Source organism: Rhodococcoides fascians A44A (genome assembly GCF_000760735.1).
GTDB classification, from domain to species: domain Bacteria; phylum Actinomycetota; class Actinomycetes; order Mycobacteriales; family Mycobacteriaceae; genus Rhodococcoides; species Rhodococcoides fascians_E.
Genome location: NZ_JMEX01000008.1, coordinates 2936883 through 2993827, shown reverse-complemented (window position 1 = coordinate 2993827; position 56945 = coordinate 2936883). Strand labels below are relative to the sequence as shown.

58 protein-coding genes (2 of these 58 cut by a window edge) are annotated in these 56945 nt (G+C 65.0%); 30 read left to right on the top strand and 28 right to left on the bottom strand.

Annotated elements, in window-relative coordinates; translation table 11 throughout:
• Window positions 1–760, bottom strand: the 5' portion of a protein-coding gene (locus BH95_RS26400; protein ID WP_019664421.1) for an MBL fold metallo-hydrolase. The gene continues 341 nt to the left of window position 1, outside the view; 760 of the gene's 1101 nt are visible here — the first part of the coding sequence; its start codon is at window positions 758–760; its stop codon lies beyond the left edge, outside the window.
• A gap of 65 nt (window positions 761–825) precedes the next feature.
• Between BH95_RS26400 and BH95_RS26395 the strand changes: the two genes are divergently transcribed.
• Both BH95_RS26395 and htpG read left to right on the top strand, forming a co-directional pair.
• Window positions 826–1818: an ABC transporter substrate-binding protein gene (locus BH95_RS26395; protein WP_037185046.1), complete on the top strand. Its 993-nt coding sequence runs from the start codon at window positions 826–828 to the stop codon at window positions 1816–1818.
• Between the two features lie 44 nt (window positions 1819–1862).
• Window positions 1863–3788: a molecular chaperone HtpG gene (gene htpG / locus BH95_RS26390; RefSeq protein WP_019664419.1), complete on the top strand. Its 1926-nt coding sequence runs from the start codon at window positions 1863–1865 to the stop codon at window positions 3786–3788.
• Window positions 3789–3873: 85 nt separating this feature from the next.
• Here htpG and BH95_RS26385 read toward each other — a convergent pair whose 3' ends face one another.
• Window positions 3874–4455: a TetR/AcrR family transcriptional regulator gene (locus BH95_RS26385; protein ID WP_037185042.1), complete on the bottom strand. Its 582-nt coding sequence runs from the start codon at window positions 4453–4455 to the stop codon at window positions 3874–3876.
• A 93-nt stretch (window positions 4456–4548) separates the two neighbouring features.
• Between BH95_RS26385 and BH95_RS26380 the strand changes: the two genes are divergently transcribed.
• Window positions 4549–5511: a hypothetical protein gene (locus tag BH95_RS26380; protein WP_037185039.1), complete on the top strand. Its 963-nt coding sequence runs from the start codon at window positions 4549–4551 to the stop codon at window positions 5509–5511.
• A 2-nt stretch (window positions 5512–5513) separates the two neighbouring features.
• Window positions 5514–6314 carry a crotonase/enoyl-CoA hydratase family protein gene (locus BH95_RS26375; RefSeq protein WP_037185037.1) on the top strand — a complete coding sequence of 267 codons (801 nt, stop codon included), beginning with the start codon at window positions 5514–5516 and terminating at the stop codon, window positions 6312–6314.
• Between the two features lie 4 nt (window positions 6315–6318).
• Here the strand turns inward: BH95_RS26375 and BH95_RS26370 are convergent, their stop codons facing one another.
• From BH95_RS26370 to shbA, 4 genes are all read right to left on the bottom strand, one after another.
• Entirely contained in the window at window positions 6319–7968 is a 1650-nt protein-coding gene (locus BH95_RS26370; protein WP_019664415.1) for a purine-cytosine permease family protein, read from the bottom strand.
• 77 nt (window positions 7969–8045) lie between these two features.
• Entirely contained in the window at window positions 8046–9347 is a 1302-nt protein-coding gene (locus tag BH95_RS26365) for a methyltransferase family protein (RefSeq protein WP_037185588.1), read from the bottom strand.
• Window positions 9344–10300 carry a hypothetical protein gene (locus BH95_RS26360; RefSeq protein ID WP_230594186.1) on the bottom strand — a complete coding sequence of 319 codons (957 nt, stop codon included), beginning with the start codon at window positions 10298–10300 and terminating at the stop codon, window positions 9344–9346. The genes BH95_RS26365 and BH95_RS26360 overlap by 4 nt, the downstream gene beginning before the upstream one ends.
• Before the next feature lie 28 nt (window positions 10301–10328).
• Window positions 10329–10901 carry an RNA polymerase sigma factor ShbA gene (gene shbA / locus BH95_RS26355; protein WP_037185034.1) on the bottom strand — a complete coding sequence of 191 codons (573 nt, stop codon included), beginning with the start codon at window positions 10899–10901 and terminating at the stop codon, window positions 10329–10331.
• Between the two features lie 234 nt (window positions 10902–11135).
• Between shbA and BH95_RS26350 the strand changes: the two genes are divergently transcribed.
• Window positions 11136–12083 (top strand): alpha/beta fold hydrolase, encoded by a 948-nt coding sequence (locus BH95_RS26350; RefSeq protein WP_020111478.1) that lies wholly within the window; start codon window positions 11136–11138, stop codon window positions 12081–12083.
• Here BH95_RS26350 and BH95_RS26345 read toward each other — a convergent pair.
• The 4 genes from BH95_RS26345 to BH95_RS26330 all read right to left on the bottom strand — a co-directional run bounded on the left by BH95_RS26345 (window position 12066) and on the right by BH95_RS26330 (window position 15663).
• Window positions 12066–12692 (bottom strand): FHA domain-containing protein, encoded by a 627-nt coding sequence (locus tag BH95_RS26345; protein WP_019664410.1) that lies wholly within the window; start codon window positions 12690–12692, stop codon window positions 12066–12068. The two genes, BH95_RS26350 and BH95_RS26345, sit on opposite strands and share 18 nt — an antisense overlap.
• 46 nt (window positions 12693–12738) lie before the next feature.
• Window positions 12739–13407, bottom strand: coding sequence for a hypothetical protein (locus tag BH95_RS26340; RefSeq protein WP_019664409.1), 669 nt, complete (start codon window positions 13405–13407; stop codon window positions 12739–12741).
• A 185-nt stretch (window positions 13408–13592) separates the two neighbouring features.
• Window positions 13593–14924, bottom strand: coding sequence for an ammonium transporter (locus tag BH95_RS26335; RefSeq protein ID WP_019664408.1), 1332 nt, complete (start codon window positions 14922–14924; stop codon window positions 13593–13595).
• A gap of 7 nt (window positions 14925–14931) precedes the next feature.
• Window positions 14932–15663: an enoyl-CoA hydratase gene (locus BH95_RS26330; protein WP_020111481.1), complete on the bottom strand. Its 732-nt coding sequence runs from the start codon at window positions 15661–15663 to the stop codon at window positions 14932–14934.
• 56 nt (window positions 15664–15719) lie between these two features.
• On the opposite strand from BH95_RS26330, the gene BH95_RS26325 reads away from it, so the two are divergent.
• From BH95_RS26325 to BH95_RS26305, 5 genes are all read left to right on the top strand, one after another.
• Complete coding sequence (locus tag BH95_RS26325; protein WP_037185032.1) at window positions 15720–16799, top strand: NAD(P)-binding domain-containing protein; 1080 nt, start codon at window positions 15720–15722, stop codon at window positions 16797–16799.
• Window positions 16800–17076: 277 nt separating this feature from the next.
• Entirely contained in the window at window positions 17077–17907 is an 831-nt protein-coding gene (locus BH95_RS26320; protein ID WP_037185585.1) for a mycofactocin-coupled SDR family oxidoreductase, read from the top strand.
• A complete protein-coding gene (locus tag BH95_RS26315; RefSeq protein ID WP_037185029.1) occupies window positions 17904–18740 on the top strand; it encodes a mycofactocin-coupled SDR family oxidoreductase in 837 nt (278 codons plus the stop codon). Before BH95_RS26320 ends, BH95_RS26315 begins: the two co-directional genes overlap by 4 nt.
• On the top strand, window positions 18737–19672 hold the full coding sequence (locus BH95_RS26310) for an AAA family ATPase (RefSeq protein ID WP_037185026.1): 936 nt from the start codon (window positions 18737–18739) through the stop codon (window positions 19670–19672). The genes BH95_RS26315 and BH95_RS26310 overlap by 4 nt, the downstream gene beginning before the upstream one ends.
• Window positions 19673–19735: 63 nt before the next feature.
• Window positions 19736–20653 (top strand): vWA domain-containing protein, encoded by a 918-nt coding sequence (locus tag BH95_RS26305; protein WP_037185023.1) that lies wholly within the window; start codon window positions 19736–19738, stop codon window positions 20651–20653.
• Window positions 20654–20671: 18 nt separating this feature from the next.
• Here the strand turns inward: BH95_RS26305 and BH95_RS26300 are convergent, their stop codons facing one another.
• Window positions 20672–21283 carry a TetR/AcrR family transcriptional regulator gene (locus tag BH95_RS26300; RefSeq protein WP_020111487.1) on the bottom strand — a complete coding sequence of 204 codons (612 nt, stop codon included), beginning with the start codon at window positions 21281–21283 and terminating at the stop codon, window positions 20672–20674.
• A gap of 23 nt (window positions 21284–21306) precedes the next feature.
• Here BH95_RS26300 and BH95_RS26295 point away from each other — a divergent pair, with 23 nt between their 5' ends.
• Window positions 21307–22155: an SDR family NAD(P)-dependent oxidoreductase gene (locus tag BH95_RS26295; protein WP_196806166.1), complete on the top strand. Its 849-nt coding sequence runs from the start codon at window positions 21307–21309 to the stop codon at window positions 22153–22155.
• Here BH95_RS26295 and BH95_RS26290 read toward each other — a convergent pair.
• Together BH95_RS26290 and BH95_RS26285 are read right to left on the bottom strand one after the other, a co-directional pair.
• Window positions 22152–22991 carry a uroporphyrinogen-III synthase gene (locus BH95_RS26290; protein WP_019664399.1) on the bottom strand — a complete coding sequence of 280 codons (840 nt, stop codon included), beginning with the start codon at window positions 22989–22991 and terminating at the stop codon, window positions 22152–22154. The two genes, BH95_RS26295 and BH95_RS26290, sit on opposite strands and share 4 nt — an antisense overlap.
• A 78-nt stretch (window positions 22992–23069) precedes the next feature.
• Window positions 23070–23918 (bottom strand): aldo/keto reductase, encoded by an 849-nt coding sequence (locus BH95_RS26285; RefSeq protein WP_037185020.1) that lies wholly within the window; start codon window positions 23916–23918, stop codon window positions 23070–23072.
• A 125-nt stretch (window positions 23919–24043) separates the two neighbouring features.
• On the opposite strand from BH95_RS26285, the gene BH95_RS26280 reads away from it, so the two are divergent.
• From BH95_RS26280 to BH95_RS26255, 6 genes are read left to right on the top strand one after another with little or no spacing between them, the layout of a single operon-like run.
• Window positions 24044–25678: an ABC-F family ATP-binding cassette domain-containing protein gene (locus tag BH95_RS26280; RefSeq protein WP_037185017.1), complete on the top strand. Its 1635-nt coding sequence runs from the start codon at window positions 24044–24046 to the stop codon at window positions 25676–25678.
• Window positions 25679–25726: 48 nt separating this feature from the next.
• Complete coding sequence (locus BH95_RS26275; RefSeq protein ID WP_019664396.1) at window positions 25727–25999, top strand: helix-turn-helix transcriptional regulator; 273 nt, start codon at window positions 25727–25729, stop codon at window positions 25997–25999.
• Entirely contained in the window at window positions 25996–26529 is a 534-nt protein-coding gene (locus BH95_RS26270; RefSeq protein ID WP_033190712.1) for a membrane protein, read from the top strand. The genes BH95_RS26275 and BH95_RS26270 overlap by 4 nt, the downstream gene beginning before the upstream one ends.
• Window positions 26530–26550: 21 nt before the next feature.
• Window positions 26551–27441, top strand: coding sequence for an ABC transporter ATP-binding protein (locus tag BH95_RS26265; protein WP_019664394.1), 891 nt, complete (start codon window positions 26551–26553; stop codon window positions 27439–27441).
• Window positions 27438–28634: an ABC transporter permease gene (locus BH95_RS26260; protein WP_020111492.1), complete on the top strand. Its 1197-nt coding sequence runs from the start codon at window positions 27438–27440 to the stop codon at window positions 28632–28634. The genes BH95_RS26265 and BH95_RS26260 overlap by 4 nt, the downstream gene beginning before the upstream one ends.
• 47 nt (window positions 28635–28681) lie before the next feature.
• On the top strand, window positions 28682–30184 hold the full coding sequence (locus tag BH95_RS26255) for a carboxyl transferase domain-containing protein (protein WP_037185015.1): 1503 nt from the start codon (window positions 28682–28684) through the stop codon (window positions 30182–30184).
• On the opposite strand, the gene BH95_RS26250 is transcribed toward BH95_RS26255, so the two are convergent.
• Entirely contained in the window at window positions 30134–30523 is a 390-nt protein-coding gene (locus BH95_RS26250) for a hypothetical protein (protein WP_157773207.1), read from the bottom strand. The genes BH95_RS26255 and BH95_RS26250 overlap by 51 nt on opposite strands.
• A gap of 186 nt (window positions 30524–30709) precedes the next feature.
• On the bottom strand, window positions 30710–31570 hold the full coding sequence (locus tag BH95_RS26245; RefSeq protein ID WP_037185009.1) for a DUF559 domain-containing protein: 861 nt from the start codon (window positions 31568–31570) through the stop codon (window positions 30710–30712).
• A 122-nt stretch (window positions 31571–31692) separates the two neighbouring features.
• Between BH95_RS26245 and BH95_RS26240 the strand changes: the two genes are divergently transcribed.
• A complete protein-coding gene (locus BH95_RS26240) occupies window positions 31693–33540 on the top strand; it encodes a propionyl-CoA synthetase (RefSeq protein WP_020111496.1) in 1848 nt (615 codons plus the stop codon).
• A 71-nt stretch (window positions 33541–33611) separates the two neighbouring features.
• The gene (locus BH95_RS26235) at window positions 33612–34514 is read left to right on the top strand and encodes a DMT family transporter (protein WP_037185005.1); all 903 of its coding nucleotides are present in this window, start codon (window positions 33612–33614) and stop codon (window positions 34512–34514) included.
• Window positions 34515–34517: 3 nt separating this feature from the next.
• Here BH95_RS26235 and BH95_RS26230 read toward each other — a convergent pair whose 3' ends face one another.
• A complete protein-coding gene (locus tag BH95_RS26230) occupies window positions 34518–35849 on the bottom strand; it encodes a cryptochrome/photolyase family protein (protein ID WP_037185002.1) in 1332 nt (443 codons plus the stop codon).
• 101 nt (window positions 35850–35950) lie between these two features.
• On the opposite strand from BH95_RS26230, the gene BH95_RS26225 reads away from it, so the two are divergent.
• From BH95_RS26225 to BH95_RS26215, 3 genes are read left to right on the top strand one after another with little or no spacing between them, the layout of a single operon-like run.
• Window positions 35951–36163, top strand: a complete 213-nt coding sequence (locus tag BH95_RS26225) for a hypothetical protein (RefSeq protein ID WP_019664386.1) — start codon at window positions 35951–35953, stop codon at window positions 36161–36163.
• A gap of 12 nt (window positions 36164–36175) precedes the next feature.
• On the top strand, window positions 36176–36877 hold the full coding sequence (locus BH95_RS26220) for a response regulator transcription factor (protein ID WP_037184998.1): 702 nt from the start codon (window positions 36176–36178) through the stop codon (window positions 36875–36877).
• A 20-nt stretch (window positions 36878–36897) separates the two neighbouring features.
• A complete protein-coding gene (locus tag BH95_RS26215; RefSeq protein ID WP_019664384.1) occupies window positions 36898–38178 on the top strand; it encodes a sensor histidine kinase in 1281 nt (426 codons plus the stop codon).
• Here the strand turns inward: BH95_RS26215 and dctA are convergent.
• Window positions 38175–39554, bottom strand: coding sequence for a C4-dicarboxylate transporter DctA (gene dctA / locus BH95_RS26210; protein ID WP_037184995.1), 1380 nt, complete (start codon window positions 39552–39554; stop codon window positions 38175–38177). The genes BH95_RS26215 and dctA overlap by 4 nt on opposite strands.
• Before the next feature lie 93 nt (window positions 39555–39647).
• Here dctA and BH95_RS26205 point away from each other — a divergent pair, with 93 nt between their 5' ends.
• Complete coding sequence (locus BH95_RS26205; protein ID WP_037184992.1) at window positions 39648–40592, top strand: TAXI family TRAP transporter solute-binding subunit; 945 nt, start codon at window positions 39648–39650, stop codon at window positions 40590–40592.
• 1 nt (window position 40593) lies between these two features.
• On the opposite strand, the gene BH95_RS26200 is transcribed toward BH95_RS26205, so the two are convergent.
• The 4 genes from BH95_RS26200 to BH95_RS26185 form a co-directional block, all read right to left on the bottom strand.
• Entirely contained in the window at window positions 40594–41982 is a 1389-nt protein-coding gene (locus BH95_RS26200; RefSeq protein ID WP_033190703.1) for a HAMP domain-containing sensor histidine kinase, read from the bottom strand.
• 9 nt (window positions 41983–41991) lie between these two features.
• Complete coding sequence (locus BH95_RS26195) at window positions 41992–42675, bottom strand: response regulator transcription factor (RefSeq protein ID WP_037184989.1); 684 nt, start codon at window positions 42673–42675, stop codon at window positions 41992–41994.
• A 62-nt stretch (window positions 42676–42737) separates the two neighbouring features.
• Window positions 42738–43097 carry an FKBP-type peptidyl-prolyl cis-trans isomerase gene (locus BH95_RS26190; protein WP_026347664.1) on the bottom strand — a complete coding sequence of 120 codons (360 nt, stop codon included), beginning with the start codon at window positions 43095–43097 and terminating at the stop codon, window positions 42738–42740.
• A 24-nt stretch (window positions 43098–43121) separates the two neighbouring features.
• Window positions 43122–43796: a DUF2848 domain-containing protein gene (locus tag BH95_RS26185; RefSeq protein ID WP_019664378.1), complete on the bottom strand. Its 675-nt coding sequence runs from the start codon at window positions 43794–43796 to the stop codon at window positions 43122–43124.
• A gap of 129 nt (window positions 43797–43925) precedes the next feature.
• Here BH95_RS26185 and BH95_RS26180 point away from each other — a divergent pair, with 129 nt between their 5' ends.
• Window positions 43926–45260: an MFS transporter gene (locus tag BH95_RS26180; RefSeq protein WP_019664377.1), complete on the top strand. Its 1335-nt coding sequence runs from the start codon at window positions 43926–43928 to the stop codon at window positions 45258–45260.
• On the opposite strand, the gene BH95_RS26175 is transcribed toward BH95_RS26180, so the two are convergent.
• Complete coding sequence (locus tag BH95_RS26175; RefSeq protein WP_019664376.1) at window positions 45232–45873, bottom strand: GntR family transcriptional regulator; 642 nt, start codon at window positions 45871–45873, stop codon at window positions 45232–45234. The genes BH95_RS26180 and BH95_RS26175 overlap by 29 nt on opposite strands.
• A 67-nt stretch (window positions 45874–45940) precedes the next feature.
• Between BH95_RS26175 and BH95_RS26170 the strand changes: the two genes are divergently transcribed.
• Window positions 45941–46735, top strand: a complete 795-nt coding sequence (locus tag BH95_RS26170; RefSeq protein ID WP_026347663.1) for a carbon-nitrogen hydrolase family protein — start codon at window positions 45941–45943, stop codon at window positions 46733–46735.
• Between the two features lie 4 nt (window positions 46736–46739).
• Here BH95_RS26170 and BH95_RS26165 read toward each other — a convergent pair whose 3' ends face one another.
• Window positions 46740–47348 carry a TetR/AcrR family transcriptional regulator gene (locus BH95_RS26165; RefSeq protein WP_020111502.1) on the bottom strand — a complete coding sequence of 203 codons (609 nt, stop codon included), beginning with the start codon at window positions 47346–47348 and terminating at the stop codon, window positions 46740–46742.
• Window positions 47349–47404: 56 nt separating this feature from the next.
• Here BH95_RS26165 and BH95_RS26160 point away from each other — a divergent pair, with 56 nt between their 5' ends.
• The gene (locus BH95_RS26160) at window positions 47405–47812 is read left to right on the top strand and encodes a RidA family protein (RefSeq protein ID WP_019664373.1); all 408 of its coding nucleotides are present in this window, start codon (window positions 47405–47407) and stop codon (window positions 47810–47812) included.
• Between the two features lie 73 nt (window positions 47813–47885).
• On the opposite strand, the gene BH95_RS26155 is transcribed toward BH95_RS26160, so the two are convergent.
• The 5 genes from BH95_RS26155 to pdxH form a co-directional block, all read right to left on the bottom strand.
• Complete coding sequence (locus BH95_RS26155; protein WP_026347662.1) at window positions 47886–49184, bottom strand: citrate synthase; 1299 nt, start codon at window positions 49182–49184, stop codon at window positions 47886–47888.
• Between the two features lie 71 nt (window positions 49185–49255).
• Window positions 49256–50194, bottom strand: coding sequence for a carbohydrate kinase family protein (locus tag BH95_RS26150; protein ID WP_020111503.1), 939 nt, complete (start codon window positions 50192–50194; stop codon window positions 49256–49258).
• Complete coding sequence (locus BH95_RS26145) at window positions 50191–51117, bottom strand: aldose 1-epimerase family protein (protein ID WP_037184985.1); 927 nt, start codon at window positions 51115–51117, stop codon at window positions 50191–50193. The genes BH95_RS26150 and BH95_RS26145 overlap by 4 nt, the downstream gene beginning before the upstream one ends.
• 19 nt (window positions 51118–51136) lie before the next feature.
• On the bottom strand, window positions 51137–52426 hold the full coding sequence (locus BH95_RS26140; RefSeq protein WP_020111505.1) for an MFS transporter: 1290 nt from the start codon (window positions 52424–52426) through the stop codon (window positions 51137–51139).
• Window positions 52423–53040 carry a pyridoxamine 5'-phosphate oxidase gene (gene pdxH, locus BH95_RS26135; RefSeq protein WP_037184982.1) on the bottom strand — a complete coding sequence of 206 codons (618 nt, stop codon included), beginning with the start codon at window positions 53038–53040 and terminating at the stop codon, window positions 52423–52425. The genes BH95_RS26140 and pdxH overlap by 4 nt, the downstream gene beginning before the upstream one ends.
• A 139-nt stretch (window positions 53041–53179) precedes the next feature.
• Between pdxH and BH95_RS26130 the strand changes: the two genes are divergently transcribed.
• The 4 genes from BH95_RS26130 to sepH all read left to right on the top strand — a co-directional run.
• Complete coding sequence (locus BH95_RS26130) at window positions 53180–54298, top strand: citrate synthase 2 (RefSeq protein ID WP_019664367.1); 1119 nt, start codon at window positions 53180–53182, stop codon at window positions 54296–54298.
• 277 nt (window positions 54299–54575) lie between these two features.
• On the top strand, window positions 54576–55697 hold the full coding sequence (serC, locus tag BH95_RS26125) for a phosphoserine transaminase (protein WP_019664365.1): 1122 nt from the start codon (window positions 54576–54578) through the stop codon (window positions 55695–55697).
• Between the two features lie 93 nt (window positions 55698–55790).
• The gene (locus tag BH95_RS26120; RefSeq protein ID WP_020111507.1) at window positions 55791–56459 is read left to right on the top strand and encodes a rhomboid-like protein; all 669 of its coding nucleotides are present in this window, start codon (window positions 55791–55793) and stop codon (window positions 56457–56459) included.
• A gap of 100 nt (window positions 56460–56559) precedes the next feature.
• Window positions 56560–56945 carry the beginning of a septation protein SepH gene (gene sepH, locus BH95_RS26115; RefSeq protein WP_019664363.1) on the top strand. Its footprint extends 457 nt past the window's final position, so 386 of the gene's 843 nt are visible here — the first part of the coding sequence; its start codon is at window positions 56560–56562; its stop codon lies beyond the right edge, outside the window.

Below are 56945 nucleotides of genomic sequence, written 5' to 3'. Positions count from 1 at the left end.
CGCCGAAGAAGACCCGGTGCTTCGGTCCAGCGAACGCCCAGGACGCCCACTGCGTCAGATCACGCTTGAGCCCTCGACCCGAGAAGTGCCTGGCTTCGGTGCAGGTGATGGTGATGCCGGCGACCTCGGTCTGTTCGTCCCAGTCCAACTCGACGATTCGGTCCTCGGGTATCCGCCAGTGGCGCAGGTGGGCACCGATCCCCAGCGGGACGACGAACGTCGCCGTCTGCAGGCTCGCGAGGCGCACGATGGTCGCCTTGTCGAGGTGGTCGTAGTGGTCGTGGGAGATGACGATCGCGTCGACGGAGGGAAGCGCGTCGAGGGCAACCGGCGTCGGATGCAGGCGCGACGGCCCCACGGTGCGCGAGGGCGACACTCGGTGGCTCCACACCGGGTCGGCGAGGATGCGCTTGCCGTCGAGTTCGATCAGCACGGACGAGTGGCCGTACCAGGTGACGGCTGTTTCACCGGCGTCGACGGGAGCGACCTGGGGTGCGAGGGGAATCGGTTGCTGCGGCTTGCCCAGCGCGCGGCGCCGGAGGAAGGACACCAGAATCGACTCGTCGCCGCCGCCGGAGAAGCTCGAGCTGGGTTCGGTGTTGTGGAATCGGCGGTCGCGGTAGCGTGCCGACCCTGCCGCGTACGGTGCGATCTTGCCTGCTGTCGCACCGATCTGAGCCGGGAGTCCCCACGCCGCTCGGGCCACCCATGCTGCACCTGCGATGCCGAGGGCGATCGGCACGATCCGCTGTTTGGTCACCCCCGCGAGGATAGGTGAGCCGAACCGGGCGAACAGGACAGGCGGTCGTTGGCTAGCCTCACCTCATGCCTTTCGGACGCACACTGGCCATGACGCTGGTCACCGCCACCGCAGCTCTGACCCTCGTCGCATGCTCCTCGGCCGACGACGGCGAACCGGCCCGGGAACCAGCGTCGAACAGCGCTTTTCCGGTCTCGGTAGCCGGCGCCCTCGGCACCGCCGACGTGCCGGACAAGCCCGAACGCGTCGTTGCCTTGACGTGGACCGACGCGGACATCGTGTTCTCCCTGGGCGTAACGCCGATTTCCGTGGCACAGGCCCAGACGGACTCCGGCTATCAACCGTGGTTCGAGAACGCGGTGCCGCAGACCCCTCCCGTGTGGGAAGCGAGCGGAGCCACGATCCCCATCGAGGAGATCGCGGCCCTGCAACCCGATCTGATCGTCGCCACCAAGTCCTTCACCCTCGCGCGCGCGTACGACCAGCTGAAAGAGATCGCGCCGGTCGTCCACTTCGCCGACACCCCGTCGTCGGAGACGTGGCAGAGCGCGACCGCGACGGTGGCGTCGGCGCTGGGGGTTCCCGAGACGGGCGAGCAGGTGATCGCCGACACCGAGTCCCGCATCGCCGACGCGGCCGCGCAGTTCGCCGAACTGAACGGCAAGACCTTCACGTTCTTCGTCGGACCGAGCGAGGGCGCGGTCTACATCGTCAACTCACCGGACGACGCGGGTGCCAGCTTGCTGGGACAGCTCGGCATGACCCCGACGGAGTTCGCCACCGCCCAACCCGTCAGCACCATCCCGGGCCGCGCGCAGATCAGCTACGACTACCTGTCGGAGACGGACGCGGACGTCATCATCGCGACCGGCCTGCCAGGTTCCGTCGACGAGCTCGCCGCCCAGCCCGCCGTGCAGTCTCTCCCCGCCGTTGGACGGGGTGCGTTCGTGCCGCTCTCGCCCACGCAGGCACAATCGATCGCGTTCCCGTCGCCGCTCAGTCTGGATTGGGCATTGAACGAGATAGTCCCGCAGCTGGGCGATGCGGCTCGTAAGTAGAATGCTCGCGACGGTTTTGCTCTAGAAGGAGATCGCACACACTCATGACCACCGAACAGCGGGAATTTCAGGCCGAGACGCGCCAGCTCTTGGACCTGATGGTTCACTCCATCTACTCCAACAAGGACAGCTTCCTCAGGGAGCTGATCTCCAACGCATCCGACGCCCTCGACAAGTTGCGGCTCGAGTCCTACCGCAACAAGGACCTCGACGTCGACGTCTCCGATCTCCACATCGAGTTGGACATCGACAAGGAAGCACGGACGCTCACGATCCGTGACAACGGCATCGGCATGACGCGTGACGAGGTCATCGACCTCATCGGCACGCTCGCCAAGTCCGGCACGGCCGAGGTGCGCAAGAAGCTCAAGGAAGCGAAGGACGCCGCGGCGTCGGAGGAGCTGATCGGCCAGTTCGGCATCGGCTTCTACTCGACGTTCATGGTTGCGGAGAAGGTCTCGCTGCTGACCCGCAAGGCCGGCGAAACCAGCGCCACCCGCTGGGAGTCGACCGGCGAGGGCACCTACGAGATCTCCGACGTCGACGGCGCACCGCAGGGCAGCTCGATCACGTTGCACCTCAAGCCGACCGACGAAGAGGATCACCTCTACGACTACGCGTCGGAATCGAAGATCAAGCAGCTCGTCAAGAAGTACTCGGACTTCATCGCGTGGCCCATCCGCATCGACGTCGAGAAGACGGTCAAGGCAACCGAAGAGGGCGCCGAGGACACCGTCGAAATCGAGACGCAGACGATCAACTCGCAGAAGGCTCTGTGGACTCGGCCGAAGGACGAAGTGTCCGACGAGGAGTACAAGGAGTTCTACAAGCACGTCTCCCATGCCTGGGACGAGCCGCTCGAGGTCATCCCGTTCAAGGCCGAAGGCACGTTCGAATACCAAGCGCTGCTGTTCATTCCGTCGCAGGCACCGTTCGATCTGTTCATGCGCGAAGGCAAGTCGGGCGTGCACCTGTACGTCAAGCGCGTGTTCATCATGGACGACTCGGAGGAGCTGCTGCCGGAGTACCTGCGCTTCGTCAAGGGTGTCGTCGACGCACAGGACCTCTCGCTCAACGTCTCTCGTGAAATCCTGCAGCAGGACCGTCAGATCCGTGCGATCCGTCGTCGTCTGACGCGCAAGGTCCTCTCCACCGTCAAGGAGCTGCAGAGCGAGAACGCCGAGAAGTACCAGACGTTCTGGTCTCAGTTCGGCCGCGCGCTCAAGGAAGGCCTGATCTCCGACGCCGACAACCGCGAGACGCTGCTGTCGGTGTCGTCGTTCGCGTCCACCAATTCCGAGGAGGGTCTGACCACCCTCGCCGAGTACGTCGACCGGATGAAGGGCGGACAGGAGCAGATCTACTACATGACGGGCGAATCCCGTCAGCAGATCGAAAGCTCGCCGCACATGGAGGCGTTCAAGGCGCGCGGCATCGAGGTGCTGCTGCTGACCGACTCCGTCGACGAGGTCTGGGTCGGCAACGTCCCCGAGTTCGACGGCAAATCCTTCCAGTCCATCTCCAAGGGCGAGGTCGACCTCGACACCGAAGAGGAGAAGAAAGACGCCGAAGCCAAGCGCGAGGAGCAGGACAAGGAGTTCGAGGAGCTGCTGAAGTGGCTCACCGAGACCTTGTCCGAGGACGTCAAGGAGGTTCGTCTCTCGACCCGCCTGACCACCTCGCCCGCCTGCGTCGTCGGTGACGAGTTCAGCTTCTCCCCGCAGCTCGAGAAGATGTACAAGGCGTCGGGACAGTTCGTTCCGACCTCCAAGCGCATCCTCGAACTCAACCCGACGCACGATCTGGTGACGGGGCTCAAGAAGGCACGCGAGGAGCGCAGCGACGACGCCTCCCTTGCCGAGACCGCCGAACTGCTCTATGCGACGGCTCTTCTCGCCGAAGGCACCGAGTTGAAGGATCCGGCGAAGTTCTCTCGTCTGCTGGCCGATCGGTTGACCAGAACCGTCTAGGCGGCTCCGCCGCACGTGAGTGGAAATGTAGTCCCTGGGTCAGGAGCGGAGCCTGCGGAGCGACCAGGGAACGCTACATTTCCACTCACAGCGAGAGGTGATCCAGGGCCTTCAGATAGCCCTCGGAATCGAAGTCGGGTAGCAGTGCCGACTGCAGGATGAATCCCTGACAGAGGCCGACCACCAACGGCGCCATCGACTGCGCCCGGGTGTCTGGATCATCGAAGCCGTTGCGGGTGAACCACACTCGCAAGTATCGCTCGTACAGACCGCGCAACTTCGTCACGACGGGCACCACGGTGGAGTCCGCGTCGGTCTCCCTGGCTGCCGCGGCCCAGATCTGCAGCAGAATGCTGGGATTGCCGACGTCGCGGGTCATGCCGTCCAGGAACAGTCGCACCACGACAGCAGGCGGCGGCAGAGGGTGCTGTTTCTCCAGCCCGTCGAGATCCTCGGTCCGACTCTTCAACACATCCCGCGTGACGTGCAGAACCAGATCCTGCTTGTTCTTGAAGTAGCTGTAGATCGCGCCCGCGGACAACGCCGACTCGGCGATGATGTCCGCCATCGACGTCTTCTCGAAACCTGACCTCGCGAAACACGTCATCGCCGCGTCGATGATCTGTCTGCGGCGTTCCTCACGGTGGTCTTCGCTTACCTTGGGCACGCGTCCATATTAAAAACGAATCTTCGTTCTTGACAACCGAGACCCGCCCACCCAAGATAAAGAACGGTTATTCGTTTTAAATGAGGAGTCGTCATGAAGTCCACCCCGTGGCCACGCGCAGTGGTCGTCGCACTCGCAGGCGCTGCCGCGCTAGCCGTCGTCGTACTTGCCTTTCTGTGGCCCTCGTTCACGTCGACGGCCCACGATGTTCCTGTCGCGGTCGTCGGCGACAATCCGGCCTTGACCAGCCAGTTGGCGTCGTCGTTCGACGTCACCACCGTGCCCGACCGCGCTGCGGCCCTCGATCTGATCACCACACGCGAGGTCTACGGCGCCGTCGTTCCCGGACCCTCGCCCGAGGTCCTCACCGCATCCGCCAACGGCACCGTCGTCGCGCAGATGTTCGACGGCGTGGCCGCTGCCCTGAACACGACGGCGACCGACATCGTGCCCCTTGCGGCGACCGACGCCCGAGGTGCCGGGCTCTCCTCGATGGCCTTCCCCCTTGTCATCGGCGGAATAGTCGGCGGCGTCATCATCTCCATGCTCGTCAAGGGCACAGGGCGACGACTTCTGGCGACCGCGGTGTACGGCGTCGGCGCCGGTATCGTCGTCGTCGCGATCACGCAGGGGTGGTTCGGAATCCTCCAGGGCGCGCTCGTTCCGAACATCGCCGCCGTAGCGCTGTCGGTGTTGGCGGTGAGCGCGCTGATCGTCGGCCTGACCTCGCTGATCGGACCCGCAGGAATCGGCGTCGTGGCGGTCCTGATGATGTTCATCGGAAACCAGATCTCCGGCGCCATACAGCCGTGGCAGTTCCTCCCCGAGCCCTGGGGAGCCGTCGGGCAGTTCTTCCCGCCGGGAGCAGGTGCCACCCTGCTCCGCGACCTGTCGTACTTCCCTGGCGCGTCGACGACTCAGCCCTGGCTGGTTCTCGCCGCGTGGGTGGCGGCCGGGACGGTACTCATGGCCGTCGGACACCGCAAGCTCACCGTTGCGAGCCGCAGCACGGTGCGCGCCTCGTCGGAGACCGAACCCGAGCGTGTTGCACTGTAGGCATGACCGAACTCCTGCTGACCGAGCGCCGCGGCGATGCCGTCGTATGGATGCTGAACAATCCCGAGTCGCGCAATCCGATCTCCGACATCGAGACGGTGGAGGCGATCGAAGACGCCGTCTCCGACGTGAATCGCGATCCGAGCGTTCGGGTCGCGATTCTCACCGGGGCAGGTTCCGCGTTTTCCTCCGGCGGAAACGTCAAGCACATGCGCGACAAGGAAGGAATGTTCGGCGGTAGCCCCGCCGAGCTGAGGCAGGGGTACCGACACGGCATTCAGCGGATCCCGAAAGCGTTGTATCACTGCGAAATCCCGACGATCGCCGCGGTCAACGGTGCCGCGATCGGTGCCGGTTGCGATCTGGCGTTGATGTGCGATCTCCGCATCGCGTCGACGACGGCCAAGTTCGCCGAGAGCTTCGTCAAAGTGGGCATCATCCCCGGCGACGGCGGGGCCTGGCTTCTCCCCCGAGCGATCGGTATGGCGCGCGCCAGCGAGATGGCGTTCACCGGTGAGGCGATCGACGCGGCAACTGCACTCGAGTGGGGATTGGTGTCGCAGGTCGTCGAGCCCGGTGACCTGCTCGGCGCCGCCCACGCTCTGGCAGACCGTGTCGCCGCCAATCCCCCTCAGGTACTGCGCATGACCAAGAAGTTACTGCGCGAAGGTCAGCACCAGAGCCTCGAATCCTTGTTGGAGCTGTCCGCCGCGTATCAGGCCGTCGCCCACACCACGGCCGACCATGCCGAAGCAGTCGACGCCATGCTGAGCCGTCGCGATCCGAGGTTCTCCGGCCGGTAGACCCTCACTTCTGTTCCGGCAGAATGTGTTCACCCGTCTTGTCGGTACTGAGCGAGAGCGAACTGATGTACTGCTTCTCGCCGTCGGGACCGGGAACGTTGGAGGCGATCATGTCCGGTCGCTCGAATTCCATGCCGGACACGTGGCACAGAAGCGTTGCGTCCGAAGGGTTTCCGTGCTCGTCGAACATCGGCAGATCGATACCGTCGTCGGTACGGCGAAGGTAGTACTTCCCCTTCGTCGCGACAGCCAGCACAGGCGGCATGACGATGGCGATGATCAGTGCGACGATCGGCGAATACGGCTCCAGTGCGCCACCGAGGCCGCCGAAGAACGTCAGAATCGACAGGCCGGCAGCGAGCAGCATGGAGACGAAGCCGACGGGGTTGACGTTGTAGAGCATGCCGCGACGGAACTCCGGGACCTTGGGCGACAACTTCAGGATGTACTTGTTGAAGACGATGTCCGACGCCACCACCGCGATCCAGGCGATGCCGCAGTTGGCGTAGAAGCCGAGGATGTCGTTGAGGAAGCTGAACATGTCGGCTTCCATCAGGATCAACGCGATGGCGAGGTTGAACAGCACGAACACCATGCGTCCCGGGTAGGTCTTGGTGACGCGTGTGTACGCATTGGTCCACGCGAGCGAGCCCGAGTACGCGTTGGTCACGTTGATCTTGATCTGACTGATGACGACGAGGATGACCGCGAGAGTCATGGCAAGCCAGCCCGGCATCATGTTCTCGTAGATCTCGAGGAACTGGTGCACGGGTTCGTTGGCGATGGCGGCTCCGTCGGCGACGTTGGCGATCAGGTACACCGCCAGGAAGAGTCCGACGACCTGCTTGAGTGCACCGAAGATGACCCAGCCGGGCCCGGCGAGCAGTACTGCAGTCCACCAGCGGCGCTGGTTTTCCGGAGTCTTGGGCGGCATGAACCGCAGGTAGTCGATCTGCTCGGCGATCTGCGCGATCAGCGACAGACAGACACCGGCCGCCAGCATGACCGAGCCGAAGTTGACGCCCTTGCCCTCGGCACCGTCGGCGCCGCCGTAGGCGAAGAACGTTCCGACCGAATCGGGATGTGCAGCAACGAGGTAGATGAACGGAAAGACCATCAGGACGAGCCACAGCGGCGTCGTCCACACCTGCAGCTTGGCCAGCGCTTTCATGCCGTAGATGACGAGCGGAATGACCATCAGAGTCGATACCGCATACCCGATCGGCAGCGGGACGCCGAGCCCGAGCTCGAGGCCCTGCGCCATGATGGAACCTTCGAGGGCGAAGAAGATGAAGGTGAACGTCGCGAAGATGACGTTGGTGACGACGGATCCGTAGTACCCGAATCCGCTTCCGCGCGTGATGAGGTCGAGGTCGATGTTGTACCGGGCGGCGTAGTAGGCCAGCGGTAGACCGGTGAGGAAGATGACGACGGCGAAAACGAGAATTCCCCACAGCGCGTTTCCGGTGCCGTAGGAGATGCCGATGTTGGCGCCGATCGCGAAGTCGGCGAGGTACGCGATGCCGCCCAGTGCGGACGTGGCGACGACGCCTGTGCCCCACTTGCGGTAGCTACGCGGCGCGAAGCGCAGCGTGTAGTCCTCCAGCGTTTCCTTCAGTGCCGAATCTGTCGGCGCAGGCTGCACAGCGGTCATGCAAGGAAGGTAGAAGCGCTACGTGTCGCCCACGTCACGCGAAGTACAGATGCTGTTACGCAGAGCCGCAAACCTGACTAATCGGGCACTTTGACGGTGCGTGGGTCTCCCCCGGCTGCGTCGACGAGTATCTGCAGGAACCACCCGAGGATCGGCGCACGCAGGATCCAGCCCAGCACGGCCCATCCCAACGAGACGTGTTCGAGCGCTGCCGCGATCGCTCTGGTCCCGGTCAGCGTCACCGCTCCTTCGTAACGCACACGAGTCAAGCTCTCGGGATGGTCCTCGGCGGCCGCGGTCTCGAGCGACACCGGGCGTCGACGAGCGAACCACGGTAAGACGGTCGAGCACGGGTCGCACGTGACCGACGCGTAGAGCGTCGCCGACGGAATCCGAGCGGGTGTCCACCGGGGAATCCAGTCCCTCGTCGACTGGCGGTAGTCGTCCCAGCCAGGCCCGAACCTCGTCACCAGGTCTGCTTTCTCGTGCCATGTCGCGAGCCCGGCACCGAATGCGCCCGCGAGCAACGCCGCGCCGGCGAGAAACGGCTCGCGGAACAGACCCGCGAGAATCAGCAGGAGCACGACGGCGGACGCCTGCATGGGATTGGCGACGTATGCGTACGGCCCGGTGGTGACCAACCGAATCGGTGGATCCCACGGGAACGGTGTGCCGCCGCCGATCACCGCGAAATCGGCGACAGCCCGCAGGGCGATCACGACGACGACGAGGGCAAGTTGGAGCAACAGGGAATCCACGACGCCACCGCCGCCGGCCGCGAGCCGGTTCCCGACCGTCGACCATCCGGAATCGGACGCCAGGAGGACGTTCGCGAGCTCGAAGGAGACGGTGGGGAGGCCGAACACGAGGACCGCGCCGAACAGCACGACCTGCATGCTCGCGCGGGTCCTGAGCGCCCACTGGTTCGACGTCAGCGTGCCGAGCAGCACTCCGGGCAGCAGTGCGGCAGCCACGGCCAGCAGTTCTCCCCACCACCACGCGCGTTCGAGCGTCACCAGCGGCCGCAGGCTACCCATGGCGAGCACGTCCGCCGCGATCAGGACGCACACGGTGACCGACACGTTCACCCACCGGGCCAGCAGTATCGGTAGTGCACCCCACAGCGCGGACCATCCGAGCACGACGTCGACGGGCACCGACGACCACATGGTTCCCGTGGTGCCGAAGCTCCACCAACCGTTCTGCACAGCAACGACATTCACCAGCAGTAAAGCCAGGAAATTCCAGAGCATCGCAAGAAACGCGGCGCCTCGAACCCGCGCGGACGAGGCCACCCAGAACGCACCGACCAGCAGCACCGGCACCAGTACCGCGCAGGAACGCAGCACCGCCACCGAGAGACCGGTGTCGATGTTCACCGGTCCAGGCTGTCCAACAGCCATCCCGCGGCGCGTTCGGTGACGTGGTCCTCGAGGGGACCGAAGTACCACGCGGGCGCCAGCTCACGGGTGTACGACAGCTCGAGATCCACCGCAGTGTGTGTCGAATCCACTGCGCTCCAGGAGATGTCCGCGACGTTCCACGTCAGCCACGACGAGATGGGCGTGGTGTCGCCGACGACCGCAAGGCGCGCGGAATCGCTTGTGCGCGAGACGACTTCGAAGGTCAACTCGGTCGTGCGCTCTCCCCAGTGGTGTTCGGACACCAGCAGGGGCCGATGGTGCGCTCCGGCGAACGTGACGGTTCGACGTGCGCCCACCTCGAGCGATCCACCGCTGTCGGCGAGCGGCTCCGGAAAACCCCAGGACAGAACTCCGGGGAGGGGTGTTCCACCGAAGTCCAGTGGTCGTTCCCACGCCGCGACGACGTCGTCCACGTCGGCGTTCAGCGTCCTGGATGCGGACACGGTGGTCGCACCGTCGAGCGTCGTCGCGGGCACGATGCCTTCCGATGCCGCGACGGCGACGAGGACGAGCGCCGGGACGGCCACCGCATGCATCCTGTCGTCTCCCGGTCCCGACTTGGTGATCTTCTCCACGACGATGGCGACGAGTCCGCCGATCAGGTAGAAGATCGGGGCCGCGAAGATGACACAGATGAAGCCCTCGCCCAGCAGCATCATCGACATCAGAAGCAGGACGGTGATGACTTTCATCGTGATACCGACGGCGCTTCGACTCGGAGCGGACAGCACTACGATCACCGCCACCACCGCAGGAATGCCGACGTAGAACGCAGCGGTCTGCGCGGCCCCCGCCTCCGTCAGCACGTACCGCAGAAACACCGCCACCGCGAAGGCGACGACGCTGCCTGCCACCACGTATTGCGCCGATGTCGGTCGACGCTTCCGTACTTCGTCCCCCTGTGTCATGCCCAGTAGGCAACCACAGTGCGGACCTTCACGCACTGAGCAGTACGAAGTTCGCCATTTCCGCTCGCAGTTGGTTCATCGCTCGATGCTGGGCGACACGTACTGCACCGGCGCTCATCCCGAGCGCTCGACCGGTTTGCGGTGCGGTCATGCCCCACACCACCCGCATCAGGATGATCTTGCGGTGGCGAGGAGGCAGGGTTGCCATCAACGCCATTGCTTCGCTTCGGAATTCGCCCTCGATGGCATGCTCTTCCGGTGTGTCGTCGGTGGACGGCTCGTCCACCACCGATTCCAGCGAATACGACCGCCGGAGAGTGGCTTTGCGACCGGCATCGGCCAACTTGTGCGCAGCGATGCCGTAGACGAAGGCCATGAACGGCTTACCCATGTCTCGGTACTTAGGAATAGCCGTCACCAACGCCAGACACACATCCTGCACCACGTCGTCTGCCGCCACGTCCAGATTGCCCAAACGTGTTGCACAGTAACGAGCGAGCCTGGGCCTGACCAGCGCAATGATGTCCTCGAGAGCTCGTCGATCGCCGCCTACTGCAAGCGGAACCCGCGTGTCGAGCATGTCCACGATGTCGTTCGTCATCGCCGAAGTCCTCCCTGACTCACCGAAGCACCTTGTGTGTAGTTCGATCCTGCGGCGGATGCGGCTTGGTCGATACCCACCCCAGGGTGAGGTGAGCCCACCCCTGCGGTGCCCGACGCTCACCTCTTCGGGTTCCTGTGTTGCCGCGCGAAGAAACGCACGATGAATCAGGGCGTAACAGCAAGTCACGCGTCGGCGAATAGCCCTACACAGCGGCCGGAAACGGAGATCAGCATGAGCGAGCGAACCTACGGACGAAGCACCGTCGTGACCGACGACGGCACTGCGCTCTCGGTGTTCGAGACCGGTCGCCGCGATGCTCCGCTCACCGTGGTGTTCGTGCACGGCCACTGCCTGGCGAAGGAATCCTGGTTCGACGTCCGGGACCAGCTGCGGCAGGCCTGGGGCGACGAGGTGCGGATGGTGTTCTACGACCACCGCGGACACGGCTCGTCGGCGACCGCCGACGCGTCGACGTACACGATCGAGCAGCTCGGACGCGACCTCGGTGCCGTGGTCAGGGCATTGGTCCCCACCGGCCGATACGTCGTGATCGGGCACTCGATGGGCGGGATGACCGCCATGTCCTACGCTCGCCAGCACCTCGGCGAGCTGGGCAGCCGCCTCGTCGGCGTCGGATTGATCGCGTCCGCCGCGAACGGCATCGCCGAGGAAGGACTCGGCGCCTGTCTCGCTCACCCCGTCGTGTCGATGTTCCGCACCGCTGTCCGACGCGCACCGAGCGTCATGGCCGCGTCGAAGCGCCTGAGCAGGGGAATCTGCGCGCCCATCGTGCGGGCGGCGGGCTGCGGATCGCGACGCGTCAGCCCGCGGGTGGTCGCCTTGGCGTCGGCGATGTTGAACGACACCTCGGTGGTGACCATGGCGGGATTCCTCGGATCGCTGCACGAATTCGACGAATCGGAGAACCTGCCGGCTCTCGCCGTGGTCCCGACGCTGGTCCTGTGCGGCTCCGACGATCTGATGACGCCGATACGCCACTCCCGCGTCATCGCCGACTTCCTGCCCGCGGCGCGGATGGTGACCGTGGAGAAGGCCGGGCACATGGTCATCCTGGAACGTGCCGGTGAGGTCGCCGACGCGGTGGCCACGCTCGTCGCCCAAGCCGACCCCGCCTCGCGTCACGATGGGGCGAGGCGCGTCCTAGAGGTCGCGTTGTGAGATGACCCCGCTGTGCATGGCGCGTTCGGCCAGCCTGACACGCTTCTGATTCTGCGGAAGGTCCTCGACTCCGAACTTGGCGAACAGCACCCGCAGATGCGTCTTGACGGCGTCGACGCTGAGGAAGATCTCCGACGCGATCTGCTGATTGGACGACGGGTTGGCGAAGGTCGCGTTGTGCTTGTACGGCCTGCACAGTGCGACGAGGACAGCTCGCTGCGTCTCGGTGAGTGACCGCGTACTCGGCATGTCGGATGCGATGCGCGTGGCCTCGTCGCCGACGCCGGAGAAGTCGTGGAAGGTCAGCAGCGACGTGCCGATGCGGATGGTGTCGCCGTGCCGCAGCCGGCGCCGCCCGGTCAGCCGGTCTCCGCCGACGAAGGTGCCGTTGCGGGAGAGCCCGTCGTCGACGATGGTCCAGTGGCCGCCCATCCATTCGACCGTCGCGTGCAGGCGCGAGACCTCGTGGTCGTCGGGGAAGGACACGTCCGCCTGTACGGACCGCCCGAGCGTCAGCCTGCCGAGCTCCGGCGACAGCGCGACGTCCCGACGTGTTCCGTCGTCGGCGTCGTATCGAAGGCGCGCACCGTCCTGCTCCCCAGGATTCACCGCTACATCCTGCTCCGGCCCGGCAGGCCGGAGCAAGACGCAGAAGCTACTTCTTGACGGGCGGTGCGTTCAGCAGGGTGATGAACGGTCCCGCGTTGCTGGCGAGTGCGGACAGACCGCCGATGGCCGTTCCGGCGAGCGATGCCGTGGAACCGAGCAGCAGTGCGCCGCCGATGCAGCCCGCGAGTGGTCCTGCGCCGAAGAGCAGAGCTGCGGGTGCGGACACGACGCCGACCGCGACTGCGCCGAGCAGGCAGCCACCGACGAGTCCCGTTGCTGCACCCAGGAATCCGCCGACGGATGCCGACAGGCTCAGGTTGTCCTTGACGCCTGCGACTGCAGCGGGAAGGTCGACCTGCTGCAGGCCGGGAATCTGCGTCGACACCGGCGTCGCGGCCGCGGGCGACACGTCGGCGGTGAGCACTGCATGGTTGCCGTCGATCTCCGCGGCAACAGGGTGCGCGAGCCCCTCGAACGCGATGGACAGCGGAACCGAATCGACGAGGGCTCCGCCTGCGTCGCGGACGACCAGATGATTGTTCTCGTTGCTCAGTGTCCCTGCGGAGGTGTCGACGAGCACCTGGTCACCCTGTGCGGTGACGTTCCACCCCACGGGCGCGGGAGCGGGCGCCGGGTCCGCGTAGGACGTCCCCATTGCGGTCGTCATTGCGGCGATGACCAATGCCGACGTTGCTGCGAATCTACCGATCTTCATGTTCCCCGTCTTCCGGTGTCTGCTTCACACACCCCTTCTGGGTGCGGCGCAAAGCTACGGCGCGGAGCGAGTCCGCATACTGGACGACAGAGAGACGGGGCACGTCCATAGCGTTAACAGTGAATCAGTTCTACCCCAAAGGGACAGAACGGATTTCGTAGATTCAAGAGCCGGTAATCGCCATCCTATTTCTTACCGAACAAGCCCGGCCCGTTGGACCCACCGTGACCGACGGCGAAGTCGTACGCCGACTCCGCGTGCTCGTGTTCGTCCAACCCGTCGGCTTCGTGTTGGGCGTCCGCACGCACACCCATGACGGCTTTGATTCCGAGTGCGATCAGGGCGGTCACGACGCCGGTGTAGGCCATCACGGCGACGACCGCAACGAACTGAACCCACAGCTGATGCAGTCCGCCGCCGTAGAACAGGCCGTCGACGCCCGCCGGCATGTCGGCGCTCGCCAGCAATCCGATCATCAGAGTGCCGACGATTCCGCCGACGAGGTGCACGCCGACGACATCGAGCGAATCGTCGTAACCGAAGCGGTACTTCAGGCCGATGGCCAGCGCACACAATGCTCCCGCTGCGATGCCGATGCCCGCGGCACCGATCGGCGTCACCGCCGTACAGGACGGCGTGATCGCCACGAGTCCCGCGACGACCCCCGAGGCAGCACCGAAGGAGGTGGCCTTGCCGTCGCGGATCTTCTCGACGACGAGCCACGCCGCCATCGACATCGCGCCTGCCCCGAGGGTGTTCACCAACGCGACGGCGGCAACACCGTCGGCTGCCAGCGCCGAGCCTGCGTTGAAGCCGAACCACCCGAACCACAGCAACCCCGCACCGAGCATGACGGCGGGAAGATTGTGCGGGCGCATCGCTTCTCGCGGCCATCCCCGACGGTTGCCGACGACGAGCGCGAGAACCAGACCCGCCATTCCCGCGTTGATCTCGACGGCGGTGCCACCCGCGAAGTCGACCGCTCCCAAAGCATTCGAAATCCACCCGCCGGTCTCGGCGACCAGTCCGTCGAGAGAGAACACCCAGTGCGCCACCGGGAAGTACACGAGCGTCGCCCACAGTCCTGCGAACAGAACCCATGGCACGAACCGCATCCTGTCCGCGACGGCGCCGGAGATGAGCGCGACCGTGACCATTGCGAACCCCGCCTGGAATGCCGCGAACACCAAGCCGGGGACGGTCCCGACGAGCGGAATCGACACGGCGTCACCGGAATACGTTCCGCCCAGCAGATCACCGAGCCCGACGAACTGCAGCGGATTACCGATCCAGCCGCCCAGCACACCGTCACCGAACACCATTCCGAACCCGAACAACAACCACAGCAACCACACGACGGCGATGGCCGACAGGCTCATCATCATCATGTTCAGCACACTCTTGGCGCGCACCATGCCGCCGTAGAAGAACGCAAGCCCCGGCGTCATCAGCAGCACCATCGCGGTGCAGACGAGCAGCCAGGCAGTGTCACCCGTGTCGGGTGCGCCGAGTGTCACCGGCCCCTCAACGACCCTGGAACTTCGGCTTGCGCTTCTCGGTGCGCGCGCGCCGCGCTTCCTTCAAGTCCTCGCTCGTCCACGCGGCACCGAACGCGTCCCACTGTTCCCGCGTCGGCTCGTCGTGCGTGCCGTCGTCGTTGAAGACGAGTTTGAGGTGCTTCAGCGCCAGCGGCGCGAGTTCGGTGATCGCCGACGCCCACTCCATCGCCACCGCGAGGTCGCCGCGCTTGTTCGCGAGACCGCTGGTGTAGGCGCGGTCGGCGTCGAGCCGCTCACCGCCCATCAGGATCGTCCGGGCGACGCTGCCACCGGCGAGGGACGCCAGCCGCTTGATCGTCCAGTTGTTGACGGCGATGCCGAGCCTCGTCGACGGGATCTCGAAGAACGCACCGTCCGCCACCACGCGCAGATCACTCGCGATCGCGAGCTGCGTTCCCGCACCCACGGCCGGTCCGTTGATCGCGGCGATGACAGGAACAGGTGCACCGTCGACCGCCCTGAGCAGCGATTCGAGAGCCTCGGGGAACTCCTTGGCGAAGTCGTCGCCGTCCAGGTCCGCACCCGCGCAGAAGCTGGTTCCCTGGCCGGTGACGACGATGACGCGGGCATCGTCGGCGACGGCCTTCTCGATCCCCTCCCGCAGTGCCACGCACAGCTGGGTGTTCAAAGCGTTGCGGCGCTCGGGGCGCTGGAGCTCGAGGGTGACGACATCTCCGTCACGAGTCTGTCCGATCATGAGGTCAGACGTTACCCATCGGTAGATGTGAGCGACGACTGCGGGCTGATGTACTGGTGAACGTGATCGAAACAGATGTCGCCGTCATCGGGGCCGGCCAGGCAGGCCTGTCCGCGGGCTACCACCTCCGCCGAGCCGGGCTGGTGGCCGGCGAAGGATTCGTCATGCTCGACAGGTCTCCCGCCGCCGGAGGGGCGTGGCAGTACAGGTGGCCGTCGCTGACCCTCAGCACCGTCAACCGAGTCCACGACCTGCCGGGCATGGAGTTCGCCGAGGTGCTGACCGACGAGAATCCGGACGGAGTGATCGCCGCCGAGGCCGTCCCGCGCTACTACGACGTCTACGAGAAGAAGTTCGACCTGCAGGTTCGACGACCGGTCACCGTCACCGTGGTCTGCGACCGCGAACCCCGTTTCCGAGTCGAGTCGGAGGACATCGTGCTCTCGGCTCGCGGGCTGATCAACGCAACCGGAACCTGGGAAAAACCGTTCGTCCCGAGGTACCCCGGCGCCGAGACGTTCACCGGACGCCAACTCCACACCAAGGACTACCGCACAGCCGACGAGTTCGCCGGCAAGCACGTCGTGATCGTCGGCGGCGGCATCTCCGCTGTACAACTGCTCGACGAGATCTCCCTCGTCACCTCCACGACCTGGGTGACACGGCGCGAACCCGAGTTCCGCGACAACGACTTCGGACCCGACGCCGGACGCGCCGCCGTCGCCATGGTCGAAGAACGCGTCCGCGCCGGGCTGCCACCGGGATCCGTCGTCTCCGTCACCGGGCTGCTGCTGACCGACCGACTGAAGGCAGCACGCGACCGAGGCGCCCTGCACCGGCTACCGATGTTCAGCACCATCGAACCGGGCGGAGTGCGGTGGACCGACGGTTCCTTCGTCGACGCCGACGTCATCCTCTGGGCCACCGGATTCCGCAGTGCACTCGACCACCTCGCACCCCTGCGGCTCCGGGGCCACGGCGGCGGCATCGTCATGGACGGACGCCTCGCCACTCGCGTCGCCTCCGACCACCGCGTCCACCTCCTCGGCTACGGTCCCTCCGCCAGCACCATCGGCGCCAACCGCGCCGGCCGAGCCGCAGTGACCGAACTCCTCGACACCCTCGGCAGCAGATAGCTCGCCGAGTTCGCACTTGTGCTGGTGATTCTGCCGATTCGATCTGAACAAGTGCGAACTCGAGATCGGTAGTGAAGTTCCGGATCCGGTTCTTACCCGAAACCGTCGGTTACACGTAGAAAATTCAAGCAAATCGCCCACTTCTGCACTGAGTGTCGGATAGGTTTCTTTGCATGCCCTCCATCTTGGGCGTCCTGCCGCGGAACGTACCGCCTCGGTGCGTGAACGTTCCGCGCTCGCACAGGTTTTCACCGCACACGAACAAGGAAGTTCGCACATGGGAAAGCTCGACGGGAAAGTTGCATTCATCACCGGAGCCGCACGCGGCCAAGGCAGAAGCCACGCGCTGAAACTGGCCCAGGAAGGTGCCGACATCATCGCGATCGACATCTGCGAGCAGGTCGGCTCCGTCGGGTATCCGCTCGCCACCGAGGAGGACCTCGCCGAGACGGTCCGCCAGGTCGAAGCTCTGGATCGACGGATCGTCGCCTCCAAAGCCGATGTCCGTGACACCGACCAGGTCACCAAGGCCGTCGACGACGGCGTCGCCGAACTCGGTCGCCTCGACATCGTTCTCGCGAATGCAGGCATCGCCACGTTCGCACCGCTCGAGGACCTGACGGACGACGTCTGGGACGAGATGATCGCGATCAACCTCACCGGCGTGTTCAAGACCGTCCGCGCCGCCGTGCCGCACCTCAAGGCCGGCGGGAACGGGGGCGCGATCGTGTTGACCAGCTCCACCGCCGGGATCAAGGGCCTGGCCAACCTGGCGCACTACGTCGCTGCCAAACACGGAGTAGTCGGGCTGGTCAAGACATTCGCAAACGAACTGGCACCCTTCGACATTCGCGTGAACTCGGTACACCCCACCTCGGTGAACACGGACATGATCCACAACTCGGAGACGTACAACCTCTTCCTGCCGGACACCCCGAATCCCACGAAGGAAGATGCGGGCGCCGCGTTCAAGACACTCAACGCACTTCCGATCGAGTGGGTCGAACCCGTCGACATCTCCAATGCCATCGCCTTCCTGGTGTCCGACGACGCTCGCTACATCACCGGAGTCCAGTTGCCCGTCGACGCCGGGTCGGTGATCAAGTGACCGGAACACTCGAAGGCAAGGTAGCCTTCATCACCGGAGCTGCCCGCAACCAAGGCCGCAGCCACGCACTCCGGCTCGCCGAGGAAGGCGCGGACATCATCGCCGTCGACATCTGCGGACCCGTCGACACCATCGAAATGTACCCTGGCGCAACGCGTGCCGAACTGGATGACACCGTGAAGCAGGTGGAGGCGCTCGATCGTCGCATCGTCGCCACCCAGGTGGACGTCCGCGACTCGGCGGGCCTGAAGAAGGCCGTCGACGACGGGGTTGCGGAGCTCGGACGCCTCGACATCGCCCTCGGCAACGCCGGCGTCTTCGAGATTTCACCCGCGCTCGACATCACCGACGACGCCTGGCGCACCATGATCGACGTCAACCTCACCGGTGTGTGGAACACGTGCAAGGCGGCGCTCCCCCACATCGTCGCCGGCGGACGCGGTGGATCGATCGTCCTGACCAGCTCGACGGCAGGTCTGAAGGGCACCCCGAACACCGTGCACTACACCGCAACCAAACACGGCGTCGTCGGCATCATGCGAACGCTGGCGAACGAGTTCGGCCAGCACAGTATCCGCGTCAACACCGTTCATCCCACCGGTGTGGACACCGTGATGATTCAGAACCCGAAGACGTGGGGTCTGTTCGCGCCCGACGACCCGAACCCGAGCCGCGAGAAGGCCGAGCCGATCTTCGCGACCACCAACACACTGCCCATCCCGTGGGTCGAACCGATCGACATCTCCAATGCCATCGCCTTCCTGGTCTCCGACGCCGCCCGATACATCACGGGGGCAACCATTCCCGTCGATGCGGGATACACGATCAAATGACGCTACTGACGTCGATCACCGATGTGCGCCGCCGGATCGCGGCGCACATCGTCGGGCGGGATCGTGAACTCGACCTGCTGCTGGCTGCCGTGGCCGCCGGGCGCGATCTGCTGATCGAGGGCCCGCCCGGCACCAGCAAATCCACACTGCTCGGTGCGATCACGGCGGACTGGGGCATCCCGCTGCTGTTCGTCGAAGGCAACGCCGACCTGACGCCGGCTCGAATCGTCGGGCATCACAATCCTTCTCGGGTACTCCGGGAGGATTACAGTGAGGACAACTTCGTACCGGGCCCGCTGGTCGAGGCCATGCGCACCGGCGGTTTCCTGTACGTCGAGGAATTCAATCGTGCGCCCGAGGACACGCTCAACACTCTGCTCACGGCCATGGCCGAACGCAGAATCACCATCCCCCGCGTCGGAACGGTGACCGCACTGCCGTCGTTCCGCGTGGTGGCGTCGATGAACCCGTACGACAACGTCGGTACCACTCGACTCTCCACCAGCGTGCACGACCGGTTGTGCCGCTTGGCCATCGGATACCAGGACGCGGAGGCCGAGCGCGGAATCGTAGCCCTGAGAACCGAATCCGACTCTCTCAGACTGATCGCCGACGCCGTCGCCATCACCCGGGCGACTCGTGAACACGAGGACATCACCCAGGGCAGCAGCGTCCGAGGAGCGATCGATCTGACGCTCGTGGCCTGGCAACTGGCGTCGTTGCGCGAGGTGACGGTCCCTGACGTCACCGACATCGAACCCCCGCGCGACTTACCCGACGACTACCGACAGGTGATGCTCGACGCCGTCTACGTCGCCCTGTCCGGGCGTATCCACGTCGACGATACCGCCGACGCCACGCCGGAAACGATCCTGTACCGGATATGGGAAGACCACTTCATGCTTCAGCCGGCTGCCGCCGCTCCGGGTTGAAGAGCAGTACCGGCGGATTCACCCGTCCGTCGACCGAGTTCGAAAACCTCGGCACTGACGCCGTTGCGCCGCAAACCGAAACAGCTCACCGAATCACCGTCCCTGTTTCGCCCGGGCGCCGGTGGAGTCGTTCTCGTCGCCGACGGCCGCGGTCGGCCTGGACACGCTGCCGGTGAGAACAATCCGTCGGCACCCGGTTTCACCGACGAGTCCGCCGAGATCATCTCGCTGTTCGAGGCAAGCGAGAACACCACCATCGATGCCGCGACGCGGGCCAGAGCCCGAAAGATCGCTGCACGCCTGGCAGTTCGCCGTCCCCGACGCGACGTCCGCGCTCGCCGTGGAATCGGCGAACTGACGTCGCTGCGTTACCGCGACGGCTCCGACGAACTCGACATGGACCGGACGATCGACGTGCTCGCAGCCAACCCGTATCCCGAGGACGACGACATCGTCGTACGCGAGCGGCTGCACACCAAGAGGTCGATCGTTCTCGTCGTCGACATCTCGGGATCGATGAAGGGGGAACGGGTACGTACCGCGGCGGCGACGGTAGGTGCGGTGGCGGGTGAGCTGAACGCGGACGATCTGGCTGTCGTCGCATTCTGGTCCGACGCCGCCGTGCTCGCCCGGTTCGGCGATCCGACGACCCCGCTCGGGATTCTCGACACCGTGCTGAGCATCCCGGCTCGTGGACTGACGAACGTGCAGTTCGCGCTCGAGATTGCGGCGGGACTTCTGCGTACGGTCTCGTCACCCGACAAGCGTGTGCTGCTGCTCTCGGACTGCGTACACAACGCCGGACCCGACCCCCGCTACGTCGCCGCATCGATTCCCCGGCTCGACGTCCTGCTCGACGCCTCCGGTGAACACGACGTCGATCTGGGACGTGATCTCGCGCGCCTCGGTCACGGCCGCATTCGAACAGTGCGCACCTACCGCGACGTCGGACCTGCCCTGACGGCGTTCTTCGACGGCTGACCCCGCGTACCGCCGGACTCATCGAACCGCCCGATACCGCGCCTCCATGGTTGCCACGGCCTCCAGGACCGCACGATCACACTGTTCCGCACTCGGCGACCAGTCCACGAGCAGCAACTTCGGCCAGAACACGAAGTTCGAGATCATTCCGAGAAACTGGGTAGCTGCGAGCTCGGCGTCCTCGACGACGAACCGACCGGACTCGTTCGTGGTGTCGAACCACGCTCTGACCGAATCGAAGTACGGCATCTTTCCGAGGTCGAACTGCGTGCGTCCGAGCTCCGGAAATCGCGGCACCTCCGCTATGACGATCCTGAACAGGGCCACCATTTCGGGTCGACCGAGAAGTTCGACGTATCGGCGTCCGAGCCCGACCAGATCGACGTCACTGGGCAGGTCTTCGCTGCCTCCCGGTGTCCACGATTCGCGCACGATTGCTTCGAACAACGTCGCCTTGGTCGGAAACTGTTTGAACAAGGTGGCTTTCGAAACGCCGGAAGCGTCCGCGATTTTCGCCAGCGAAGTCCGATCGTAGCCGGATTTCAGGAACAGGTCGGTGGCCGCTCGAACGATGGCAGCTCGCTTTTCCTCGGCGATTCCGCGGTGATAATCCGACGGTCGTGTTGGCATCTCTGCATTCTGCACGAGGTGAGGTGAGTCGCTTGACTCACCTCACCTCTCTGATCTACGTTCGCATGGTGAGTCAATCGACTCACCACTTCGAGCAGGAGGCATTCATGGGTGAATTCGACGGCATCACAGTGTTGATCACAGGAGGAGCAGGCGGACAGGGACAGAGCCACGCGCGGGCGTATCACGCAGCCGGTGCGAACGTGGTGGCGGCAGGACGGTCGGACGCCGTCGACGACGTGGCCGAGGAACTCGGTGAGCGGGCCGTCGCCGTTCGCTTGGACGTCACTCGCCCACAGGAGTGGGCGTCGGCAATCGACGTCGCGGAGTCCCGGTTCGGACCTGTGTCGATTCTTGTCAACAACGCGGGTATCCAGAACCCGGCGGCAACCATCGAGGACACCGACCCCGCCGCATGGAACCGAATCCTCGACGTGAACCTCACCGGTCAATTTCTGGGGATCAAGGCGGTGACACCCTCGATGAGACGTGGGGGCGGCGGAGTCATCGTCAACATCGCATCGACGATGGCGCACGGAGGAACTGCGATGTACGCACCGTACGTCGCCGGCAAGTGGGCTCTCTTGGGTTTGACGAAATCTGCGGCCCTCGAGTTGGGGCGAGACAACATCAGAGTCAATTCGGTCAGTCCTGGCGTGATCGAAACCCCGTTCGTCACGCATCCCACCGCACCGGGAGAGCGACCCATAACGGACTTCTATTCACCTGAGCCCTTTGCGATTCCGCGACTCGGACGTCCCGAGGACATCACCGAGGCACTCCTGTATCTCACCTCACCGAGGGCGTCGTTCGCCACCGGCTCCGACCTCGCCGTCGACGGCGGCATGCTGCTCGGCCCCGCGTTGCGCTAGCTCTTCTCGCCCAGCTCGTCCACCACGTACTTGGCCAGCGAACCCAACCTCGCTCGGTCGGGCATACGCGTCGGAACACCCAGAGCGTCGAGCGGCGCCGAGGTGACCGGACCGACGCAGATGGCGGCGACGGGACCCGAAAGGGCAGTGAGGAATTCGTCGAGCATGCCGTTGTCCTTGGCTGTCGACAACATCGAGGCCACCGCAGGCGCGCTGGTGAAGGTGACGGCGTCGACCTCGTGGTTCAAGATCGTGGCCAGCAGATCGATCAACGGCTGCTGATCCACAGGCCGGATCCAGCGGTAGACACCGATGGCGCGAACGGAGGCGCCGAGTTGTTCGAGCGATTCGCTCAGATGAATCGTCGGCTCCCATTCGGTGATGGTGCCGTGAAGCTGCACTGCGACATCCACGCCCGCGATCCCCTCGGACTCGAGGTGATCGGCTACTTCCTGCGACGCCTCGGTGGCCGGGGACCAGACTTCGCGGAGTCCGGCGCCGCGAATCGCGCCGCGCGCCTTGGGTCCTCGCGCAATGATGCGGGAATTCCCCAGAGCGCTCAGCAGCGCATCACGGGAATCCCAGGTCTCCGCGGCGTCGAGCCAACCGCGGAAACCGATACCGGTACTGATCACGACCAGCTCCGGCGGATGCGCGATGATGCCTTCGGTCTTCTCCCGCAGATTGGAATCGTCGACGAGGGGAAGTACGTGAATCGCGGGAACGTGCACGGTACGGGCGCCCCGGCGCTCGAGAAGAGTCGCGAACTCGTCGGCCCGACGCTCGGCCGTCAGCGCGATCGTTTTCCCCGTCAACGGTGCCATGCCGCTCAGCATAAGCGCCGAGGGCCGGCCCACCTACACACGCGCGGACGCAGACCCTGGGGTCTGCGTCCGCGCGTGAGTGAAGAGAAATCAGGACGAGAACTTGTCCGGATCCGGGCCGGTACGGCCGTCAGCAGAGTCGAGTGCGTTGATCTGCTGGATCTCGTCGTTCGACAGCTCGAAGCCGAACACGTCGAAGTTGCTCGCGATGCGCTCGGGAGTGACCGACTTGGGGATCACGACGTTGCCGAGCTGGATGTGCCAACGCAGAATGACCTGCGCCGGGGTGACGCTGTGAGCGTCGGCGATCGGCTTCAGGGCGGGCTCCTCGAGAACCGTGCCGGAGCCGAGCGGGCTCCAGGCCTCGGTCGCGATGCCGTACTTGGTGTGGAAAGCCCGCAGTTCCTCCTGGATGAGGCGCGGGTGAAGCTCGATCTGGTTGATCGACGGCGTCTCGCCCACGGCGTCGGCCAGCTTCTCCAGCGTCGGGATCGTGAAGTTCGAGACGCCGATGGACCCGACACGTCCGTCGGCCTTCAGCTTCTGGAACGCCTTGAACGTATCGATGTACTTGTCGCGGTCCAGCTGCTGCCAATGGATGAGGTACAGGTCCAGGTACTCGAGGCCGAGGCGCTCCAGACTGGCGTCGAAGGCCTTCAGCGTGGAGTCGTAACCCTGGTCGTCGTTCCACAGCTTGGTGGTGACGAACAGCTCGTCGCGCGCGATGCCGGACTCTGCGATCGCCTTACCGGTACCGGTCTCGTTCTCGTAGACCTTGGCGGTGTCGATGCTGCGGTAGCCGACCTTCAGAGCCTCGGCTACCGCGTCGTGCGCGCCGTCGTCCGGGACCTGCCACACGCCGAAGCCGAGCTGCGGAATCGCATGTCCGTCGTTGAGGGTGATCGTCGGGACAGTGCTTGTCTGCGGTGAAAACGTCATACAAGTGCCAACTCGCGGCTGGCTTCATGTGTTCCCGGGCAGGAGTGGAGCCTGCGGAATGACCGGGTTGTGCAGGAGTGGAGCCTGCGGAATGACCGGGTTGTGCAGGGGGAATACTGATACACGTGACTGCCACGCTCCGTATCGACGACCTTGCTGCTTTCCACGGTGACCGCACGCTGTTTTCCGGCCTCGATCTCACCGTGACCGAAGGCGATGTCATCGGTCTCGTCGGAGCCAACGGTGCAGGTAAATCGACGTTGCTCACGCTTCTGGCCGGCGTCGGAACCGCCGATTCCGAGGGTGAGATCTACACGAGCCCGCCCGACGCCACCGTCGGATATCTCGCGCAGGAACCCGAACGTATCGCCGATGAAACCATCGTGGAGTTCGTCGGACGACGAACCGGCGTCACGGCCGCTGAGCAGGCGATGAACGATGCAGCCGAAGCCCTCGGCGACGACGACGGTGAGGATCGTTACACTCCCGCGTTGGAGCGATGGCTTGCCCTCGGCGGCGCCGATCTCGCCGAGCGAACGGCGAAGATGCTCGCCGACCTCGGTCTCGATGTCGACGGAAGCGCACTCATGACGTCGCTGTCCGGTGGCCAGGCTGCCCGGGCAGGGCTCGCCGCCATTCTGCTGGCCAGGTACGACATTCTGCTGCTCGACGAGCCGACCAACGACCTCGACCTGGCCGGCCTCGAGCAGTTGGAACGGTTCGTGGTCGAAACGCGAGCAGCGATCGTCGTCGTCAGCCACGACCGTGAGTTCCTGGCCAGGACGGTCACCGGCATCGTCGAGTTGGATCGCGCGCAACACCGCATCGACGTGTACGACGGGGGTTACGAGTCCTACCTCGCCGAGCGAGAGATCGCCCGTCAGCACGCGCGGGAGAAGTACGACGAATTCGCCGACACCAAGGCCTCGCTCGAATCTCGTGCGCAGATGCAGCGCAACTGGATGGAATCCGGTGTCCGCAATGCACGCCGCAAGGCGACCGACAACGACAAGATCAGCCGCAAGACTCGGGCGGAGTCCACCGAGAAGCAGGCCGCGAAAGCCCGTCAGACGCAGCGGCGCATCGAACGGCTCGAGGTGGTCGAAGAGCCCCGCAAGGAGTGGGAGCTGCGCATGGAGATCGCAGCTGCACCCCGAAGCGGGACCGTCGTGTCGGTGCTGAGCGGTGCTGTCGTCCGTCGGACAGGTTTCACGTTCGGACCCGTCACCACGCAGATCGAATTCGGTGACAGAGTCTTGATCACGGGCGAGAACGGCTCGGGCAAGACCACATTGCTGTCCGTTCTGCTCGGAAAACTCGTTCCCGACGACGGGACGGCGTCCCTGGGTTCCGGCGTCGCGATCGGCGAAATCGATCAGGCTCGTGGGCTGTTCACCGGGACAGCGACCGTATCGGACTCGCTGAGCGCAGCAGTCCCCGACTGGCCCGACGCCGATGTGCGGACCCTCCTGGCGAAATTCGGCCTACGCGGCGACGATCCCCTCCGGCCTGCAGGCTCCCTGTCCCCCGGTGAACGCACCCGCGCGGCCTTGGCCCTGCTGCAGGCGCGCGGCGTCAACCTTCTGGTGCTCGACGAGCCGACGAACCACTTGGACCTTCCGGCCATCGAGCAGTTGGAACGGGCGATGGAGAACTTCGAGGGCACGCTCCTGCTGGTCACCCACGACCGCCGCATGCTGGGCACCGTCCGGGCGACCCGTCGGTGGACCATGACGTCGGGGCAACTCACCGAGGCCTGACGTTATCCATGGTTGACAGATCGTTGGGTTTATACAACACTTTGTTCCATGAGCCCCGTCAAGCGTGGGAACACGCTCCCGATCTTCAACCGGGTGGGAGTTCTGCGGGCCGAACGAAAGATGAGCCGCGCGCAACTCGCCGAACTCATCGAAGTCAACCCGCAGACAGTGGGCGCCCTCGAGCGGGGCGACCACTATCCGAGCCTCGACCTGGCACTGCGCATCTGTGAAGTATTCGACCTTCCCGTCGAAGCAGTGTTCTCACGCAAGGAACTCGGTCCACTCTCCGCCGAACTGTTCAGAAGGGAGAACGACAAGTGACCACCCCCGACTCGAACATTCTGACGCGCTACCAGGACTACCGCACACGCAGGTTTCTCGAGAACGACGCGAAGACTCGGCACATGCTGCCGAAGTGGCGAACCCAGAAGCGCCGTCGAATCCTTGCGGTTGCAGTAATTTCCACCCTCGTCGCGCTTCTCGCCATCGCTGTTGCATCGCTGTTCTGGAAGTGGGCACCCATCCTGTGGGTCGCCGGCACCGTCGCCTTCCTCGTGCTGTGGACGATGCTGCAAACCGCCTCCGGCCGCCACAGCGATGCACCCGTGGGCGCACTCGACGAATGGGAAGTACAGCAGCGCAACGAGGCTCGGTCGATCGGCTTGACCGTCACCCAGGGCCTCGTCATGGTCTCGGTGTTCACGCTGATCATCCTCGCCACCGGATACGAGAACGAGCGACTCGCCTACGCAGGCGCGTTGTGGACACTCGTCAGCCTGATGGCCGGAATCTGCTCCCCGGCAATGATTCTCGCCTGGATCACTCCCGACCTCGACCCGGAAGACCTCTGAGAAACGAGAAGAAAGGGCACCATGAGCACCCTTACGATCGACAACATCTCCAAGAGATACGGCGACAAGATCGCCCTCGACTCCCTGAAGTTCGACGTACACCCCGGTGAACTCTTCGGCTTCGTCGGCAGCAACGGCGCAGGCAAGACCACCACCATGCGCATCACCCTCGGCGTACTGTCCGCCGACTCCGGGCAGGTCCTGCTCGGCGGCAAACCCGTCGACCTCGATGTCCGCCGCACCATCGGCTACATGCCGGAGGAACGCGGCCTCTATCCCAAGATGAAGGTCGGCCCGCAGCTCGCGTATCTGGCCGAACTGCACGGCCTTTCACCGTCGGACGCCAAGTCGGCCGTAGGCACGTGGACCGAACGACTCGGTATCTCGGAACGACTGAACGACACCGTCGACGCACTCAGCCTGGGCAACCAGCAGCGCGTTCAGCTCGCCGCGGCACTCGTGCACGACCCCGCGGTTCTGGTACTGGACGAGCCGTTCTCCGGTCTCGACCCGGTTGCCGTCGACGTCATGAGCGACGTACTCCGCGAGAAAGCGTCGTCCGGAGTCCCGGTGATCTTCTCCAGCCACCAGTTGGATCTCGTGCAACGACTGTGCGACCGAGTCGGCATCATCGCCGCCGGATCCATGAAAGCCGTCGGCACCGTCGACGAACTCCGCGGATCAGGTGATGCGCAACTCGAAGTACACGCACCGAACGCCCAGCCCGGCTGGGCCGACGGCATCGCAGGCGCCCGTGCCGTCAGTCACAGCGCCGGCCGGACGCTCCTCTCGATCGCACCGGGAACCGACGACCAGGCCATCCTTCGTGCCGCCCTCGCCACCGGACCCGTACACGAATTCTCCTTCCACAAACCGTCGTTGAGCGACCTGTTCCGAGAGGCAGTGGCATGAGCACCCAAGTATCTTCGAGCCGGGCAATCGGCCTGATCGCCAAGCGCGAGTTCACCGTTCAGGTGATGAAGAAAAGCTTCGTCATCTCCAACGTCATCATTCTCGCCGTCATCATCGGCGGCATCATCGCGTACTCCATCTTCGCGGGCGGAGACGACGAAGACCGCGACGTCGTCGGCATCGTCGGCGACCAACAGATCGCGGCCGTCATCACCGCCACCGGAGACGCCGTCGGCAGCCCCGTCGACATCCGCGAGATCGCCGACGCCGACGCAGCTCGATCGGACGTCGAATCCGGCGACGTCGCAGTAGCTCTCGTACCGGCGGGATCCGGCGCCTACACCGCGATCACCGATTCCGAGCTCACCGGAGCACTGCGAGCCGTCGTCGAAGGCAGTGTCCAATCGCAGGCCACCGACGCCGCGCTGGCGCAGCAAGGCGTCGACCGGGACGCCGTCGCAACCGCCGTCGCGAACGCAACGGTCACGGTCGAAGCTATCGACCCGCCGGATCCCGAAGCAGGACAAAGAGTTGCGCTGTCTCTGGCTGCCGTGTTCATCCTGTACGCCCAGATCATCGGCTTCGGAATGTACGTTGCCATGGGCGTCGTCGAAGAGAAGTCCTCGCGCGTCGTCGAACTGCTGCTCTCCACCGTCAGGCCGCTTCAGTTGCTGTGGGGCAAGATCCTCGGCATCGGAGCCGTCGGAATCCTGCAACTCGCCCTCTACGGTGCGGCAGGTGTGGGCGCCGGACTTGCAACGGGCACACTCACCATCACCGGAACCGCGATCAGCGTCTTCGCCGGCACCCTCGGCTGGTTCGTGCTCGGCTTCGCCTTCTTCGCGGTCCTGTACGCAGCCGGTGGATCGATGGTCTCGAGGCAAGAAGACGTCAATTCGACGACGATGCCGCTCCTGTTGCTGATCATGGCAATGTTCTTCGCGGCGTTCTACTCGGTCGGCGACCCGGAGAGCACACTCAGCAACGTTCTCAGCTGGATTCCGCCGTTCTCCGCCGTCATGATGCCGCTCCGTATCGCAGCAGGCGTCGCGCCGGTCTACCAGATCATCGGAACCGCCCTCATCATGGCGGCCACCACCGCGGCACTCGCCGTCGTCGCCGCCAAGATCTACCAGCGGTCCATTCTGCGCATCGGCAAGACCGTCACGTGGAAGGAAGCATTCGCCCGTTAGGATCCGGGAGTGGAGCCTGCAGGAACGACCCGATTAGGCTCTGATTCATGACAACACGGACGTCCGCCGCCGAGATACTCGATGCAGTTCTCGACGGCGGATCGTTCGTGTCGTGGGATCGTGCGCCGATCGACGTCTCCCCCGGCCCGAAGTATGCCGCCGACTTGGCGAAAGCCCGAGACAAGAGCGGCGTCGACGAGTCCGTTCTCACCGGACAGGGACTGGTCGACGGCAGGCCGGTGGCCATCATTGCGTGCGAGTTCGCTTTCCTGGCCGGGTCGATCGGCGTGGCGGCCGCCGAACGAATCGCCACTGCCATCGAGCGCGCCACCGCGGAGAACCTCCCGCTGATCGCGTCGCCCACGTCGGGTGGGACTCGCATGCAGGAGGGCACCCTCGCGTTCGTACAGATGGTGAAGATCGCGGGTGCGGTGACCTTGCACAAACAAGCCGGCCTGCCGTACCTGGTGTATCTCCGCAATCCGACGACCGGGGGCGTCTTCGCATCCTGGGGATCACTCGCTCACGTCACGTTCGCCGAGCCCGGTGCGCTCATCGGATTTCTCGGCCCGCGCGTCTATCAAGCTTTGTACGACAAGCCCTTTCCCGAAGGCATACAGACCGCCGAGAACCTCTACCACCATGGCGTCATCGACGGTGTGGTTCCCGTGGACAGCCTCCGACACCTCATGGTCCGCGCGCTCCGCGTCGTCAGCCACGACGGCGAGACAGCCCACCACCTCGACCCGGCTCCCACCGTCGGCGACATCCCTGATCGTTCCGCGTGGCATTCCGTGGAATCCTCACGTCGCCCCGATCGGCCGGGCGTGCGGGAACTCCTCGAACATGCAGCCAGCGAACAGGTTCCGCTCAGCGGCACCGGCCAAGGCGAGTCGGACACGACGATCCTGTTGTCGTTGTGCAAATTCCGAGGAATCTCCTGTGTGGTCTTCGGCAACGACCGAAGCAGCCACAGCATCACCGCGACGATGGGACCCGGCGCGCTGCGTCAGGCTCGGCGTGGAATGAAACTGGCCGAGGAGCTCCGCATTCCTCTGGTCCTCGTCATCGACACGTTCGGCGCAGCACTGTCCAAGGAAGCGGAAGAAGGCGGGATCGCACCCGAGATCGCCCGATGCATCAGCGATCTCGTGACCGTCGACACCCCGACGGTGTCGGTTCTCCTCGGCCAGGGAACAGGCGGCGGCGCCCTCGCCCTGCTGCCCGCCGACCGCACCTTGTGCGCACAGAACGCCTGGCTCGCACCGCTTCCTCCGGAAGGCGCCAGCGCCATCGTTCACCGCGACACAGCACATGCGTCGGACATGGCCGAGGCACAGGGCATTCGGTCCGTGGACCTGCTCCGCGACGGCATCGTCGACGCCATCGTCCCCGAACATCCCGATGCAGCAGAGGAACCCGTCGATTTCTCGATCCGCATCGCCGGAGCCATCGCACGAGAACTGCGCAACATCAGCTCCGACGACGACCGCGTGTCCTCACGCCTCGCCCGGTACCGACGCCTGGGTCTCGGGAATCACGGCCAGTAGGTCACCGGCCCGCACATCCGACGGAAGCTCCACCTTGGCGTCGCCCATCGCGAAGAACTGCCGACCCACCACCGAATGACGGTTGGCGATATCGGCGACCTCCACGCACCCGAGCACGGCATCGACACGCACGATCCCGGCAATCACCGACCGCACCCGCGTCACCACCACACAACCCAACCGCGCCGGCGTGCCCTCGCAATCAGCAAAATCGTCGACGAACACCCCGTCGACCATCAATCGCCCATCACGAAAACCCGTGCCCGACGGCCACAACTCCGAATCGAATCGTGGTCGGCCTGCATTACGAAGAGACGGCAGCATCTCGAAAAGAGTCACATCAGCGAGTCTCCATCCGCCCCCCACCGCGTCGCCAGGATCTTGACGGAATCATTATGGCCACGGGGTCGACGTCTACGCGGCCTTGCCACCGACGCCATCCGCTGCAACGGATTGCCCGATACTCCGCGAGTCGGCAGGATTCCGTCGTCTCGAGAAGTATCGGGCAATTCATGCCGCCACCGATTACGCGTGGGATGTCCGGTCGGCGTCGATCGACCGACGGCGACGCTTCACCACCGACACGATCTCCTCCACCACGGCATCCAGGTCCGACATGACGGTGGCCACGGAGTATCGCAGCACCAGCCACCCGTCGAGGACCAGCGCGTTCTGGCGTCGGCGATCGCTCGTGAACACCGCACCTGTGCTGTGGAACTCGCGCCCGTCGATCTCGACGATGACGCGCGCACGAAAGTCGACGAGGTCTCCGTAGTACGGTCCGACTCTCGCGTTGATGTCCATGAACAGATTGCGTGCGGTCAATGCGCGCGCCACCACGCGCTCCGCTTCCGAGAACGTGCCGGGGCAGCACCGTCGGAGTTGTGTGCGTAAGGCCTGCATTCCGTCCATCCCCTTGGCGGTATCGCAGAACGCCGCCAGCCGGCGCGCAGGAATGTGCGTGCCGACGGCGTCGTCGAAGAACTTCTCGAGTTCGGCCGTCGGCATCGTTGCCGCGAGGTCGACGAACGCCTGCTCGATCGACACGACGTGCAGCCCCCGTAGTTTTTGCACGTCAGGAAGTGCACGTCGGCGTAGCACGACCCAATCGGGTGACCGGACCTGCGCGTTGGGTGCGACGGTCGCCTCGACCGAGCGCGGTTCCGCCTCTACCAGGCCCCACAGCCAACCCGCGGTCGAATGGCTGAACACCGCGTCCGGTTTCCACAGAGCGACGGCGCGACACAGGTCCATGTAGCCCGGTTTGTCCGTCGCGTACACGCCCGGCAGCAGCCGAGTGAGCAGGCCGCTTCGGCTCCGACGGGAGATGGTGCTGACGCTGAGTCCCTGCGCGATCAGCTGCGCTTTCGTGGTGAGTACCCCCATGCGCGCATGATGGCGCATACCTCCGACAGATCCGATGCGATGGATTGCCCGATACTGTGCAATTCCTCGGGATCCTGCCGATTCGAAAAGTATCGGGCAATTCGTGGCACTAGGCTCGGGCCATGAGCGGCGAGTATCGAGAAGCATTCGACAGAGCCAGGTCCGATCGTGAGGGTTTCTGGCTGGACGCGGCCGAGGGGATCGATTGGGTCAGTGCTCCGACGACGGCGTTCGATGGCCGCTGGTTCCCCGACGGCGTGCTCAATACGTGTGTCAATGCGCTCGATCGGCATGTGGATGCGGGCGACGGGGACCGTACCGCGCTGATCTACGACTCGGCGATGACCGGTACGCAGCGCCGGTACACCTATGCCGAGCTGCTGAACGAGGTGGCGCTGTTCGCGGGAGTTCTCGTGCGCAACGGTGTGGGGAAGGGTGACCGCGTCATTCTGTACCTGCCCATGATTCCCGAGGCAGCCGTGGCGATGCTGGCGTGTGCGCGAATCGGTGCGGTGCATTCGGTGGTGTTCGGCGGATTCGCGGCGAAGGAGCTCGCGGCGCGGATCGACGACGCCGAACCGGTGCTGGTGGTGACGGCGAGTGGCGGTTTCGAGCCGGGACGGGTCGTGGAGTACCTCCCGATCGTCGAGAAGGCGCTCGCTCTGTCCTCGTCGCCGACGGTGATCGTCAAGAGCCGCGACGGGATTCCGAGCGATCACGGATGGCTGGACTGGGATGCCGAGATGGCCGAAGCGTCACCGGCGCAACCAGTTCCGGTGAAGGCTACGGATCCGCTCTACATCCTCTACACCTCGGGGACCACCGGAAAACCCAAAGGCGTCGTACGCGACAACGGTGGCCATGCCGTCGCACTGCGATGGTCGATGCACAACATCTACGACGTCGGTCCGGGTCAGGTCATGTGGACGGCGTCCGACGTCGGCTGGGTCGTCGGGCATTCCTACATCGTCTACGGCCCACTGCTGGCAGGTGCGACAACAATTCTCTACGAAGGCAAACCCGTCGGCACTCCCGACGCCGGGGCCTTCTGGCGGGTCATCGAAAGTCACGGTGTGCGAGCATTGTTCACCGCCCCGACGGCGTTACGCGCCATTCGCAAGGTGGATCCGCACGCCGAGAAACTGAAGAAGTACGACGTCTCGAGCTTGGAGACACTGTTCGTCGCGGGCGAGCGACTGGATCCCGATACCTACGAGTGGATCAGCCGAACCCTGGACCGGCCCGTCGTCGACCACTGGTGGCAGACCGAGACCGGCTGGGCTATCGCGGCGAATCTCCGCGGGCTGGAGCCGCTTCCGATCAAATCCGGTTCGCCGACCGTCGCGGTACCGGGTTTCGAGGTGACGATCGTGGACGCTGCCGGCGCCGAAGTCGACGCCGGTACCGAGGGCAACATCGTCGTGAAACTCCCGCTGCCTCCCGGCACCCTGGTGGGATTGTGGAACGACGAGGACCGCTTCCAGCGCTCGTACCTCGACACGTTCCCCGGCTACTACCTGACCGGCGATTCCGGTTACATCGACGCCGACGGGTACGTGTACGTCCTCGGTCGCAGCGACGACGTCATCAACGTTGCGGGACATCGACTGTCGACAGGATCGATGGAAGCCGTCGTCGCGAGCCACCCCGCGGTGGCCGAATGCGCGGTGATCGGAATTCACGACGACCTCAAGGGCCAGCGGCCGAGCGGGTACGTGGTCCTCAAGGCGGGCGAAACCATCGAGGAGGATCGGTTGCGCACGGAACTGGTCGCGATGGTGCGTGACCAGATCGGCGCACTCGCGACATTCCGGGACGTGACGATCGTCGGTGCGCTTCCCAAGACGAGGTCCGGGAAAATCCTGCGCAAGACCATGCGGCAGATCGTCGCAGGTGAGGAGTACGGGGTGCCGTCGACCATCGAGGATCCAGCGGTTCTGGATGCGCTGGAGAAGCTACTCCGTAGGTGAGGGCAGGAAAACGAGCAAGGTTGTCCGAAATCCGCGCGCCCCAGGCGGTCCGCTCGTCGTAATCTCATGCCATGACCGATGTCGCAGTGACGAAGAAGACGGATTGGCTTGCGCTCGGAGCGGTGACGGTCACCGTGGTGTCCTGGGCGTCGGCGTTCGTCGCGATTCGGGGAGTCGGTACGTCGTTCGGAGCGGGTCCGCTGGCGCTCGGCAGGTTGCTGATCGGCACGGGCGCGCTCGGGCTGATTCTCCTGGCGAAACGCACCTGGGTCAGACCTACCCGCACCCAGTGGATCCAGATCCTCAGCGTCGGGGTGTTCTGGTTCGCGATCTACAACGTGGCCCTCAACGCCGCCGAACAACGCGTCGATGCAGGCACCACCTCGATGATCATTCAGATCGGCCCGATTCTCGTTGCCCTGTTCGCCGGACTCCTCCTCGGCGAGGGCTTTCCGCGGTGGCTCGTGATCGGCGCGGCGATCGCGTTCTCCGGGGCCGTGCTCGTGGGTGTCGTCACTGCCGTGACCACCACCGACACCGTCAGAACCGACGCGGATGCCCTCGGCATCGCACTGTGCCTCGTCTCCGCGGTGACCTACGCAATCGGTGTGCTCTGCCAGAAACCGGTGCTGCGCAGCGTGCCCGGCCTCCAGGTCACGTGGATGGCCTGCGCGATCGGCGCCCTGAGCACTCTCCCGTTCGCCCCGGCCCTGCTCGACGACTTGGCCGACGCATCCGCCCAGGCAACCGGAGGCCTGCTCTACCTCGGCCTTGTTCCGACAGCGCTAGCGTTCTCCACGTGGGCCTACGCGCTCACCCGAATGGATGCAGGCAGGCTCGGCATCACCACGTACGCCGTCCCACCCATCACCGTTGCGCTGAGCTGGGCCCTGCTGAACGAAGTTCCGCACATCCTCGCAGTGCTGGGCGGCGTCGTCTGCCTCGTCGGCGTCGGGCTCTCTCGCCGACGGTGAGCGTCACAGCGCCTTGAACCGGGCTATCGCGACCTCTCGCTCGTGCTTGTGGTCGACGATGGCGTCGGGGTAATCCTTGGGGCGTCCGAACTTCAAGGTGTGCACGGCCTTGCCTTCTTCCCCGCGCAGCTCGGGAACCCAGCGGCGTACGTAATCACCGGTGGGGTCGAACTTCTCGCCCTGGGTGATCGGGTTGAACACGCGGAAGTACGGGGACGCATCGGTTCCCGTGCCTGCCGTCCACTGCCAGCCGTGTTGGTTGCTGGCCAGATCGCCGTCGACCAATCGGTCCAGGAAGTATCGCGCTCCCCACCACCACGGCAGATGCAGATCCTTGACGAGGAACGACGCCACGATCATGCGGACCCGGTTGTGCATCCAGTTCTCGGAATTCAGCTGTCGCATACCGGCGTCGACGATGGGGAAGCCGGTCTTGCCGTCCTTCCACGCGTCGAACAGCTCCTGGGCGTGCTTGCTGGTGTTCAGCTCGATCTTGTCGAACTTCTTGTCGTAGTTCTCCCGCGCGCTGTCCGGGCGCTGAAACAGAATGTCCGCGTAGAAGTCTCGCCAGGCGATCTGGCGACGGTACGACGCGGACCCCTCGCTGCGCAGTTTTCCGAGGTCAGCCAGCATCGTCCGCGGGTGGATGGTGCCGTACTTCAGGTGGACCGACATACGCGAGGTCGAGTCCAGGTCCGGCCGGTTGCGCTCGTCGTCGTAGTCCGAGACTCGCTCCAGAAACTCGGCCCAGGCGCCGGACGCAGCCTTCTCCCCTGCAGGCGCGTCGGACGCGTCCTTTTCGGTGGGGATCTTCACGCGTCGGGGAAGCCCCTTCACATCCGACGGGTCGAGCCACGACACGGTTTTCGCCGACGTGTCCGCCGGGCCTCGCCATCCGTGCTCCATCCACTGCCGGAAGTACGGCGTGAACACGCGGTAGGGCTCGCCGTCGTTCTTGGTGACGCGGCCGGGGGCGATAGCGTAGGGCGATCCCGTCGACACCAACGACACGTGTTCACCGACGCGCTCGTCCCTGGACCGCCCGTACGGCCCGTAATCCGCGCTGATGTGGACCTCCTCGGCGTCGACGGCCTTCGCGACCTTGGGTACCACGGTTTCCGGATCACCCTTCACGACCAGCAGTCGACCGTCCAACTGCTCGTCGAGTGCCTCGAGCGAACGGAAGAGAAAGTCCCGACGCGGCCCGCCCGACGCCTTCAGCAGCACGTCGTCGAGAACGAACAATCCGAGCACGGGCCCGTCGGAATCGGCCGCAGCCGTCAGCGTCGGAAGATCACCGGTTCGCAGGTCACGTCGAAACCACACCACAGTCATGCGTGTATTCATACCCGCGGGACTGTTCGACAATCCATTTCTCACAGTTCTCCCACATTTGCCTCACCGAGTCCCCAAAGTAGCCTTCTACCTTGGGAAACATGAGAAACACAGCAACCCCCATCTTTCCGGGAGCGGCGTCGCTGATCGACACGACGTGCACGTTCGACGCCTACTACGCCAAGCTCTACGCCAATGCACCTGAACTGGCGTGGACGCTCGATGCCGATCGCGAACGCCGCAGTGCGCTTGAGGAATTCTTCGCCAAATCGCCCGAGGAGCGCGAGATGACCGTCCGGAGCTGGGCGGCATAGCACGATAGAGCTGTGCCCGAATCAGCCACCGTACTCGTAGTCGACGACGACGCGGACGTGCTCGCCTCGCTTCAACGCGGACTCCGCCTGTCCGGATTCACCGTCATCACCGCGGTCGACGGCGCCGAAGCGCTCACCGCGGTCTCCCAGCGACCGCCCGACGTGGTGGTCCTGGACATCAACATGCCGGTCCTCGACGGCGCCAGCGTCGTCAAAGCCCTCCGCGCGATGGGCAACGACGTACCCATCTGTGTGCTGAGTGCTCGGAGCTCGGTCGACGATCGCATCTCCGGCCTGGAATCCGGCGCCGACGACTACCTGACCAAACCGTTCGTCCTGGCCGAGCTGGTCGCTCGGATCCGCGCGATGCTCCGCAGACGTGCGACGGCACCTGCGCCACCCGAATCCAGCTCCGCCATCACCGTCGGCGGGCTGAGCGTCGACATCCCGGGCCATCGCGCCCACGTCGGGATGCGCGAACTGGATCTGACCAAACGGGAATTCGAACTGCTCGCAGTCCTCGCCAGGAACGCAGGCGTCGTCCTGACGCGTGAGCGGCTGCTCGAGCTGGTGTGGGGGTACGACTTCGTGGCCGACACCAATGTCGTCGACGTGTTCGTCGGTTATCTCCGGCGCAAGATCGAGGTCGACGGTCAATCCCGTGTCCTGCACACCGTGCGCGGTGTCGGTTTCGTGCTGCGGCCGAGCTCGTGAGGTTCTCTCTTCGCGCCCGAGTGGCCGTCGCGACCGCACTGGGTGCGACGATCGTCGTCGCGACGCTCGCGACCGTCGCCTCCGTGGTCATCTCCCGCAACAACGTGAGCAACCTCGACGACCGGTTGACGACGGCGTCCCAGGTTCTGATTCCCAGTGCATCGAGCCTCGAACTGTTCCTCGACCAGCTGGGCAGCTCAGGGGCGTTCGCGGTGACGATCCGAACCGGGGACACCGTCATCGCGTCGACTCCGACGCAGCTGCCGAAGCTCGACGAGGGTTCGGAGACCGTCGACGTGGGAGGAGACCGTTTCCGCGTCTACACCTCGGAGGCTGTGTCGGCGACAAACATCATCATCTCCATCGGCGTTCCCGCCGCCGAGGCGCAGGAGATCACCGACGATCAACAGCGGTGGGTCATCTTCGGCGGATTGGCCGCCATCGCCGCGTCGACGGGCCTCGGCTGGATCTTCGGCGGCCGCGCGGTGAAACCGCTCGTGACACTGACTCGGCAGGTCAGTGCGCAGCCCCCGAGGTCGCCGGACACCTCGACCGGGGTGAAGGAGTCCGACGAGTTGGCCGTGGCCATCGCAGGCATGCTCGAACGACTCGGCGACGCGCAGGCACGTACCACCGAAGCACTCGGCACCGCTCGGGATTTCGCGGCTGTGTCCGCGCACGAACTTCGGACGCCGCTGACGGCGATGCGCACCGACATCGAAGTGCTGCGCACCCTCGACCTCGAGCCGCCGCAGAGACTCGAGATCCTGGAGGATCTGCAGCGGACGCAGGGCCGCGTCGAAGCAACTCTGACGGCTCTCGAGAAACTCGCGTCCGGTGAACTGTCCAGCGACAAGGATCGCGTCCCGGTCGACATCGTCGAGATCTGCGACGTGGCCGCTCAGGACGCGATGCGGCAGAACCCGGGTCTGACGGTCCGCGTCGAATCGGCCCCGTCGCTCGTCGTCGACGCTCTGCCCGCCGGACTCCGCCTCGCCCTGGACAACGCCATCATCAACGCCGTTCGCCACGGGTCGGCCACCGACGTCGCGATCACGCTGACCGAGACGGAGTCCACGGTGCAGATCGTCCTCGACGACAACGGATCCGGAATCCCGCCCGCCGAGCGGGATTCCGTCTTCGAGCGCTTCTACCGTGGGGCGTCGGCGACGAAGGGTGGATCCGGCCTCGGCCTCGCCCTGGTGGCGCAGCAGGCCGAACTGCACGGTGGCCGAGCTCGTTTCACCGACAGTCCGCTCGGTGGGGCCAGACTGGTACTGGACCTCGCACGCGGACACTAGCGGCCTGCTGCACCCGAGGACGCCAGCTCCTTGTCGGCCGGCTCGTCGGGATCCAACAGGTCGTCGACGTCGACGGTCTTCGGGTTGTCCAGCACGTAGGCGAGGCGTTCTCGATCGAGCTCGCCCGTCCACCTCGCGATGACGAGCGTTCCGAGTCCGTTGCCGGACAGGTTGGTCAGCGCACGGCCCTCGGACATGAAGCGATCGATTCCGACGATCAACGCGATACCCGCAACCGGGATCACCGAGTCGAATGCCGTCAACGACGCGGCAAGGGTGACCAGGCCTGCGCCCGACACGCCTGCAGCACCGTTCGACGAGATCAGCATGAACACGAGCAGACCGATCTGCGTCCAGATGGGGACGTCGATACCGAAGGCTTGGGCGATGAAGATCGCGCCCATCGACATGTAGATGGCGGTGCCGTCGAGGTTGAACGAGTAGCCGGTGGGAATGGTCATGCCCACCACGTGCTTCGGTGTGCCTGCCGCTTCCATCTTCGCCATCATGCGCGGAAGGACCGTCTCCGACGACGACGTGCCCAGCACGATCAGCAGTTCGTCCTTGATGTACCGCAGGTACTTGAAGATGCTGAACCCGGCGAGTCTGCAGATGGGGCCGAGGACGAACAGCAGGAACAGGATGCACGTGAGCCAGAAGGAACCCATGAACGTCGCGAGTGAACCGAGGATCGCGCTGCCGTGCTCGCCGATCGTGAACGCGATTCCGCCCATCGCACCCAGCGGCGCAACCCACATCACGAGCTTGATGACGCCGAACATGATCTTGGCGAACGTGTCCAGGGCGCTGACGACCGGTGCCGCCCGCGTGCCGAGCATCGTCACCGCTACGGCCACGAGGATCGCCAGCAGCAGTACCTGCAGCAACATTCCGTCGACGAATGCACTCGCGAACGAGTCGGGTACCAGATTCAGGATGAACCCGGTCAGTCCCGTTCCGCTCGCTTCGCCGGCCGACTCGATGGTGCCCGCGGCCGCCGACGAGTCGAAGGAAGCGACGTCGTAGTTCAATCCACGCCCCGGCCCGAGGACGTTGACGACGACGAGGCCGATCGCCAGCGCGAACACGGTGGTGACGTTGAAGTACATGACGGTCTTGAAGGCGAGACCACCCGCTTTGGCCAGGTTCCCCATCCCCGCGATGCCGACGACGATCGTCGCGAAGATCGTCGGCGCGATGACCACCTTGACGAGTTTGATGAACAGATCGGCCATCCACTTCATCTCCGACGCCACGCCGGGAGCGGTGAGGCCGATGATGATCCCGACGCTGATTCCGACGAGAACCCAGAAGTACAGCTGGTGGTAGAAACGCTTGCGCTTGACGGTGTCACCCGTCTCGGTGGTGGGAGCCATGCCGCCAATGTTCCGCAGTGGCGCCCGTCACACCAACAAAGTTGCGTAGATTTGAGGTCGATCTGACATTCACATTTCGGACATAGGAGACGAGTGAGCGGAAGGATCGATCGACGGACCCTGCTCGCCGGGGTGTCGGCCGTGAGTCTCGCAGCCCTGCTGCCTGCGTGTTCCAGTCGGCCCGTTCCCTCCGTCGACACTTTGACGTTCGCGACGGGACCGGCGGGTGCGACCTACCGTGAGACGGGTACCGCGCTGGCCGAGCGCTGGAACGACGCCCTCGCCCGCCACGTCGTCGACATCGTCGAAACCGACGCGGCCGTCGACAACGCGGCACTGCTCACGGCCGGGTCCGTCGACCTGGGTTTCGTGAACGCCGACGTCGCGAAACCGTACGTCTCGGACTTCTCCGCACTGTTCCGGGTGTTCGATTCGGTGCTGCACCTCGCGGTCATGGCCGACGGGCCGGTACGAACACTGCAGGATCTTCCGGGCATGCGGGTCGCGGTCGGCCTCCCCGGATCGGGAACCCGCTTCACCGCGCTTCGACTCCTCGACTCGGCCGGGCTCGCCGTCACCCCACTGTCCTACGGCCAGGACGACGCGGCCCGGGCACTGCTCTCCGGCGAACTGGATGCAGTCTTCTCGTTGACCGCGATGCCGACACCGGCCCTCGACTCGCTGGTCAGAGACACCTCGGCGGTGGGCCGAGCCGTCGAATTCGTCGATCTCGCCGTCGACACCGAGGCCGTACGGGCCGCCTATCCCGGAGAGTACGTCGGCGTCGTGATCTCACGGACGGTGTATCCGGACATCGCGTCGAGTCGCACCCTCGCCGTTCCCACGTTCGTGCTGGTGCGCAACGAGTTTCCACGCGACTTGGCTCGTTTCCTGACGGCGAGCACGTTCGAGAATGCCAGGGCGCTGTCGATGAACCGCCCGGAAGCAGATCAGATCAACCCGCGAACCGGGGCCGCCACCACACCCGTTCCACTGCATCCCGGTGCAGCGGACTGGTTCCGCGAACAGAAACCCTGACTCACGCTGACGCACAGGGCAATCGAACAGTCGCCACGATTCCGCCACCGGAAGCACCCCGTAAGTCAAACGTTCCTCCCACATCGGCCACCACATCACTCACGATGGCAAGACCCAACCCTGTCCCGGCCACGTTCTGATGCCGTGGCGCGCGCCAGAATCTCCCCGTCGCCGCAGTCGTCTCCGATTCCGACAACCCGCGACCATCGTCCTCCACCTCGAACAACGCCCAGCGACCCTCGGATTCGGTGCGCATCCGGACCGTCACCGTCGTGCCGCCGGACAGCCGGGCGGCGTTGGACACCAGTTCGTCGAGCACCGCGACGAGGCCACCGGAGGGTTGGCGGACGGTGCGACACCCCGGAGCCGGTTCCTCGATCACCAACCGAACCCCGGCGCTCTCCGCGCACGCCTGCCACCGCGGCCGCGCGGCATCGAACACGTCGACAACCGAGCACAGGTCACCGTCACGTTCACCGTCGTCCCGCTCCGCGGAGACGGCGCCGAGCATCGCTTCGAACGTCGCACCCAGTTCCACCGTCTCGGCAACGGCATCCTCGTGGGCCTCGCGGGCGTCACCGTCGCGCAGCCAGGGCCGTAGATTCTCGACCGACAAACGCAAGCTGGCCAACGGATTTCGGAGCTGGTGGGCGGCGTCGGTGACGAACGCGCGCTGACGCTGCATCGACCGCTCGACGGTGTCGGCCATCGTGTTGAACGATTCCGACAGTTCGCGTAGCTCCTGCGGGCCTCGATCGACGTCCGCGCGGGTCGTGAAATCGCCTGCGCCGATACCGGCAGTGCTGCGCTCCAGATCGCGGACGGGCCGAAGAATCCACGATGTCAGCGGCCACAACCCGGCGAGCAACCCGGCGACGGCGACCACCAACACTCCGATACCGACAGCCCATTGGGACAGGCTCCCGGCGCGCAACGTGTCCGTCGGAGCCTCGATGACGACGACGGCGGTCACCTGGGAGTCCCGGCCGACCGGTTCGACCACCCGCACGGGAGCGGCGGTCCACGGGTAGACAGTCGGCGCCTCGGACACCCGGCCGCCCGCGAACGCACGCCTGACGGCACCGGCCAGTTCCTCGTCGTCGGGAAGCGGAACGCCGGGGTCGTACACGGTCGCCCCGTCCAGAGCGAGCACCCACACCGCTGAGTCGTACAACGCCGAGTACGACGCCAGTTCCTCTCCCAGCCCGGTCGATTCCCCGGATTCGATCGCCGCGTCCACCTCGGAGGCGAATCGCACTGCGTCACCGGTCCGGTCGATGAACACACGCTGGGTTGCGCGCTCGGACACCAGAATCGCGTACGGGATACCCACGCCGAGAACGAGAAGGGCGATCACCGGGACCATGCTGAGAACGATCCGTCTGCGCACGGCTGTCCGTCAGCTCTCGGACGCCGATTCGAGCCGATATCCGACGCCTCGGACCGTCGTGATCGACGCTGCGGCGCCGAGTTTGGTGCGAAGCGACGCCATGTGGGTGTCGAGGGTCCTGGTGTTTCCTTCGCGGGCGGACTGCCACACGTGATCCAGGATGCGGTCGCGCTCGACCACGACGTCCACGTTCTGAGCGAGGAGCACGAGCACGTCGAACTCCTTGCGGGTCAACGGAAGAACCGTGCCTGCCAGCAGAACTTCGTGACGGTCGCGATCGATGCACAGCTCCCCGTGCCCGATACGACCCTGCGATTCCAGAGGTACGGACGAGAGCCTGAGCCTGCGCATCACGGCGTCGATACGCGCCATGAGCTCGGCGATCCCGAAGGGCTTGACCAGATAGTCGTCCGCGCCGGCACGAAGTCCGCGGACGCGGTCGTTCGTGGCCCCACGCGCTGTGACGGCGATGACCCCGGTGGACGGATGGTCCCGCAGCGCTCGGATCACGTCCACACCGTCTCCGTCGTCGAGACCGAGGTCGACGAGAGCAATGGCGAAGTCCTGCCGGGCCATCGCTCGGCGGGCTGCCGCGACCGCGCCGACCCGTTCGACGTCGAAACCCTCGGCATGCAAGAACCGACGCAGAGCACGGGCCACGCGATCGTCGTTTTCGACGACCAATGCCCACATGTCCGAAAAGTCTACTTCGGGAGACTTCGAACTGTGGGCACTTGGTCGACGACCGGTCTACGTCAGTTGACGCCGAGCAGGTCGATCACGAACACGAGGGTCTTACCGGACAGGCGATGACCGTGTCCGGCCGGGCCGTAGGCGAGCTCCGGCGGAATGGTGAGCTGACGGCGTCCGCCCACCTTCATCCCGGGGATGCCGTCCTGCCAGCCCTGAATCAGGTTCTGGAGCGGGAACTTGATGGACTCCCCGCGGTTCCACGAGGAGTCGAACTCCTCGCCCGAGTCGAACTCGACCCCGACGTAATGCACCTCGACGGTATCGCCGGGTGAGGCTTCGTCACCGTCTCCCTCGACCAAGTCCACCAGCACTAGATCGATGGGTGGAGGGCCTGCCTGGAACTCGATAATTGGCTTCGTCACGCACTCCACCCTACGTCGCGCTGGTCAGCCGATCGGGTCAGCCATGCGAATGACGTCGTATTCGCAGGTCAGCACGTTTCCGGTGGCGGCGTCGGACATCTCGACCTTCCACGCGTCGGCGAACTGGTCGACGCCGGGATGCATCGAGATCGTGCCCGAGATCAGGATGGTTCCGCGCTTGAACAGCCCGCGCTCACGGAGCACGTCGAGCCAGTACTTCGGAGCGAGGAGATCGGCCAGCGACCCCGTCTGAATCGGGGTCTCGCCGACCCATGCCTTCAGCGTGATGTCGTCGATGCGGTCCGCGACGTCGGACAGACGCCACGCACCGGAACCGAGCACGTCGGGTGATGCGTTCTTGCTCCACGCGACGCTGTGGACCTCGAGGTCGCGGTCGGTGTGATCACACGCGACGGTGAGCAGCACGTCGTCGTCGGTATCGCCGAGAACGACGAGCGCCCACTCGGCTTCACCGGAGGTGCGCCCGTGCTGCACGTGCACGGCGTTCGTCTGCTGAGCCAGGTACGGCGAGATGGGGTACATCGCGGGCGTGACGGTCGGTGCCGGAACACCGAGTTCGGCCAGCTCGGCGATGTGATGAGCAACTTCTTCCTGGTTGCGGCCCGCGTAGCCGGCGTTGAGCAGATTCAGCGGTTCGACGGTCTCGGTGGTTCCGTCCGGAAGCGTGAACGTCAGCATCGTGAATGCCTCTCTCGTTAATTGATTGTTTCGAATACGCCGAAAAGCTTGCGCATACGTCTTGTATACAGCAAGTATGGAATCAGTACAACGGATACAGTGATCCAAGGCACAGACGAAGGAGTTGCCATGACTGCGCAGACAGTCGAAAAGAAAGGCCTGGTCAAGGCATTTGCGGCCAGCCTGACGGGCACCGCATTGGAGTGGTACGACTTTGCCGTCTACTCCGCGGCGGCCGCCCTGATCTTCCCGATCGTCTTCTTTCCCGACAGCGATCCACTGACCGGCACCCTGCTGGCCTTCTCGACCTACGCGGTCGGATACGTGGCACGCCCCGTCGGCGGATTCGTCTTCGGACGCCTCGGCGACGTCATCGGCCGCAAGCAGTTGTTGGTCATCACGCTGCTGCTGATCGGCGTCACCACATTCCTCATCGGTTTGATCCCGGGTTACGACACCATCGGCATCGTCGCCCCGATCCTCCTGGTCACGATGCGCTTCGCCCAGGGCGTGGCCGTCGGCGGCGAATGGGGCGGCGCGGTACTTCTGTCGAGCGAATACGGCAACCCCCGTCAGCGCGGCTTCTGGTCGTCGGCCGCACAGATCGGTCCCCCAGCCGGAAACCTCCTCGCCAACGGTGCTCTCGCCGCACTCACCCTCGCCCTGACCGAGGAGCAGTTCGAATCCTGGGGCTGGCGCGTCGCATTCCTGCTCTCCGCAGTACTCGTCGGCTTCGGACTGTGGATTCGCCTGAAGCTGGAGGACACTCCGGTGTTCAAGGCACTCCAGGAAAGCGGAGATCGCTCCGAAGCGCCGATCAGCGAGGTCTTCAAGTTTCAGCGTCGCCCTCTGATCGCCGCGATTCTGTCCCGCATCGCCCCCGACGTCATCTACGCACTGTTCACCGTCTTCTCCATCACGTACGGCACACAGAAGCTCGGCTTCGAACGCAGCGAAGTTCTGATCGCCATTCTCATCGGCTCCGCATTCCAGCTCGGCCTGATCCCGCTCGCCGGCGCCCTGTCCGACCGCATCAACCGCCGCCTCGTCTACGGCGTCGCCGCCGTCGGTGGAGTCGCCTGGAGCGCAGTGTTCTTCCTGATCATCGGCGGAAGCTCGCTGCCGCTGCTGATCCTCGGCGTCGTCGTCGGACTGGCGTTCCACTCGTTCATGTACGGACCGCAGGCAGCCTTCGTCACCGAGCAGTTCACCGTGCGCCTGCGATCGACCGGCAGCTCGCTCGCCTACACCCTCGCAGGAGTGGTCGGTGGAGCCATGGCACCGCTGATCTTCGTCTTCCTGCTGGACAAGACCGACACCTGGACGCTGATCGTCGCCTACGTCGCCGTCGTCGGCGCCCTGACCGTCCTCGGCCTCGCACTCGGACGCAACCCCGACCGTGCCGAGGAAGAGGAGTACGAGGTCATTCGCGCGACTACGCCCTCAACAGGATCTGCAGTGTGACTTCCAGATGATCGTCGATCGCCCGATGCACGAGGTCCTCGTCGCCGCTCTCGAGAGCGACGACGATGGCCTCGTGCTCGGTGCACACGTTGCGCTGGCGATCGGACGCCGCGAACAACGCGGTCAATCCGACGCGCAGCTGACGGGCCCGCAGGCCTGCGTACGTCCGCGACAGCAGTTCACTGCCGGCGGAATCGATCAGAATTTGATGGAACCTGCCGTCGAGGTCGATGAATTCCTTTGCAGCATCATCGGTTCGAACCTCGGCGAGCACCTCCTGAGCACCGAGGGCGTCGCGCATCAGGGCCACCGGCGGGGTGCCGGTTCCGACGGCCACCGAGCCCGCGTGACGCTCCAGCACGCCTCGCAACTCCATCAACTCACCGATCTGGCGGCCGGACATCGCGGGAACGTGAGCACCCCGCTTGGGTACCATCTCGACAAGACCCTCCGCCTGCAACATCAACAGGGCTTCACGAACCGGCGTGCGAGACACCCCGATTCGAGTCGCCAGGTCCTGCTCGTTCAGAAATGTTCCGGTGGCCGCAGGTGACGTGAGCACTTGGTCACGAACGAACGAGTACGCCTTGTCCCTACCCGACACCGATTGCATACGATATGTATACCTCTCGACGCGCTACGAAACCATGCACAGCGCCCACGAAACAGGAGATCAGCAGATGAGCACCAGCCTCCGAATCAGCCTTGCCCAGGTCACCAGTGGAACTGAACCATCGGACAATCTGCGAATCATCGACACCCACGCCCGCGCAGCCAAAGAAGCCGGATCCTCCGTCGTCGTCTTCCCGGAAGCGATGATGCGGTGCTTCGGCGGACCGATTCGCGGCGTCGCAGAACCCCTCGACGGCCCGTGGGCCGACGGCGTCCGTGCGATCGCGTCCAGCGTCGGAATCACGATCGTCGCGGGAATGTTCACCCCCGCCGACGACGACCGTGTCGCCAACACCCTCCTGGTCACCGGCGACGGCGTCGACGCGAGCTACGACAAGATCCACCTCTTCGACGCCTTCGGTTTCGCCGAATCCGACACGGTCGCACCGGGTTCCGAACCGCTCGTCCTCGACATCGACGGTGTACGCATCGGCTTCGCGACGTGCTACGACATACGCTTCCCCGCGTTGTTCCAGAAGCTCGGCGACCTCGGCGCTCAACTGGTCGTCGTCGCCGCGTCGTGGGGCTCCGGTCCGGGCAAGGCCGAACAGTGGTCGCTGCTCGCCCGAGCCCGCGCCCTCGACTCCACGGCGTTCATCGCCGCCTGCGACCAAGCACAACCCGAGCAGTCGAACGGAACCGCGCCCCTGGGCGTCGGCCACTCCATCGTCAGCTCCCCCACCGGCGAGGTACTGGGTCAACTCGACACGACTCCCGGCATGCTGACCGTGGACATCGACACCACACAGGTCGAGTCGGTGCGCCAGAACCTACCGGTCCTGAAGAACCGCCGACAGTTCTGACGGGTCACCCGAACTCCCAGCCCGCTGCCACGGATTCACGGCAGCGGGCTTCGTCGTCGCCGGCGGCGACGTACACCGCCGTGAGCATCGACGCCCCGTAGGCCAACGCAGCCTCGTCGAGCGGCCCGGTCACGACGAGCGAGACCAGCCCATGCCCGACGATCCAAGCCTGAAGCGCGAGATCCACCGAATCCACATCCGCCCGGAATCGTCCGGCATCCTTTGCACGGTCGATCCCCAGCACCAGATGCTGCAGAACCGCATCAGCGCCGCCCGGATCCTCCAGATCGACCGTCGCGTCGAACATCACTCGATACAGATCCGGATTCTCCAACGCGTTACGTGTGTACACCGATCCGAGCGACGCCAGGTCACGGACCGGATCCGCCGTGACCTCCGCGGCCTCCGACATGGCGGCCAACCTCTTGAAACCTTCCTGCCGCACGGCCATCCACAGACCGTCGAGGCCGTCGAAGTAGGTGTACACGGCCATAGTCGAGACCTCGGTGTCCTTGACGAGCGCACGCAGCGTCACGGGCTGCCTGTCCCCCAACATTCGCGCGGCTCGTTCGATGAGCATCGACCTGATCCGAGGATCTTTGGTTCTGACCATTCCCCAACAATACATAACAGTGTTATATTTTCGGAACCCCGACGAAGGAGCCAGATATGACCATCACCCTGCACAACCCCGACGGTCTGCCCAAACCCGATGTCTACCGCCAACTCTCGGTCGCCGAAGGATCGAAGCTCGTGTTCCTTTCCGGCCAGGTCGCCCGCGACGCCGACGGCAACCGCGTCGGGGAGAACGACTTCGCGGCGCAGGTCGAACAGGCCTACCTCAACGTCGCCACCGCGCTGAACGCCGTCGGCGGGACGTTCGACGATGTCGCGAAGCTGACGGTCTACGTCGTCGACTGGACGGCCGAGAAGATGCCGTTGCTCGGAGAAGGCGTCGGGCGGGCCGCAGCGAAGCTCGGCATCGACCCCGTCAAACCCATCACGCTCATCGGAGTCGTCGCGCTCGGCGAACCGGACATCATGGTCGAGGTCGAGGCCACGGCCGTGCTCGACTGACACGTGCACCCCGAAACGACGAAAGCCGCCTGGACCCCGTGACAGGTTCAGGCGGCTCTTCGCTCGGTGACGACTAGCGCGAGGACACGTCCTTGTAGTCGCGCTCGGTGTAACCGGTGTAGATCTGACGCGGCCGACCGATCTTCGTGGTCGGATCCTCGTGCATCTCACGCCAGTGCGCGATCCAGCCCGGGAGACGTCCCATGGCGAACAGCACCGTGAACATGTGCGGCGGGAAGCCCATCGCGCGGTAGATCAGCCCGGTGTAGAAGTCCACGTTCGGGTACAGCTTGCGCTCGACGAAGTAGTCGTCGGTGAGCGCCGTCTCCTCGAGCTTGAGCGCGATGTCGAGGAGCTCGTCACCGTTGCCCAGCTTGCCGAGGATGTTGTGCGCGGTCTCCTTGACCAGCGTGGCGCGCGGATCGAAGTTCTTGTAGACGCGGTGCCCGAAGCCCATGAGCTTCACGCCGTCTTCCTTGTTCTTCACCCGACGCAGGAAGTCGGTGGCGTCGCCGCCCTCCGCTTTGATCTTGTCCAGCATCTCGAGGACGGCCTGGTTGGCGCCGCCGTGCAGCGGTCCCCACAGAGCATTGATGCCACCCGAGATGGACGTGAAGAGGTTCGCGTCCGAGGATCCGACCAGACGAACCGTCGACGTCGAGCAGTTCTGCTCGTGGTCCGCGTGCAGAATCAGGAGCATGTCCAGAGCCTTCACGATCTCCGGGTCCACCTCGTAGGGCTCCGCCGGGAATCCGAACGTCATGGTCAGGAAGTTCTCGACCAGGCTCTTCGAGTTGTCCGGGTACAGGAACGGCTGACCGACGGACTTCTTGTACGCATAAGCCGCGATGGTAGGCAGCTTCGCGAGCAAGCGGATGGTCGAGAGTTCGACCTGCTCGGGGTTGTTCGGATCCAACGAATCCTGGTAGTACGCGGACAACGCGTTGACCGCACTGGACAGCACCGGCATCGGGTGAGCGTTGCGCGGGAAACCGTCGAAGAATCGCTTGAGGTCCTCGTGCAGCAGTGTGTGCCTGCGGATCTTGTCGGTGAACTTCTCGAGCTGGTCCTCCGTGGGGAGCTCACCGTAGATCAGCAGGTAACTCACCTCGATGAAGCTCGACTTGCCGGCCAGCTGTTCGATCGGGTAACCGCGGTAGCGCAGGATCCCTGCAGCACCGTCGATGTAGGTGATCGCAGACTTCGTCGACGCGGTGTTGACGAATCCGCCGTCGAGCGTCGTATAGCCGGTCTCGGCCAGCAACTTACCCAGCTCGATGCCGTCATTGCCTTCGGTTGCCTTGGCAATGGACATGCTGTGTTCGCCACCGGGGTAAACGAGGGTGGCTTTTGCGTCATTCTCAGCGGGCACGAATGGTCCCTCTCGAACTCATGTAACGGACACGTACTTAAATCGGACACTTACTGCAGTCGATAGAGAAACTAGTCTCTCGGCGCCTCGGACGCCCACGGAGGGTCGGCACCCGGGCGAGAAACCGTGATGGCGGCTGCTCGCGCGGCGAACCTCAGTGCTGCCTTCCAGTCTCCCGCGCCCATGTCATTCAGGTCACGCGTTGTGACAATGGTCTCGTTTGTCAAATACGCGAGTAAAGCTCCGTGCACGGTGTCACCTGCACCGATGGTGTCGACGACGTCGACGGGCACCCCGGGAACCGAGAATTCGCCCGCCGAAGTGAACACCGAGATACCGTCGCCTCCGCGCGTCATCACGATGGCTGCGACGCCTGCCGCGAGCCAGTCGTCGACCGTCGTCCCCTCGGGTCCGAGTCCCAACCAGTGCGCGTCGTCCTCGCTGACCTTCAAGATGTCCACCGACGGCAACCACGACTTGAATCGGGTACGAAAACCGTCGGCCGTGATGTCTCCACTGGTGCTGTCGATGGCAGCCGGACGGATGTTGGGGTCCAGCATCGTCAGCTTCCCCGCCGCGTGCGCACGGTGCAGCAGGGCTGCGTACATCGACGCGCCCGGCTCGTACAGAAGCGACAGCGTGCCGAAGGACAGAGTCGTGATCTCGTCCGGCAACTCGCCCGGGTCACCGACGAGCCGATCGGCCGTACCGTCCGCGTAGAACGAGTACTGAGCGCTACCGTCGTCCGCCAGGGTGGTCATCGCCAACGTGGTCGGCTCGGCGCCGCGCTGCACCCACGTGGTGTCGACGCCTGCATCACGCAGGCTGCCGAGGATCTGCTCCCCGAACGCGTCCGTGGACACCCTCGACAGGAACGACACGTTCGTGCCCAGACGACCGAGCGACACCGCGACGTTGAACGGGCCACCCCCGAGCTTCGGAGAGAGCAACGGGCCTTCGTGCACCGGGACCAGATCGACGAGAGACTCGCCGCACACCAGAATCGTCATCGCGTCAGAAACTCCATTCCCCATGAGCCGGTCCAGGTTTGCCCCGGCGTCAACACGATCACGTCGACGCCGGAATTGAACGCGTCGGGCGGGCACGTCATCGGTTCCACGGCCACCGCGCGCCCACGGTCCGGGTACGCCTGATCATGTCCGGGGTCGGCGGTGAACACCTGCACCCAATCGAACTCGCGGTCCGTCCACAGTCCGGTACCCGTGCCGTCCGGCCCGCGGAGAACGTGCCAGGCCTTGCCGTCGGCGTCGGGTACTTCGGCGCTGAACGGAGTGTCCAGCCAGACGTCCTTCATGAGCCGCGGCGCCGTGAAATCGAACTCCGAACCCGCGGTCGGAACCGACGGACCGTTGGGCAGGTTGCGAACAGGGTCGAGTTGCAGCCGAGTGCCGGCGGAGAACTCCAACTTGCAGTCGTCGAGCGGAACATCGCCGACGCGCACGAACGTGTGAAAACCCATGCCGTAGGGAGCGTCGGACTCACCGGTGTTGGTCGCCGACGCGGTCACGACGAGCCCGCTGTTCGACAGTTCGTGCACGACCGTCACCTCCACGCTGTACGGCCAACCCGGGTGCTGCCCGATGTCCACCGACTGCTCGACGCGAGACTCCGATCTGTCCACGAGAGTCCAGTCGACCCTGCGCACGAAACCGTGGCTTGCATTGTTGCGAGACGGTTCGGTGATCTCCAACTGGTGGTCGCTACCACCGAAAGTGAATGCACCGTCGGCGACACGGTTGGGCCACGGAGCGAGCACCAATCCCGCCGAGAGCGGTGGTGTGGTGCCCACTTCCCACGTCTCGGTCAGCGGCGATCCGTCGAACTCGAGCAGCCTCAGACCGGCGCCTGCCGCGGCGATCTCCGCCCGGTACCTCCCGCTCGAGATCGAATATGCGTCAGCCATGGCTGCCATTGTCCACTACCTGACAGGCTTATTCGGTCATTCCGCGGGCTACGCTCCTGACCCGGTACCGAATGAATGCCGGAAGAGCCAGCGCGGCAAGCGATACACCGATCACGACGAGCACTCCGCCGCCCGCTGCCGCCGCCGCGGTACCCACCGACGCCGCCGCAGCGCCGTGCAGGACGTCACCGATCCTGGGGCCACCGGCAACCACGACGATGAACACTCCCTGCAGCCGACCTCTCATCTCGTCCGTCGCGACCGTCTGCAACATCGTCGACCGGAATGCAGCCGAGATCATGTCGGCGCCGCCGCCCAGAGCGAGGAACGCAAGCGCGAACCACAACGCCACCGTCGTCGCACCGTCGGACGCCAGGCCGACCGCGACACCGAACCCGATCATCGCCGCACCCCACACCATGATCGCGACGATCACAGCCATGCCTTGCCGTTTCACACGCGGAAGCCATCCCGAGAACACACCGCCCACCACCGCGCCCGCCGACATCGCCGCGAACAGCATGCCGAGAACCGGCCCACCCGAGGCCGGATCACCGAAACTTTCGTGCGCGATCTGCGGAAAAAGGGCACGGGGCATACCGAACACCATCGCGATGATGTCGACCACGAACGACGCGAGCAGCACCTTCTGCGTCGCCAGGTAGGCGAAACCGTCGAACACCGAACGCAGACCGGCACGCTGACCCGCCGACGCCGGAGGGATCGCGGGGAGCTTGATCACCGCCCACAGCGTCGCGAACAGGAACACCGTGTCGATCAGATACAGCGTCTCCAAGCCGATGTAGTAGATCAGGATTCCGGCGCTCAACGGTCCTGCGATGGCGCCGAAATTCATCACCGTCATGTTCAGCGAATTCGCGGCCGGAAGCTGTCCGGGTGGCAGGATGCGCGGCAACAGTGCACTACGCGTCGGTTGGTTGACCGCGAAGAACGCCTGTTGGACGGCCAGCAGAACCAGAACCACCCATACGTTGTTCAGATCGAGGAACGCCTGCAGCCAGAACAGCGCGGACGTACCGATCAGACCGAACGTGGTGCACATCAACAACGTTCGACGATCCATCACGTCGGCGAGCGCACCGCCCCACAGCCCGAACACGATCAGCGGAACCAACGCGAACACGCCCGTCAACCCGACGTACGCCGAGCTGAGCGTGATCTGGAATACCTGTTGCGGCACAGCGACGATCGACAACTGCGCACCGATGACGGTGATGATGTTGGCGAGCCACAAGCGCCGATAGGCAGGAGTCTTCAGCGGAGTGGTGTCGGCCAGGACACCGCGAAGAGCATTCACGGCTGCAGGCGCTCCACCAGCCGAGTCGACGTCGTCAACCGAATTCTGTTGTGCAACCGATTGGTTCGGCCCTGCCAGAACTCCACGGTCTCCGGGCTCAGCCGGAACCCACCCCAACCGGGCGGAACCGGCACATCCACACCGTCGAACCTGCGAGCAACCTCAGCCAGAGCAGCCTCGAGCGCCTCACGGGAATCGATCGGCTGCGACTGCTGCGACGCCCACGCCCCCAGCTGCGACCCGCGAGGCCGCGACGCGAAATACGCTGCAGTGTCCTCCGCGGTCACCTTTCGGACGGACCCTCGGAAGGTGAGCTGACGCTCGATACCGATCCACGGGAACGTCACCGACGCATACGGGGTGTGAGCGAGGTGGGTCGCCTTGTCGGATCCGTAGTTCGTGTAGAACACCACACCGTCGGCGTCCAGACCCTTGCACAACACCGTCCTGGTCGACGGCCGTCCGTCGGCATCGACGGTCGCGAGAACCATCGCGTTGGGCTCGGCGATCTTCGCCTCGACAGCGTCGGCGAGCCACTGCTGCGCCACCGGTAGCCAACCGCCGAGCAGCCGCTCCGCATCCACGTCGGCGTCCTGCTTGTAGTCGACCCGCATATCGGCCAGAGGGGAGGTGTCGCTCGGTTGCCTGTCTCGGTGCACGAACCGCCACGTTACTCCCGGGTACGAAGCGCTACAGTTCTGACCAGGCAAGCTCGAACGCGAGTCGCGAGGCTACAAGGAGAGTCCTACGGTCATGGCTGTACAACAGGTTCCCGAAGATTTCGTCAGTGGTCTCGAAGGCGTCGTCGCGTTCACCACCGACATCGCCGAGCCGGACAAGGACGGCGGCGCGCTGCGCTACCGCGGCGTCGACATCGAAGACCTCGTCGCCAAACACGTCACCTTCGGCAACGTCTGGGCACTGCTCGTCGACGGCCGCTTCGGACCAGGACTCCCACCGGCCGAGCCGTTCCCGCTCCCCATCCACACCGGGGACGTCCGCGTAGACGTCCAAGCAGGCCTGGCGATGCTCGCCCCCATCTGGGGCTATCAACCCCTGCTCGACATCGACGACGCCACCGCCCGCGACCAACTCGCCCGCGCCTCGGTCATGGCACTGTCCTACGTCGCACAGTCCGCACGCGGCATCTACCAGCCGGCCGTGCCGCAGAAGAAGATCGACCAGTGCGAAACCGTCACCGCACGCTTCATGACCCGCTGGAAAGGCGACCCCGACCCCGCGCACACCGAAGCCATCGACGCCTACTGGGTCTCCGCCGCCGAACACGGCCTCAACGCCTCCACCTTCACCGCCCGCGTCATCGCCTCCACCGGCGCCGACGTCGCCGCCGCACTCTCCGGAGCCATCGGCGCCATGTCCGGCCCACTGCACGGCGGCGCACCCGCCCGCGTCCTCCCGATGATCGAGGAAGTCGAGAAGAACGACGACGCCCGCGCCCTCGTCAAAGGCATCCTCGACCGCAAGGAAAAGCTCATGGGCTTCGGGCACCGCGTCTACCGCGCCGAAGACCCTCGCGCCCGCGTCCTGCGCGCAACCGCCAAGCGCCTGAACGCCCCGCGCTACGAAGTCGCCGCAGCACTGGAACAAGCAGCTCTGGCCGAACTCCGCGAACGCCGCCCCGACCGTCCCATCGAAACCAACGTCGAATTCTGGGCCGCGGTCATCCTCGACTTCGCCGAAGTACCCGCGCAGATGATGCCCGCCATGTTCACCTGCGGCCGCACCGCCGGATGGTGCGCCCACATCCTCGAACAGAAACGCCTCGGCAAACTCGTCCGCCCCGCCGCCATCTACACCGGCCCCGCACCACGCACCCCCGAATCCGTCGACGGCTGGGGACAGATCGTCTGACACCGGCGCAGCGTCCGGCGGTCGGTCGACGCGCGGGTTTCAGTGGGAGCGCGTACTGCAACACGCGCAGTCGCTGCAACCCGCGCAGGCGCGCCCAGGTGACCGAACGGCACATTCGGTCTCCACCGGACCGTGAACGCGCAGGTTCCAGCCCCATGCGCAGGTTGCAACCCTCGCGTCCAGGGCAACGTGCGCGTGGAGACCGGCGACCTGTGATCGACCCTCTTGGACTAGCCTGTACGTGCCAGTTCCCTCGATGCTTAGGATGCGCTGCTCAATGGCCGAATTGCCGATCATTCCCGCTGATCTTCTGCCCGCCGACGGACGTTTCGGCTGCGGACCGTCCAAGGTTCGCCCCGAGCAGCTGCAGTCTCTGGTGGATGTCGGTGCGTCCGTGTTCGGTACGAGCCACCGTCAGAAGCCCGTCAAGGACGTCGTTGCACGGGTGCGTGGTGGCCTGAAGGATCTCTTCAGCCTTCCCGAGGGGTACGAGGTGGTGCTCGGTAACGGTGGAACCACCGCATTCTGGGACGCCGCGGCTTTCGGTCTGATCCGCGAGAAGTCGCTGCACCTGACCAACGGTGAGTTCAGCTCCAAGTTCGCCTCGGTCGCAAAGAACAACCCGTTCATCGGCGACCCGATCGTCGTGAAGGCAGAGCCCGGTAGCGCTCCGGAGCCGACGTCTGATCCGTCCGTCGACCTGATCGGCTGGGCGCACAACGAGACGTCGACGGGTGTGGCCATTCCGGTCAGCCGCCCGGCCGGCTCCGAGAACGCGCTCATCGCCATCGACGCGACGAGTGGCGCGGGAGGCCTCCCGGTGAACGTCGCCGACTCCGACGTCTACTACTTCGCCCCGCAGAAGAACTTCGCCGCCGACGGTGGCCTGTGGGTCGGCCTGTTCAGCCCCGCAGCGCTCGAGCGCGTCAGCGAGATCCAGGCGTCGGGCCGCTGGGTTCCCGACTTCCTGTCGCTGCCGATCGCGATCGACAACAGCAGCAAGGACCAGACGTACAACACCCCGGCGGTGGCCACGCTGTTGCTGTTCGCCAACCAGATCGAGTGGTTGAACGCCAAGGGCGGCCTGGATTGGGCGACCAAGCGCACCGCGGACTCGAGCTCGCGTCTGTACGACTGGGCCGAGAAGAGCGAGTTCGCCACCCCGTTCGTGACGGATCCCGCGCACCGCAGCCAGGTCGTCGGCACCATCGACTTCGACGAGAAGGTCGACGCCGCCCAGGTCGCGAAGGTCCTGCGCGCCAACGGTGTCGTGGACACCGAGCCGTACCGCAAGCTCGGACGCAACCAGTTGCGCGTCGGTATGTTCCCGGCGATCGAGCCGGACGACGTCACCGCATTGACGAAGAGCATCGACTGGGTCGTGTCGGCTCTCGGCTGACCAGCACCTGGTTGGCAGCAAGCTCACAGCACGGGCGTTCCCTTCGAGGGCTAAACTAGTTGGCATCTGCAACTATCTCGAAGGGAGCGCCCTGTGCGTTGGCCGGCGGTCCTTCTGCGACTGAAAGTCACGATCGCCTACTCGGTCCTCGCCGCGACTGCCGCGATACTCGTCGGACACCTCGGCCCCCACGCACAATGGCACGTACTCCTTCGCGCCAGCACCAACCTGCACAATCTCGGCGACGGTCACGTCGGCACGCTCGTCGCAAGCGCATTCCTGACCGACGGTGAACCGAACTGGGTGTGGCTCGGCGCCGTTGCCCTTCTCTTCGCGGTCGCCGAGTGGATCTCGGGGTCGACGCGCTTCCTGCTGGCTTTCGCCGCCGGTCACGTCGGCGCGACGGTGCTCGTCGCCGCCGGACTGTTCGTCGGAATCCACGCCGACTGGCTGGAGGATTCACTCGCCGTAGCCGTCGACGTCGGCGTCAGCTATGCCGCCGCGGCCGTTGCGGGATCGCTGATCCGCTACCTACGCGGACCGTGGCGCGTGCTGTGGGCGGGCGGCTGGCTGGCTCTGGTCGGAGCCTCGGCGATCGCCGATCCGTCGTTCACCGCATTCGGCCACGCCACGGCTCTCTGCATCGGACTGACATTGGGCGGATACTTCCTGCATCACGACGCAAAAGCTCTCCGCGACAGGTACATTGCCGACGCGGCAACGGAATCCGTGCACCCGACTAGCGCAATGACTAGTCTTTGACAAGAACGCGGCGGGTGCGTGTCGCAGACACGCTCGACGTCACGAGTGGATTACTGTCGACGAGGACGATATCGCGAGTCGGCGCGATGAGGAGGTCAAGGTGCGGGATCTACGCGTGGTCGGTCTCGAACCCGATGGGCAGTACGTGATCTGCGCAGATCCCAAAACCGGCGACAAATTCCGGCTTCCGGCCGACGACAAACTCCGCGCGGCCTCTCGCGGCGACATCGCTCGACTAGGACAGATTGAGATCGAAATGGACAGTTTGCTTCGCCCCAAGGAGATCCAGGCCCGAATTCGAGCGGGTGCCACCGTCGAACAGGTGGCAAGCGACTCCGGAATGGCACTGAGCCGTGTCGAGGTCTTCGCCCATCCCGTTCTGCTCGAACGCTCGCAGGCCGCGACGATGGCGCAATCCGGTCACCCACTTCGTCACGACGGCCCCGCGGTCCAGACCCTCGCGGAGGTCGTCGCACTGGCCTTCCG

What these genes read in the sequence shown, in the direction of transcription:
- BH95_RS26395 (WP_037185046.1), top strand. Translation starts at nt 826, where the DNA reads ATGCCTTTCGGACGCACACTGGCCATGACGCTGGTCACCGCCACCGCA.
- htpG (WP_019664419.1), top strand. Translation starts at nt 1,863, where the DNA reads ATGACCACCGAACAGCGGGAATTTCAGGCCGAGACGCGCCAGCTCTTG.
- BH95_RS26380 (WP_037185039.1), top strand. Translation starts at nt 4,549, where the DNA reads ATGAAGTCCACCCCGTGGCCACGCGCAGTGGTCGTCGCACTCGCAGGC.
- BH95_RS26375 (WP_037185037.1), top strand. Translation starts at nt 5,514, where the DNA reads ATGACCGAACTCCTGCTGACCGAGCGCCGCGGCGATGCCGTCGTATGG.
- BH95_RS26370 (WP_019664415.1), bottom strand. Translation starts at nt 7,968, where the DNA reads ATGACCGCTGTGCAGCCTGCGCCGACAGATTCGGCACTGAAGGAAACG.
- BH95_RS26360 (WP_230594186.1), bottom strand. Translation starts at nt 10,300, where the DNA reads ATGACACAGGGGGACGAAGTACGGAAGCGTCGACCGACATCGGCGCAA.
- shbA (WP_037185034.1), bottom strand. Translation starts at nt 10,901, where the DNA reads ATGACGAACGACATCGTGGACATGCTCGACACGCGGGTTCCGCTTGCA.
- BH95_RS26350 (WP_020111478.1), top strand. Translation starts at nt 11,136, where the DNA reads ATGAGCGAGCGAACCTACGGACGAAGCACCGTCGTGACCGACGACGGC.
- BH95_RS26340 (WP_019664409.1), bottom strand. Translation starts at nt 13,407, where the DNA reads ATGAAGATCGGTAGATTCGCAGCAACGTCGGCATTGGTCATCGCCGCA.
- BH95_RS26330 (WP_020111481.1), bottom strand. Translation starts at nt 15,663, where the DNA reads ATGATCGGACAGACTCGTGACGGAGATGTCGTCACCCTCGAGCTCCAG.
- BH95_RS26320 (WP_037185585.1), top strand. Translation starts at nt 17,077, where the DNA reads ATGGGAAAGCTCGACGGGAAAGTTGCATTCATCACCGGAGCCGCACGC.
- BH95_RS26310 (WP_037185026.1), top strand. Translation starts at nt 18,737, where the DNA reads ATGACGCTACTGACGTCGATCACCGATGTGCGCCGCCGGATCGCGGCG.
- BH95_RS26300 (WP_020111487.1), bottom strand. Translation starts at nt 21,283, where the DNA reads ATGCCAACACGACCGTCGGATTATCACCGCGGAATCGCCGAGGAAAAG.
- BH95_RS26290 (WP_019664399.1), bottom strand. Translation starts at nt 22,991, where the DNA reads ATGCTGAGCGGCATGGCACCGTTGACGGGGAAAACGATCGCGCTGACG.
- BH95_RS26285 (WP_037185020.1), bottom strand. Translation starts at nt 23,918, where the DNA reads ATGACGTTTTCACCGCAGACAAGCACTGTCCCGACGATCACCCTCAAC.
- BH95_RS26275 (WP_019664396.1), top strand. Translation starts at nt 25,727, where the DNA reads ATGAGCCCCGTCAAGCGTGGGAACACGCTCCCGATCTTCAACCGGGTG.
- BH95_RS26265 (WP_019664394.1), top strand. Translation starts at nt 26,551, where the DNA reads ATGAGCACCCTTACGATCGACAACATCTCCAAGAGATACGGCGACAAG.
- BH95_RS26260 (WP_020111492.1), top strand. Translation starts at nt 27,438, where the DNA reads ATGAGCACCCAAGTATCTTCGAGCCGGGCAATCGGCCTGATCGCCAAG.
- BH95_RS26255 (WP_037185015.1), top strand. Translation starts at nt 28,682, where the DNA reads ATGACAACACGGACGTCCGCCGCCGAGATACTCGATGCAGTTCTCGAC.
- BH95_RS26245 (WP_037185009.1), bottom strand. Translation starts at nt 31,570, where the DNA reads ATGGGGGTACTCACCACGAAAGCGCAGCTGATCGCGCAGGGACTCAGC.
- BH95_RS26240 (WP_020111496.1), top strand. Translation starts at nt 31,693, where the DNA reads ATGAGCGGCGAGTATCGAGAAGCATTCGACAGAGCCAGGTCCGATCGT.
- BH95_RS26235 (WP_037185005.1), top strand. Translation starts at nt 33,612, where the DNA reads ATGACCGATGTCGCAGTGACGAAGAAGACGGATTGGCTTGCGCTCGGA.
- BH95_RS26230 (WP_037185002.1), bottom strand. Translation starts at nt 35,849, where the DNA reads ATGACTGTGGTGTGGTTTCGACGTGACCTGCGAACCGGTGATCTTCCG.
- BH95_RS26225 (WP_019664386.1), top strand. Translation starts at nt 35,951, where the DNA reads ATGAGAAACACAGCAACCCCCATCTTTCCGGGAGCGGCGTCGCTGATC.
- dctA (WP_037184995.1), bottom strand. Translation starts at nt 39,554, where the DNA reads ATGGCTCCCACCACCGAGACGGGTGACACCGTCAAGCGCAAGCGTTTC.
- BH95_RS26195 (WP_037184989.1), bottom strand. Translation starts at nt 42,675, where the DNA reads ATGTGGGCATTGGTCGTCGAAAACGACGATCGCGTGGCCCGTGCTCTG.
- BH95_RS26185 (WP_019664378.1), bottom strand. Translation starts at nt 43,796, where the DNA reads ATGCTGACGTTCACGCTTCCGGACGGAACCACCGAGACCGTCGAACCG.
- BH95_RS26180 (WP_019664377.1), top strand. Translation starts at nt 43,926, where the DNA reads ATGACTGCGCAGACAGTCGAAAAGAAAGGCCTGGTCAAGGCATTTGCG.
- BH95_RS26175 (WP_019664376.1), bottom strand. Translation starts at nt 45,873, where the DNA reads ATGCAATCGGTGTCGGGTAGGGACAAGGCGTACTCGTTCGTTCGTGAC.
- BH95_RS26170 (WP_026347663.1), top strand. Translation starts at nt 45,941, where the DNA reads ATGAGCACCAGCCTCCGAATCAGCCTTGCCCAGGTCACCAGTGGAACT.
- BH95_RS26165 (WP_020111502.1), bottom strand. Translation starts at nt 47,348, where the DNA reads ATGGTCAGAACCAAAGATCCTCGGATCAGGTCGATGCTCATCGAACGA.
- BH95_RS26160 (WP_019664373.1), top strand. Translation starts at nt 47,405, where the DNA reads ATGACCATCACCCTGCACAACCCCGACGGTCTGCCCAAACCCGATGTC.
- BH95_RS26150 (WP_020111503.1), bottom strand. Translation starts at nt 50,194, where the DNA reads ATGACGATTCTGGTGTGCGGCGAGTCTCTCGTCGATCTGGTCCCGGTG.
- BH95_RS26145 (WP_037184985.1), bottom strand. Translation starts at nt 51,117, where the DNA reads ATGGCAGCCATGGCTGACGCATATTCGATCTCGAGCGGGAGGTACCGG.
- pdxH (WP_037184982.1), bottom strand. Translation starts at nt 53,040, where the DNA reads ATGCGGGTCGACTACAAGCAGGACGCCGACGTGGATGCGGAGCGGCTG.
- BH95_RS26130 (WP_019664367.1), top strand. Translation starts at nt 53,180, where the DNA reads ATGGCTGTACAACAGGTTCCCGAAGATTTCGTCAGTGGTCTCGAAGGC.
- serC (WP_019664365.1), top strand. Translation starts at nt 54,576, where the DNA reads ATGGCCGAATTGCCGATCATTCCCGCTGATCTTCTGCCCGCCGACGGA.